General features: G+C 52.9%; 48 protein-coding genes and 1 pseudogene. 1 reads left to right on the plus strand and 48 read right to left on the minus strand.

All coding sequences use genetic code 11. The features are described from left to right. Positions 1–244: 244 nt before the first annotated feature. The 34 genes and pseudogenes from B5E62_RS14600 to B5E62_RS14760 all read right to left on the minus strand — a co-directional run. Positions 245–757: pseudogene (locus B5E62_RS14600) on the minus strand (SMI1/KNR4 family protein); the annotation flags it as partial. A 427-nt stretch (positions 758–1,184) separates the two neighbouring features. Beyond that, positions 1,185–1,655, minus strand: coding sequence for a hypothetical protein (locus B5E62_RS14605; protein ID WP_087175260.1), 471 nt, complete (start codon positions 1,653–1,655; stop codon positions 1,185–1,187). Continuing rightward, positions 1,652–2,104, minus strand: a complete 453-nt coding sequence (locus B5E62_RS14610) for a DUF3990 domain-containing protein (RefSeq protein ID WP_087175261.1) — start codon at positions 2,102–2,104, stop codon at positions 1,652–1,654. The genes B5E62_RS14605 and B5E62_RS14610 overlap by 4 nt, the downstream gene beginning before the upstream one ends. Before the next feature lie 276 nt (positions 2,105–2,380). Continuing rightward, positions 2,381–2,662, minus strand: coding sequence for a hypothetical protein (locus tag B5E62_RS14615; RefSeq protein WP_087175262.1), 282 nt, complete (start codon positions 2,660–2,662; stop codon positions 2,381–2,383). A gap of 41 nt (positions 2,663–2,703) precedes the next feature. Beyond that, positions 2,704–2,988 (minus strand): DUF3267 domain-containing protein, encoded by a 285-nt coding sequence (locus B5E62_RS14620; protein WP_275532595.1) that lies wholly within the window; start codon positions 2,986–2,988, stop codon positions 2,704–2,706. 175 nt (positions 2,989–3,163) lie between these two features. Next, entirely contained in the window at positions 3,164–3,424 is a 261-nt protein-coding gene (locus B5E62_RS14625; RefSeq protein WP_330398147.1) for a DUF4160 domain-containing protein, read from the minus strand. A gap of 1 nt (position 3,425) precedes the next feature. Next, positions 3,426–3,698, minus strand: coding sequence for a hypothetical protein (locus B5E62_RS14630; RefSeq protein ID WP_087152317.1), 273 nt, complete (start codon positions 3,696–3,698; stop codon positions 3,426–3,428). 92 nt (positions 3,699–3,790) lie between these two features. After that, the gene (locus B5E62_RS14635; protein WP_087175265.1) at positions 3,791–4,207 is read right to left on the minus strand and encodes a pyridoxamine 5'-phosphate oxidase family protein; all 417 of its coding nucleotides are present in this window, start codon (positions 4,205–4,207) and stop codon (positions 3,791–3,793) included. A gap of 27 nt (positions 4,208–4,234) precedes the next feature. Next, the gene (locus B5E62_RS16825; RefSeq protein ID WP_087157927.1) at positions 4,235–4,696 is read right to left on the minus strand and encodes a hypothetical protein; all 462 of its coding nucleotides are present in this window, start codon (positions 4,694–4,696) and stop codon (positions 4,235–4,237) included. Positions 4,697–4,725: 29 nt separating this feature from the next. Continuing rightward, complete coding sequence (locus B5E62_RS14640) at positions 4,726–5,250, minus strand: hypothetical protein (protein ID WP_087175266.1); 525 nt, start codon at positions 5,248–5,250, stop codon at positions 4,726–4,728. Between the two features lie 18 nt (positions 5,251–5,268). Beyond that, a complete protein-coding gene (locus B5E62_RS14645) occupies positions 5,269–5,964 on the minus strand; it encodes a 4Fe-4S binding protein (RefSeq protein WP_242957970.1) in 696 nt (231 codons plus the stop codon). Positions 5,965–6,126: 162 nt separating this feature from the next. Continuing rightward, entirely contained in the window at positions 6,127–6,606 is a 480-nt protein-coding gene (rlmH, locus tag B5E62_RS14650; protein ID WP_087175267.1) for a 23S rRNA (pseudouridine(1915)-N(3))-methyltransferase RlmH, read from the minus strand. A 114-nt stretch (positions 6,607–6,720) separates the two neighbouring features. Further along, positions 6,721–8,109 (minus strand): NADPH-dependent glutamate synthase, encoded by a 1,389-nt coding sequence (gene gltA, locus B5E62_RS14655; RefSeq protein ID WP_087175268.1) that lies wholly within the window; start codon positions 8,107–8,109, stop codon positions 6,721–6,723. Next, positions 8,109–8,996, minus strand: a complete 888-nt coding sequence (locus B5E62_RS14660) for a sulfide/dihydroorotate dehydrogenase-like FAD/NAD-binding protein (protein ID WP_087175269.1) — start codon at positions 8,994–8,996, stop codon at positions 8,109–8,111. Before B5E62_RS14660 ends, gltA begins: the two co-directional genes overlap by 1 nt. A gap of 161 nt (positions 8,997–9,157) precedes the next feature. After that, a complete protein-coding gene (locus tag B5E62_RS14665) occupies positions 9,158–10,339 on the minus strand; it encodes an iron-containing alcohol dehydrogenase (protein WP_087175270.1) in 1,182 nt (393 codons plus the stop codon). A gap of 205 nt (positions 10,340–10,544) precedes the next feature. Next, positions 10,545–11,282, minus strand: coding sequence for a tyrosine-type recombinase/integrase (locus B5E62_RS14670; RefSeq protein WP_087175271.1), 738 nt, complete (start codon positions 11,280–11,282; stop codon positions 10,545–10,547). Between the two features lie 53 nt (positions 11,283–11,335). After that, complete coding sequence (locus B5E62_RS14675) at positions 11,336–11,872, minus strand: stage II sporulation protein M (protein WP_087175272.1); 537 nt, start codon at positions 11,870–11,872, stop codon at positions 11,336–11,338. A gap of 68 nt (positions 11,873–11,940) precedes the next feature. Continuing rightward, positions 11,941–12,483 (minus strand): NUDIX domain-containing protein, encoded by a 543-nt coding sequence (locus tag B5E62_RS14680; RefSeq protein ID WP_087175273.1) that lies wholly within the window; start codon positions 12,481–12,483, stop codon positions 11,941–11,943. Between the two features lie 136 nt (positions 12,484–12,619). Further along, positions 12,620–14,173 carry a ribonuclease Y gene (rny, locus tag B5E62_RS14685; protein WP_087175274.1) on the minus strand — a complete coding sequence of 518 codons (1,554 nt, stop codon included), beginning with the start codon at positions 14,171–14,173 and terminating at the stop codon, positions 12,620–12,622. A 72-nt stretch (positions 14,174–14,245) separates the two neighbouring features. Continuing rightward, a complete protein-coding gene (locus B5E62_RS14690; RefSeq protein ID WP_087175275.1) occupies positions 14,246–14,863 on the minus strand; it encodes a regulatory protein RecX in 618 nt (205 codons plus the stop codon). Between the two features lie 3 nt (positions 14,864–14,866). Continuing rightward, the gene (gene recA, locus B5E62_RS14695; RefSeq protein ID WP_087175276.1) at positions 14,867–15,904 is read right to left on the minus strand and encodes a recombinase RecA; all 1,038 of its coding nucleotides are present in this window, start codon (positions 15,902–15,904) and stop codon (positions 14,867–14,869) included. Between the two features lie 344 nt (positions 15,905–16,248). After that, positions 16,249–17,262 (minus strand): GH25 family lysozyme, encoded by a 1,014-nt coding sequence (locus B5E62_RS14700; protein ID WP_087175277.1) that lies wholly within the window; start codon positions 17,260–17,262, stop codon positions 16,249–16,251. A 157-nt stretch (positions 17,263–17,419) separates the two neighbouring features. After that, a complete protein-coding gene (locus B5E62_RS14705) occupies positions 17,420–18,772 on the minus strand; it encodes a chitobiase/beta-hexosaminidase C-terminal domain-containing protein (protein ID WP_087175278.1) in 1,353 nt (450 codons plus the stop codon). Positions 18,773–18,829: 57 nt separating this feature from the next. Then, the gene (locus B5E62_RS14710; RefSeq protein WP_087175302.1) at positions 18,830–20,500 is read right to left on the minus strand and encodes a formate--tetrahydrofolate ligase; all 1,671 of its coding nucleotides are present in this window, start codon (positions 20,498–20,500) and stop codon (positions 18,830–18,832) included. A gap of 56 nt (positions 20,501–20,556) precedes the next feature. Beyond that, positions 20,557–23,025, minus strand: coding sequence for an FtsK/SpoIIIE family DNA translocase (locus B5E62_RS14715; RefSeq protein WP_087175279.1), 2,469 nt, complete (start codon positions 23,023–23,025; stop codon positions 20,557–20,559). Between the two features lie 176 nt (positions 23,026–23,201). After that, positions 23,202–23,921, minus strand: a complete 720-nt coding sequence (locus B5E62_RS14720; protein WP_087175280.1) for a ClpP family protease — start codon at positions 23,919–23,921, stop codon at positions 23,202–23,204. A gap of 52 nt (positions 23,922–23,973) precedes the next feature. Then, positions 23,974–25,254: an O-acetylhomoserine aminocarboxypropyltransferase/cysteine synthase family protein gene (locus tag B5E62_RS14725; RefSeq protein ID WP_087175281.1), complete on the minus strand. Its 1,281-nt coding sequence runs from the start codon at positions 25,252–25,254 to the stop codon at positions 23,974–23,976. A gap of 22 nt (positions 25,255–25,276) precedes the next feature. Beyond that, positions 25,277–26,041: a CFI-box-CTERM domain-containing protein gene (locus tag B5E62_RS14730; RefSeq protein WP_087175282.1), complete on the minus strand. Its 765-nt coding sequence runs from the start codon at positions 26,039–26,041 to the stop codon at positions 25,277–25,279. A gap of 12 nt (positions 26,042–26,053) precedes the next feature. Beyond that, the gene (locus B5E62_RS14735; RefSeq protein ID WP_087175283.1) at positions 26,054–26,785 is read right to left on the minus strand and encodes a YebC/PmpR family DNA-binding transcriptional regulator; all 732 of its coding nucleotides are present in this window, start codon (positions 26,783–26,785) and stop codon (positions 26,054–26,056) included. A gap of 46 nt (positions 26,786–26,831) precedes the next feature. Beyond that, positions 26,832–27,632: a hemolysin family protein gene (locus B5E62_RS14740; protein ID WP_087175284.1), complete on the minus strand. Its 801-nt coding sequence runs from the start codon at positions 27,630–27,632 to the stop codon at positions 26,832–26,834. A gap of 30 nt (positions 27,633–27,662) precedes the next feature. Continuing rightward, on the minus strand, positions 27,663–28,010 hold the full coding sequence (locus tag B5E62_RS14745; protein WP_087175285.1) for a type II toxin-antitoxin system PemK/MazF family toxin: 348 nt from the start codon (positions 28,008–28,010) through the stop codon (positions 27,663–27,665). Between the two features lie 81 nt (positions 28,011–28,091). Beyond that, positions 28,092–29,261: an alanine racemase gene (alr, locus tag B5E62_RS14750; protein WP_087175286.1), complete on the minus strand. Its 1,170-nt coding sequence runs from the start codon at positions 29,259–29,261 to the stop codon at positions 28,092–28,094. 3 nt (positions 29,262–29,264) lie between these two features. Next, on the minus strand, positions 29,265–30,761 hold the full coding sequence (locus B5E62_RS14755) for an NAD(P)H-hydrate dehydratase (RefSeq protein WP_087175287.1): 1,497 nt from the start codon (positions 30,759–30,761) through the stop codon (positions 29,265–29,267). Positions 30,762–30,883: 122 nt separating this feature from the next. After that, positions 30,884–31,537, minus strand: coding sequence for a redox-sensing transcriptional repressor Rex (locus B5E62_RS14760; protein ID WP_087175288.1), 654 nt, complete (start codon positions 31,535–31,537; stop codon positions 30,884–30,886). 185 nt (positions 31,538–31,722) lie between these two features. On the opposite strand from B5E62_RS14760, the gene B5E62_RS14765 reads away from it, so the two are divergent. After that, complete coding sequence (locus tag B5E62_RS14765) at positions 31,723–33,645, plus strand: ABC-F family ATP-binding cassette domain-containing protein (protein WP_087175289.1); 1,923 nt, start codon at positions 31,723–31,725, stop codon at positions 33,643–33,645. Positions 33,646–33,675: 30 nt separating this feature from the next. Here the strand turns inward: B5E62_RS14765 and B5E62_RS14770 are convergent, their stop codons facing one another. The 14 genes from B5E62_RS14770 to B5E62_RS14835 form a co-directional block, all read right to left on the minus strand. Then, positions 33,676–34,587 carry a magnesium transporter CorA family protein gene (locus B5E62_RS14770; RefSeq protein WP_087175290.1) on the minus strand — a complete coding sequence of 304 codons (912 nt, stop codon included), beginning with the start codon at positions 34,585–34,587 and terminating at the stop codon, positions 33,676–33,678. A 72-nt stretch (positions 34,588–34,659) separates the two neighbouring features. Next, positions 34,660–36,732, minus strand: a complete 2,073-nt coding sequence (gene ppk1, locus B5E62_RS14775) for a polyphosphate kinase 1 (protein WP_087175303.1) — start codon at positions 36,730–36,732, stop codon at positions 34,660–34,662. A 14-nt stretch (positions 36,733–36,746) separates the two neighbouring features. Further along, entirely contained in the window at positions 36,747–37,637 is an 891-nt protein-coding gene (locus B5E62_RS14780) for a substrate-binding domain-containing protein (RefSeq protein ID WP_162610322.1), read from the minus strand. A 305-nt stretch (positions 37,638–37,942) separates the two neighbouring features. After that, on the minus strand, positions 37,943–39,142 hold the full coding sequence (locus B5E62_RS14785; RefSeq protein ID WP_087175292.1) for an NADP-dependent isocitrate dehydrogenase: 1,200 nt from the start codon (positions 39,140–39,142) through the stop codon (positions 37,943–37,945). Between the two features lie 45 nt (positions 39,143–39,187). Next, positions 39,188–39,856 (minus strand): GntR family transcriptional regulator, encoded by a 669-nt coding sequence (locus tag B5E62_RS14790; protein ID WP_087175293.1) that lies wholly within the window; start codon positions 39,854–39,856, stop codon positions 39,188–39,190. A gap of 5 nt (positions 39,857–39,861) precedes the next feature. After that, on the minus strand, positions 39,862–41,265 hold the full coding sequence (locus B5E62_RS14795) for a 2-isopropylmalate synthase (RefSeq protein ID WP_087175294.1): 1,404 nt from the start codon (positions 41,263–41,265) through the stop codon (positions 39,862–39,864). Positions 41,266–41,434: 169 nt separating this feature from the next. Beyond that, positions 41,435–41,932 carry a hypothetical protein gene (locus B5E62_RS14800; protein WP_087175295.1) on the minus strand — a complete coding sequence of 166 codons (498 nt, stop codon included), beginning with the start codon at positions 41,930–41,932 and terminating at the stop codon, positions 41,435–41,437. A 43-nt stretch (positions 41,933–41,975) separates the two neighbouring features. Further along, the gene (gene ilvA, locus B5E62_RS14805) at positions 41,976–43,196 is read right to left on the minus strand and encodes a threonine ammonia-lyase (protein ID WP_087175296.1); all 1,221 of its coding nucleotides are present in this window, start codon (positions 43,194–43,196) and stop codon (positions 41,976–41,978) included. Between the two features lie 30 nt (positions 43,197–43,226). Beyond that, positions 43,227–44,168, minus strand: a complete 942-nt coding sequence (gene ftsY, locus B5E62_RS14810; RefSeq protein WP_087175297.1) for a signal recognition particle-docking protein FtsY — start codon at positions 44,166–44,168, stop codon at positions 43,227–43,229. Between the two features lie 14 nt (positions 44,169–44,182). Further along, entirely contained in the window at positions 44,183–47,764 is a 3,582-nt protein-coding gene (gene smc / locus B5E62_RS14815) for a chromosome segregation protein SMC (protein WP_087175298.1), read from the minus strand. Positions 47,765–47,771: 7 nt separating this feature from the next. Beyond that, positions 47,772–48,467: a ribonuclease III gene (rnc, locus tag B5E62_RS14820; RefSeq protein ID WP_087175304.1), complete on the minus strand. Its 696-nt coding sequence runs from the start codon at positions 48,465–48,467 to the stop codon at positions 47,772–47,774. Between the two features lie 52 nt (positions 48,468–48,519). Further along, a complete protein-coding gene (gene acpP / locus B5E62_RS14825) occupies positions 48,520–48,750 on the minus strand; it encodes an acyl carrier protein (protein WP_033124620.1) in 231 nt (76 codons plus the stop codon). Positions 48,751–48,780: 30 nt separating this feature from the next. Then, the gene (plsX, locus tag B5E62_RS14830; protein ID WP_087175299.1) at positions 48,781–49,803 is read right to left on the minus strand and encodes a phosphate acyltransferase PlsX; all 1,023 of its coding nucleotides are present in this window, start codon (positions 49,801–49,803) and stop codon (positions 48,781–48,783) included. A gap of 85 nt (positions 49,804–49,888) precedes the next feature. After that, positions 49,889–50,788 (minus strand): tyrosine-type recombinase/integrase, encoded by a 900-nt coding sequence (locus tag B5E62_RS14835; RefSeq protein WP_087175300.1) that lies wholly within the window; start codon positions 50,786–50,788, stop codon positions 49,889–49,891. Between the last annotated feature and the right edge of the window lie 142 nt (positions 50,789–50,930).

Consider the following 50,930-nt stretch of genomic DNA (forward strand, 5'->3'; position numbering starts at 1 on the left):
CTATAAACAGATAAGTAATTCGACAGCCAAAAAGCAGAAGTTCCGACAAGACAATTATACATATCTGTTTCTTATCAAAGAAGAATTTTTCCCATAGACACAGAAAATTTTATGCCCTCCAGAAAAGCAAAAATATGCAGATCATCTGGATATTTCTCTGAAATAAGCAACAAAAGAGGGGCATGCCACATGAGAAATTTACTTCCTCATGCGACAGCCCCTTTTCATCCTGTCAATCCTCGAACTCGAAATCATCTTCGTTTACAAGGCCACGGATAAATTCCTCAAAGCTATCTGCCAAAGGAGTGATCTTGTAGTCCCACTCCTGGTCCACATGCACTACTTTGGGTTCCCCGTCCGGGCCGCACTCCCGGTAATCCAGAAAAATCATATCATGTCCGGCACTGGGACAGTCACAAACAGCCACTCCGATAGCAGGGTACTCCCATTCTTCGATCATAAACCGACTCCCAAACTCTCCACATAACGAATAGGTTTTCTCTCTTCCAATACCGAAAATACCTGTGATAGCTACGTGGTCATCTGCCCAACTGGTAGTTTGATCAGTAGGGAAACAGGTGTTGACAGGAATCCCTCCGTTATGTTGCTTCATCAGCCAAATATAAGAAGCTGGCAACTTATAGCCTAATTCCTGCTCAACGCTGGCAATCAGTTCATCAGAAGGCAATTCGCTGACATATTCTTTCAGCGCATACTCACTGTCTTCCCAAAAGCTTGTAAGATCAAATCCTTCAAACATTCTCCGCACACCTCCAAATTCCGATCATCGTCTTCTGCATGAAACAAAAATGGTCCTGTCACCCTGGATATCGGTATTCCATCAGAAGAATTCATCAGAAAAATATAAATTTGTTTCTTTTTCACCTATATAGTAACTGTAATATTTGTTCTTTCCTTTAAGCAAAGCATTTATTTCGGAAACAGCATCGTCAATTTCTGATTTTCCGGTCAGCGACTTAGGATTTGCAATATTCTCAAAGAAGTTCCAACGTTCTTTTATACAATGGGTCTAATTCGCACCCACGATCATTATACCATTCCTGTCATTTGATTTCTCGCTTATGTAAAAAGAGAGCAGTACATCTCCTGTCCACTCTCTCCCAAACGGCCCTACTTGTGATATGGTTCCCCATAACATATCCAAGTGCGGTTTTCGGTTCCTTTTAAAATCCTCCATTATTATAAGCTCTTGTGATCACATAAGACGGTTCATAATAGGCGCTGCTATTGTAATTATCAATCGTATCACATATTTCATCGTTATATACTCGGATCATTCCATCAATATAGTCTTCCTCCGACTGTAACGTTGACAGAATCAGCCTTGTATACACCTTTCCCATCTGTGTTTCTGATGGGATTTCATCTACCAGTTCTGAATCTACATCCGTTATGTCAAAATTCCCCTTTGCCAACTTATACTCTTCAATCCATTGATCTTCAATTTTCAGAGGATTCTCACAGTGAAGTACATTGGCCAGGCTGATCAGACGCACCCACTCATCTTTCGGTATAGAATTAACAACATATTTATTCTTCTGATGTAATTTTCTTGCGACACGTTCTACCATATAGCACAAAAAATAAAGATCATTCTCGGATATTTGTTCTTCCGGAAAAAATTTATTTGTCATAGCGAATAACCCCCTTCGAATTTGATAGTCTGTAATGCTTTCTCTGTACAGAATACAATCTGATGCGTCGGATACTTAAACTTAACCAGTTCCCAGAACGCCTCTTTTGAAATTCGTTCAGCCATATAGTCCTCGACATAGTCCCAGATTGTATCATCTGCCATTGGTCCCTCGACAACATCATAATCATGTTTTAAACCAAGCCGGCAGTTTACGACAAATTGTAGCCACTCCTCTGTCATTTCGCTAAAATTTTTAATGTTCAGATTCTTATCAGGTGAATACTCATAAAAATTTACAATGTGCTTTCTGCGTTTTGTCAAAGCCCAGCGTTTTGCCTGCTTTTCTAAAATTGTACAATAAAATCCATAGCCAAAATCTTTGTAGAAACCATTTTCCAAGATTTGCGGTTCCTGGACTATGACATTGCTTCCATGATACAAAATCATATACTTTTTACTCCTTTAAAGTTATGGTTTATCAGCATTCCTTTTTGCTCTTTCCTTCTCTAATATTGTAATCGCAAATATAGCTATAAAAAATCCGATGATACAGATTACTGTTCCGCTAAATGAAATTGTTGAATTTATAAATCCTGTAACTTCGTTAATCACAGCTAAAACATATTACTAAAGCAATCTTAAATATTGTCGTGTATTTCTTCATTTATATCACCCTTTCACTTAGCAAACTAAGCTTTTCTAGTTTATTGAAATGAACTACAATCAAAATTTCCGCAAAATCACATATGCTTCACTTAAGGATTTATGAAATATTTTTTCTCTTATTTCAGGAGTCAGACCGGGTTCATCAATATAGCACAAACAAGCATCTGCTACTGTATTTATAAAATATTCATGAAACAAAGGATTCTGATAAGTATCTGCATATTTAGAATAAAATGGCTCTGCTATTTCGTAATACTCCTCTTTTGTAATTTTACCATCAAGATAATCTTTTATTTGATTTAATATAGTTTCTTTAAATATGACACTATTATTTTTCATTATTATTTTTCAGCCCTATTCTACTACATATTAGGATTAATCTATTTATAAAATATAATATATCCTGCTTCTTTCGGATGGTCTACAATTAGACTATCGCGTTCCTTTAATACGTTAAAAGCAATAATCAAATCTACTCCTGCGGCAACAAGATTAACTATCATGGTAAGCAACAATATAGTGCCCGGATATATAAAAACAAACAGTACCCTACCTAAACCTAATATTACAAACGGTGTCAAAACACCTATTAAATATTGTTTCTTTTTCAATGTCACCCTACAAGCACAACTCGGCATTATTGCATCGATATTAAAGCGAACCACATTCCAAAGTTGCCAAGTCGCTTAAGTTTATTATAACACCCCCATATTCCCCTGTCATTTTCTTTCTTGTATATACAAAAAAAGAGAGCGGAACACTATCTGCCCACTCTCTTCCAAACCAGATTTATTTATGATATGGCTCTCCATAACGTATCAAAGTGCGGTCCAATAAAAATCAACAATAATAACTTATCTCTCTAAAATATGCAAACCATTTCTGAATAATATCAGTACTACGTGCCTCAACCATTCTCATAATATTGCGCAACGTATGTGAAGGTATTCTTGAATTATTATTGCAGAGCAGACATTTCCCCGCACTGGTAATCCATACCTTTGTCGCATTTTCAGATGGCTTTCCTTTTGCGATATGTACGTGGATCGGTTCAACAGGTTTATTCTCATTTGTCCAGAAATAAATCCAGTATTCTCCCATTCTAAAGATTTGAGGCATTCTCAAAGCCCCCTTCCTGAGAGAATTCGATAATAAGATGTGCCGTTGACCTTATTATCTCTTCGAATTGCTTAATCTCTTCTTCTGAAAAATGGTAAATATCTTCCCATGTGTAATCGGGGAGCCAACATGCAGCATGTTTAAATCCATATTTTTCATCTGGTCTCTCAATATACACTTTTACTCTTCCATCATTCTGCATATCAGAATGAACAATTTCTGTCTCATCATTCAATGTCATAAATGGATACATCATATCATCATTCCTCCCTGCTTCTTATACGCTCTATTATATCCTATTAAGAATATTTTCAATTAGGATCTGCCATACAAACCGGAAAACGAAAACTAAAACTCGTACTTTGTTCCATGTGAAAGCAACAGTCCATCGGTTAATTCTACACATAAAATTATAGTATTCTCATCTTCAAAATTATTATGTCCATTGTCGATCCACTCAGAAAATACATTTTTCAATTTCTCGGCAATCCAGTAATTTTCCTCTTTCCCGAAATATCCCAAATTGATACTCTTTCCATGTGCCGTGAACCATTCACCAGCTATTGCAACAGTAGAGTTGCTTTCCATATGCCTCATTTTATTTGAAAGTGCATATGTAATAATATAAAATGCACCATTCTCATAATATGCATTTACATAACGTACAAAAGGCACCTCACTTTCTACTGTTGCCAATGCAATAATGGTATCTTTTCCAAATCGTTCCGACATTATTTTTTCAGCATCTTCACTTAATTTTTTCACAAAGTCATCTCCCTTACCAATTGTAATTTATATAATAGCATTTTCCATTGATTTTTCTTTTGTAACTTTTTCACCTAAATAATTAGCAAGCTTTTCTGTAAAAAAGCTAAAGTAAGATACTCCGTTGTTTCTTTTATTTTGAAAATATGGCAAAAATCCCCATAGTGTTGATGGAATCCCCATTACTATTAAATATAATGGTCCAAAAATAAGGGATTGAATTGTATGACCATATTCGTGAACTAAAAGCCTTTTACTTAATTCTTCATCTGGTATTTTATTTTTTGTTCTTTTATCTTTCATCGGATTAGTTGTTGTAAAGACGAACATTCCCAAAGATACACTTGAAGGAACATTTCTTTCAGTAATAATTGCACCGTGATAAAAATAATGTTTATTTTTTATATTAATTAAAAGTACTATAAATCCTAACAATGTTTGTGGCAATCCCCAAGTGCATTGAATTAATATATATATTACATTTTTCATAACTAACTCCAATCTACAACTTAGGATTTTCAAACCATCTTACTCATTATTAAAGCAATAATTAAAGCAATTATTGCAAATCCAACTATGGTTCCCAGCCATTTAACTATTTTCATTTTTGTAGGAATATAAGGTTTTAATTCTTCTGTATTGGGTATATCCCACGCTTTTGTATGTTCTACCCAATACCAGTCAACAAAAAATCTATCAAATAGTCCCATTATATACATTATTAATAAACTTTGAATAAAAATATCTCCAAACTCTCTTGCACCATTTATATAGCAAACCATCAATGGCACAAGAATAAAACAAGGCAAGTATAAAACTATAATTGATATAATGGTTTGTTTCTTTATTTCTTTTTGAGTAGTATATCCTAATTTTATTGCTTTTTCTTGAACATTCTTTTCGTAAAACACAGTAAATTTTTCAGGACCATTTGCTATACCAATAACACAAAACATTAAAAGTATAAAACATAATACTATACCTTCCATTAGAATTAACATTAAAATCAACTCACTTTCAAATTCCAATTTTGCACCGCTCAACTCCTCGATAAATTTTCTTTAGTCATTCTTCCTTAAAATCGAATTTTGACTGCCTAGATTATACGGACAAATATCTCTACACTTATGACAAGCTATTCTCCAAACCTGCTCTTCTTCATCATCTCCAAATGCAAAATCCCAACAGGATTGCTGTTTTATTTCTGGATTTTCTAAAGCATTTACAGGACAAATATCAACACATAAGTTACAATTATTACAAAGAGGTTCTTTCATTTTATCAGGCTCAAGATTCTGTTCGCATAACACTGCTCCTAACCAGACCATACTTCCAAACTCTGGCGTTATTAACAAAGAATGCCTCCCTATTGTTCCCAAGCCCGCCGCTTGAGCTATATGTTTTTGCGAAACAATAGAACGCCATCTGTTAGTATTTTTATCCCATTGGCTTTCATTTGTAGGAATAGGAACACATACTATCTGGTTCTTTTCCATTTCAATACAAAAATCCAGAGCTATCGCATCCATTTTTGACGTGATAGAATTTCTTACCCTTGTATATGGAATATTAGACTTGCAATTAAGTGTTCCTACTGGAAATCTGCAACCAAAAGAAATTACCGATTTGCAAGTCGGAAGTGCATCTAAAGGATGATAGCCTTTCGGTGCATTATCAAACCTATCTATACTTGCTATACCACACAAATCTGCACCTAACGCAAACATTATTTCCTTTATCCTTTTACTATCCAACATACAATATCCCCTCCGCAAATCCCAATCTGTCGACCTAGTTTTACTTCATTATACCATTCGTTTATTTCCCTGTCATTGTCTTTCTTACCCATACGAAAAGAGAGCGGAACATCATCTGTCCACTCCCTTTCAAATACTCCACATACTTCATACCATACGCACTTACTTGTGATATGGCTCCCCATTGATTATCCGGTAGCTCCTGTACACCTGCTCCAGCAGGATGACCCGCATGAGCTGGTGGGGAAAGGTCATCTTCGAAAAGCTGAGGGCAAAGTCAGACCTTTTAAGCACCTCTCTCCCAAGCCCTATGGAGCCGCCGATGACAAAAGCGATGCTGCTCCTGCCGGACAGTCCAAGGGCATCTATCTTGTCCGCCAGCTCCTCAGAGGAGAGCATACTTCCTGCGATCTCCAGGGTGACCACATACATATCCTCCCTGATATGCCTCATGATACGCTCCCCCTCTTTTGCGCGGATACTCTCCTCCACAGCCTCGCTGGCCTGGTCCGGCGTCTTCTCATCCGCCACCTCTATGATGTCCAGCTTACAGTAGCGGCCAAGCCGCTTGCTGTACTCGGCGATGGCATCCTTCAGATATTTTTCCTTTATCTTTCCCACTGTGATCAATGTGACCTTCACCTGTCCTGTTTCCTCCTGTTTACCCACTCAAAATAATACAGAAAAAAGGGAGAGGACCAGGCTAACCCCAATTGCTCTCCCTATCAGTTCACTTTTCAGTCTGCTCCTGTGCGTCTATTTCTGTGACAGCAGCTCGTGGATACCTTTGGCTCCTGCCTTTCCTGCACCCATGGCGAGGATGACTGTGGCGGCTCCTGTGACCGCGTCTCCGCCGGCAAATACGCAGGCCTTCGATGTCTGGCCGTTCTCCTCCTCAGCCACGATACATTTTCTCCTGTTTGTCTCCAGTCCCTCTGTAGTAGAAGCGATCAGCGGATTCGGGGATGTTCCAAGAGACATGATCACTGTATCTACCTCAATCTCATATTCGGATCCCGGGATCTCGATGGGGCGGCGTCTTCCAGATGCATCCGGCTCACCAAGCTCCATCTTGATCACGCGCATGCCCTTCACCCATCCGTTCTCGTCCACAAGGATTTCCTTCGGGTTGGTCAGCAGGTTGAAGATAACGCCCTCTTCTTTTGCGTGGTGGACTTCCTCCACTCTGGCGGGAAGCTCCGCCTCGCTCCTGCGGTATACGACATGTACTTCAGCACCCAGGCGAAGGGCAGTCCTGGCTGCATCCATAGCCACGTTTCCACCGCCCACAACAGCCACTTTCTTGCCAGCCGCGATGGGGGTATCGTAGGAATCGTCAAAGGCCTTCATCAGGTTGCTCCTTGTCAGATACTCGTTGGCGGAGAAGACACCGTTGGCTGTCTCTCCCGGAATGCCCATAAACATGGGAAGACCCGCTCCGGAGCCGATGAATACTGCCTCGAATCCTTCCTCCTCCATCAGCTGGTCGATTGTCGTGGATTTCCCGATCACCACATTTGTCTCGAATTTAACTCCCAGTTCCTTTACCTTCTCAATCTCTTTCTTTACTACCTTCTCCTTTGGAAGACGGAATTCAGGGATACCGTACACAAGAACGCCTCCCAGTTCATGGAGGGCCTCAAAGACAGTCACCTCATATCCGAGCTTTGCCAGGTCTCCGGCGCAGGTAAGACCTGACGGGCCGGAACCGATGACCGCCACCTTGTGGCCGTTCATCTTCTCCGCCTTCAGAGGTTTGATATCGTGCTCAAGAGCATAGTCAGCCACAAAGCGCTCCAGCTTTCCGATGGAGACCGGCTCACCCTTGATCCCGCGCACACATTTGCACTCGCACTGTGACTCCTGTGGACATACGCGCCCGCAGATAGCCGGCAGGGCGGAGGACTCTCCGATCACCTGGTAGGCCCCCTCTATGTCTCCGTCCTTTATCCTGGAGATAAATCCGGGGATATTGATGGACACCGGGCATCCCTGGATACACTTTGCGTTTTTACAGTTCAGACAGCGTGAAGCCTCCTCCATCGCCTCCTCTTTGTTATATCCATAGCAAACCTCGTCGAAATTTGTTGCTCTAACCTTTGCCTCCTGCTCTCTGACAGGAACTCTCTTAAACATATCTGCCATTATTCGTCACCTCCGCAGTTGCCGCATCCGCCGTGATGTGTATCGCCTTCCTGTAATTTCAGGAGAGCACGCCCCTCCTGGGTCTTGTACATCTGCTGTCTCTTCATCGCCTCATCAAAGTTCACAAGATGTCCGTCAAATTCCGGGCCATCCACACAGGCAAACTTGATCTCATCGCCCACATGCAGACGGCAGGCGCCGCACATGCCGGTTCCGTCCACCATGATAGGATTCATGCTGACTACTGTCGGAATGCCAAGCTTTTTAGTGAGGAGACAGACGAACTTCATCATGATCACCGGTCCGATAGCTACGCAGAGGTCATATTTCTGCCCGCCGTTCACAAGCTCCTCAACCATGCTCGTCACCATGCCTGCATGTCCGTATGTACCGTCATCTGTACAGGGATAGTAATTTCCGGACACTGCCTTCATCTCATCCTCCAGGATCAGCATATCCTTTGTCTTGGCCCCGATGATGACATCCGCATCAACGCCGTGCTCCTTCAGCCATTTCACCTGCGGATACACAGGAGCAGAGCCCACGCCCCCGCCGACAAAAAGGATCTTCTTCTGCTTCAGGCTCTCAATATCTTCATTCACCAATTCAGAGGGACGGCCGAGCGGCCCTGTAAAATCCTGAAAGGAATCGCCCTCCTTCAGGGCTGCAAATTTCTCTGTAGATGCTCCTACTGTCTGGAACACGATCGTGATCGTCCCCTCTTTCCTGTCGTAATCACAGATTGTCAGAGGGATCCTCTCGCCTTTTTCATCCAATTTAACAATCACAAACTGTCCCGGCTCACAATGCTTTGCAACACGGGGCGCTTCCACGTCCATAAGATAGATCTTGTCCGCCAGCTTCTCAGCCTTTCGTATCTTATACATATCGCATCCTCCTAATCATCAAACTTATTTAATAATAATCCATAGACAGAAAAATAGCAATAATTTCTCCATGATTTCAGTCAGATAAATTTGAAATAAGACAAAACGGGACAGACGCCCTTTGACAGGCGCCCGCCCGGTAAAAAGTACTCTATAGGATTTTAGAAGTCCACTTCTGTTCCATAGTATGTACAGGTGAGGAGCTTCTCCATTGTGGCCGGGTCGATGGCGCGCGGGTTGGAGCCTGTACATGCGTCTCCCACCGCCAGCTCGGCGATCTTAGCAGCCTTCTCCTTGAACTCATCCTCATTGATGCCGAAATCCTTCAGTGTCTTAGGAATGTTCAGTCTCACATTGAACTCGTCGATCTTCTCGCACAGGCTGTTGATGAGAGCCTGCTCGGATGTTCCCGGAAGTCCCATCCTGCGGGCAATCTCGGCATATCTCTTGGCCGCTGTGGCATCCTTGGCATTGTATTTGATCACATAGGGCAGATAGATGGCGTTTGCGCAGCCGTGCGGGATATGCCCTGTTGAGAAGGCAGCGCCTGTCTTGTGGGCCATGGAGTGTACGATTCCCAGAAGGGCATTGGAGAATGCCATTCCTGCCAGGCACTGTGCGTAGTGCATCTGCTCTCTCGCCTCCATGTTGCAGTTGTAGGATGCAGGCAGATGATCCAGCACCATCTCAATGGCCTGCAGTGCAAGAGGATCCGTAAATGGTCCGTGGAGTGTGGACACATAGGCCTCGATGGCGTGTGTCAGCGCGTCCATTCCGGTGTATGCAACCTGCTTGACCGGAAGTCCCGCCACAAGGTCCGGATCAACAATAGCGATATCCGGTGTGATGTTGAAGTCAGCCAGCGGGTATTTCACGCCTGTCTCATAGTTTGTGATAACGGAAAATGCCGTCACCTCTGTGGCTGTTCCCGATGTGGAGGGGATGGCCGCAAATTTTGCCTTCTGCCTCAGCTCCGGGAAATTGAAGGGCACGCACAGGTCCTCAAACGTGGTGTCCGGATACTCATAGAACGCCCACATGGCCTTGGCCGCATCGATAGGTGAGCCTCCGCCCATGGCAACAATCCAGTCCGGCTCAAAAGCCCTCATGGCCTCCGCTCCCCTCATGACAGTCTCAACGGATGGGTCCGGCTCCACGCCCTCAAAGGTCTGGACCTCCATGCCAGCCTCCTTCAGGTAATTGACCGCCCTGTCAAGAAAGCCCTGGCGCTTCATGGAGCCTCCGCCTACAACGAGGATAGCTTTTTTGCCCTTCAGGTTTTTCAGCTCTTCCAGACACCCTTTTCCGTGGTAAATGTCTCTTGGTAAACAAAATCTGCTCATTGTTCCTGCATCTCCTTTTTGTGATATAGTCCGGGGAATCCCGTCCTTGTTAATTATTTATCAAAATTATACCTCTCTTTTTTCGTACATGCAACAGCTTTTCCGCAATTTCATGATTTTTTCAGAAAAACATAATAAGACCGGCATCAGAGTGCCGGTCTTGTTTCATTCATATAAAGTCTTCACTTCTTGCACGGAGGAATGACTAGGAATGGCGCAGCATGCTGGGAGTAATGGTACCCTCGATGCCCGCCTTGGCCGCGTAGCCCTTCAGGATTTTCCAAAAGCCCTGCCTGCTCATCTTCCTGCCGCTGATATTGGGAAAGAGCACATCCGAGCCATGCCCCTTGAGGAGAGGTTCACGCCCGTTTTTCAGATATGCCTTCATGGCCTTCAGCGCCTGCTTATCGATCGGATAGGCATTCTGGTTGCCCGGAAAATGACACTGGAGATAGCCTATCTCCAGATTGACATCCTGTATCTTGAGGCTGACAAGCTCCTCGACCATGATCCCCGTAGAATACAAAAGCTCGATCATGGCCTTGTCCCGGAGCAGCTTCGGCGTCTTCCCGCTGGGAATAGCCAGGACCTTCTCCACGTCCTCCTTGGAGGCGCTCTTCGGCTCTCTGCGCTCAATCTTCGGACTGGTCAGTCCCTCTGACACATCCTCTTTTATATATTTCTTTTTGAAGAGATAATTAAAAAATCCCTTGATCGAAGCCACGTTTCTGGATATGGTCGTATTAGTCAGCTTCTGTTTCTCCATATGAAGCATATAGGAATTCAGGTTTGTCGCCGTGATCTGCGCCACCTCCTGGATCCCCTGCGCGTCAAGATAACGGACAAGCTTCATGAGGTCCCGTCTGTACGCCATCTCCGTGTTCAGAGAAATCCCCTTCACTTCTTTTAAATACTCTACATATTCTAACACTATTTTTTCCATACTTTTTATCTCCCATCGTATACTCTAAATTATACGAAGAAATAACGAAAAAATCAAATTGTTTTTAGAAATATTTTCAGAAAAATTGGATTTAAATAACTTTCCGATATAATTCCAACCCCAATCGTCAGAATAGTACCTACCGTTTTTGAATAATTCCAGGATGACCTTGGATAGGAATAAAAAAACCAGAGCACGATCCCATATCCCGGGATATAAAACAGCGCCTGCGGAAGAACGGCGGCCAGACAGAACAGGATTCCTGCCGGCCCCAGCTTGATCACAGAGGCCGTAAAAAAGAGTCCGCCCAGGAAGCCTGTCCAGACCAGCACAGCGGCCACGATCCATCTGCGCACGCCCTTCATCTGGCCAAGGAGGGAAATGACTGCCAGCATCCCGGCCCGGACCCAAAGGATATACCAGAAGTAATCCTGCGTCTGTATCTCTGCCTGCGTATACTGTTCCAGAAAATAGTCGCTGAAGATCCCCGCCGCCAGTATATGGTCCCGTGCTCCCGTATTGGCATACAGGATCCCGCCTATAAATCCTGCCAGGCAAAGTGCCAGGAAAATCCTCCCGTGACTGCGCATATCTGTTCTTCCTCCCGCCGCAAAGATATTTCATTATATGCCGCCCGGAAAGAAATATACCCCCAGTCTTACTCCCTGTCGTACTTTACCGCATAGGCCAGGATTGCCGCCACTGTCTTGGAGTCCTGTATCTCCCCGCTGAAGATCTTCTCTTTTAACTCTGCCAGCGTGCAGGCCTGCAGCTCTATAAATTCGTCCTCGTCCAGATGCTGGCGGGAGGGGATCAGGTCTCTGGCCGCAAATACTTCTATCCTCTCATTGCAGAATGCGACCGTGGTCCGAAGTACAAGGAGCGGCTCCAGCCGCTCACAGCGATATCCTGTCTCCTCCTCCAGCTCCCTGGAGGCGCACACGATCCCCTCCTCCTTCGGGTCATCCAGCTTTCCGGCAGGAATCTCCAGCGTAAATCTGTCCAGCGCGTTTCTGTACTGCTTAACCATCAGTATCCTGCCGTCAGGGAGTACAGGTATCACCGCCGCCGCTCCATCGTGATGGATGTAATCCCACTTTGCCGTGTGACCGTCCGGGAACTGGACCGTATCCTGGTAGACATTGATCACCGCCCCCTCATATGCCAGCTTCCTGTCTATTCTCTTTATCTCGTTGCTCATCTTGCTTTCCCTTCCCCTTTCACATGCTTTTTGATTTTTGTGTCTCTCTGAAAACAGCGGCGGTCTCACGCTCTGCCGCCATTTTTGCAAAAAAAGACCAGCCTTTTACGGCTGGTCTTCTGCTTTCGGTTTACATTTATTTGGCATAGTCTGTCACCCTGGATTCCCGGATAACATTAACCTTTATCTGTCCCGGATATTCCAGCTCGTACTCGATCTGCTTGGAAATATCCCTTGCCAGTAATACCATATCTGCATCAGATACTTGCTCTGGAACTACCATAATACGAATCTCTCTACCTGCCTGAATAGCAAAAGATTTCTCAACACCCTTGAACTGGTTGCTGATATCTTCTAATTGTTTTAATCTGTTTGTGTATGTCTCGATCGTCTCTCTTCTCGCACCCGGCCTTGCCGCGGAAATCGTATCCGCTGCCTGGACGATACATGCGATCAGGGATTCCGGCTCGACATCCCCGTGATGTGCTTCCACTGCATTGATGACGATCGGCGTTTCCTTGTACTTTCTGCACAGCTCCACACCAATCTGGATATGTGACCCTTCCACATCGTGGTCGATGGATTTACCAATATCATGTAAAAGGCCTGCCCGTTTTGCGAGACGGACATCCAGTCCGATCTCCCCTGCAAGGAGACCCGACAGCTGCGCCACCTCGATTGAATGCTTCAGCGCATTCTGACCATAGCTGGTCCGGAATTTCATTCTTCCCAGAAGCCGTATCAGCTCCGGATGGATCCCATGCACGCCGACCTCAAGTGCCGCCGCCTCTCCTTCCTCGCGTATCACTGCCTCTACTTCTTTCTGGGCCTTTTCCACCATCTCCTCAATTCTTGCCGGATGGATACGCCCATCCACGATCAGCTTCTCCAGCGCGATCCTTGCGACTTCACGCCTGATGGGGTCAAACCCTGATAATACGACCGCTTCGGGGGTATCGTCGATGATCAGCTCCACACCTGTGAGAGTCTCCAGCGTACGGATATTTCTTCCTTCACGTCCGATGATCCGCCCTTTCATCTCGTCACTGGGAAGCTGAACGACTGAAATCGTAGTTTCTGCCACGTGATCAGCAGCGCATCTCTGGATAGCGGTAACAACATATTCCTTTGCCTTCTTGTCCGCCTCTTCCTTCGCCTGCGCCTCCAGCTCCTTGATCATTTTTGCAGTGTCATGTTTAACATCTTCTTCAACAGTTTTTAACAGATATTCTTTTGCCTGTTCGGAGGTTAGTCCTGAGATTCTTTCTAGTTCCTGTACTCTTTGTCTGCTCAGCTCATCCACCTTTGCTTCACGAGCTTTGAGCTGTTCTTCCTTTGCCGTAAACCCTGCTTCTCGCTTTTCCATGGCATCGGATCGTTTGTCCAACGCCTCCTCCTTGGAGAGGACTCTCTTTTCATAACGCTGTAACTCTGCTCTTCTCTCTTTTGTTTCCTTCTCGAGCTCATTCTTTGTTCTGATAGATTCTTCCTTAATTTCCAAGAGGGATTCCTTTTTCTTGGCCTCTGCTGTCTTGACCGCATCATCGATGATCTCGCGGGCCTTCGTCTCCGCACTTCCGATTTTTGACTCCGCATTTTTCTTCAGATTGGAAACTGTCGCGAAATGACTGATGATCGCTGCTGCTACCACGAGAACCACAGCCACAGCAATGATTATAACATTCGGCACAGGAGCACCTCCTTATTAAATTTTCATTGTACAAATACAACAGTTAAATTTTATACTGTTTTCACAAAGATGTCAAGCATTCCTATCAGAAACTTGTATCACTTGACGGATGTCCTCATAACGGTAGCCTTTTCGCAGGAAATAGGCGCATAATTTCTGCTTTTCCGCAGGCGTGGCGCACCCGGGATCGAAGTGTTTTTTTTCTGCCAGGCGTCGTATCGCCTCCTTCGCATCGTCGCTGGTGTAGGCCTTTTCCAGCGCCTCCTCCGCCTGTTCTCTGGAAAGCCCTTTCCTCAGTAGGCAGGCCTGAAGCTCCGCCCTGCTCTTCTGTCCTTTACGGCTGTACACGATATGTTCTGCCAGGCGGCTGTCGTCCAGGTAGCCAAAGGACTTCACATAGGCAACGGCATTCTCCACAATGCCCGGGGAATACCCGCCCTCGGAGAGCTTCCTGCGCAGCGCCTCCTCTGACCGGTCGGAAATCTCCAGCAGCTTCATAGCCCGCAGCCTGGCCCTCTTTGTGAGCATCTCCCGGATATCGCCGTAGTCCTTCTCTGCCAGCTCCCGGCCTTCCCGGATATGATAGCGGGACAGCTCTCCCCTGTATAGTACAAAGGCGGGCTGTCCGTCAAGGTACACTCTGTATTTGGACTTTGACCCGAACAGGGCCTCTACCTGTGTGACTGTCATCCTCTACTCCTCTGTCCCGGCGCCGTCCTCCGCCTCATCTGCGCTCCCGTCGATATGGTAGTAGGCTCTCACCTTTGACTCCAGCTCCTCCATGACCTCGGGATGCTCGGTCAGATAGCTCTTGGCATTCTCTCTTCCCTGGCCGATCTTATCCCCGTTGTAGGCATACCATGCGCCGCTCTTGCTGACGAGATTGATGCCCGTCGCCAGGTCCAGTATATCGCCCTCACGGGAGATGCCTTTTCCGAACATGATATCGAACTCCGCCTCCTTGAAGGGCGGGGCGACCTTATTCTTCACGATCTTCACCCGCACATGGTTCCCGACAATCTCTCCGCCCTGCTTCAGGGTCTCTGTCCTTCTCACGTCCATTCTCACGGAAGCGTAAAATTTCAGCGCACGTCCTCCCGTGGTGGTCTCCGGATTTCCGAACATAACGCCCACCTTCTCGCGGAGCTGGTTGATAAAGATCACGACGCAGTTGGACTTGCTGATAACAGGCGTCAGCTTTCTCAGAGCCTGGGACATCAGCCTGGCCTGCAGCCCCACATGGCTGTCCCCCATGTCCCCCTCTATCTCCTGCCGGGGCACAAGAGCCGCCACAGAGTCAATGACGATGATATCCATCGCTCCGGAGCGCACCATCGTCTCTGCGATCTCAAGCGCCTGGTCCCCGCTGTCAGGCTGGGAAATGTAGAGCTCATCAATATCCACGCCGATATTCTTAGCGTACACCGGGTCGAGGGCATGCTCGGCATCGATAAAGCCCGCTATGCCGCCCCGCTTCTGCACCTCCGCTATCACATGCAGAGCCACTGTCGTCTTACCGCTGGACTCCGGGCCGTAAATCTCCACAACGCGGCCTCTGGGCACGCCTCCCAGTCCCAGCGCCAGATCCAGGCTCAGAGAACCTGTGGGGATGGTCTCCACGTGGACATGAGACTTGGGGTCGCCAAGCTTCATGACCGTGCCCTTTCCAAAATCCTTCTCCAGCTTCGCTATAGCCGCATCCAATGCCTTCTTCTTATCTTCACTAGCCATAATCTCTTTCTCCTTACCAAAATACGAACGGATGTTCGCTCCTATGTACAATATAGTAGTATAGTTGCCCTTAAATGTCAATAAACTTTTGTCTTTTTCTTTTCTGGTACCGTACCAGTCCTCTCCTGTCTTCTGTCCCGGGGATATGAGCCGCATGATCGAGCGCGGATGCGGCAGCACTGTACTGCCTGTTCAGAATTCGCCTTGCCGCCGGCAGGAACCTCCGGCTGAATTTCACACTCAGTATACCATAGCCCTATCCATATGTCAACTCTTTTCTCCTACTCAGCCCGTACAGGGCGGGCAGGTGCGGCGGAAACCCCCGCGCCCCCGCCCCGCCGCACTCAGTGGGAATTCAGCCAGGACTGCCAGGCCGAGACTGTCTCCGGTCCCATGCTGGCATCCTGTGTGACACCCAGAAAGGCCTGCATGTGGAGGACTGTGTCGCGCCCCGCCCAACCGTCCACGGCTGCGCCGAATTTTCTCTGCATGGCCCGGACCATATCTGAACCGGGGCCGTACCCGGTCTCCATGAACTGCCAGCAGCCCGGGTATGCCCCATAGAGATACCTCCGGTTGGACTCCGGCTGGAAGCTGACAGTCCCGTCCACCACTGTGCCAAAAAAGGACTGTGTCCTCCGGACCGTGGCCGGGCCGAAGGAACCGTCCACAGCCAGCTTCTCCGGAGCCGCCGGAGGCACTGTCACAGGGATGGAAGGGCCCTCTGCCCCGCCGCCCGGGTTGGCATACCGGTCCCAGGCCGCCCTGTCCATATAGGCGATATTCAGGTCAAGATTGCCGCCATAGCCGGCCAGCCGACCTGTTGAGCTGTACTGGTATACGGCCATTGCAGGAAAATCTCCGGTCCCGCCGTCATCTGTCCAGGGAGAGGACTGATAGCCCGTGGGGCTGCTGTCTGCATACTGGGCACACCAAAGTCCATAGTCCCCCGCGGCGACGCGGCTCCAGTCATAAGCCCTGCACACACTCTTGCTCATGTAGATCAGGGCCTTTACCCCTGTCAGCTCCCTCAAGCGCTCCAGAAAAGCCAGCGCATAGGCCGGCCCCTGCTCTACGGTGCCGCCCTCCCAGTCCAGGGCAAGCAGGGAAGTGCCCACATATCCTTTGATATTCTCGTAGAAGTACTCCGCCTCCGCCTTACCGGAGCTCCTGCCTGTAGCGTAGTGGTATACGCCTGTCTTTTTTCCCAGACCTGCCGCGGTCCGGATAAATCCATCGCAGTATCGGTCCACAAAGCCGGTCCCCTCCGTGGCCTTGCAGATGACAAAGTCAAAGGGAACACCGGCCAGGTCAATACCCGCCTGATGATTGCTGATATCGATGCCGTTCATGCTCATAGGATCAGCTCTCTTTTTATCTCGTCACTTTATCTTATGCTGTTTCGCCTGTTTTTGACAAACCGGGACAGTGGCTGACAGACAGAAAAAACAGCGGCTCCGGCCTTGCCCGCCGTCACCGCTGTCAGCTTTCCGAGGACCTGCCGGTCCATATGCACTACTCCAGCACAAGCTCATAGTTTCTCGTGGTAACCCCTGTCAGCCTGCCCTTGCCGTTGACCAGCACAGCCTTGAAGATGGTATTCCCCTCCGGCATGTCAATGGGTCCCGTATACTTTGTGGACTCCTCCGTCGGGTCACTCCTGTCTGTCGTGTAGTAGGCCGTATACCCCTCCGGCACCTGGATCACGATCTGTGTGGGCTGGTCGTACTGCCCCGTGGAAGGAGTCACTGCGGGGGCATCCTCCAGCGGGAACTCCACCGTGTACTCCTTTGTCACAGGGAGGCTGGGGATGCCGGCCTTATTCACGGAGATGGCAGAGACCGTGGTCGTCCCCTCCCCGATCTGGATGGGCTCTGCGTACTTCTGGCTGGACGTATCCGGCTCGCTGCCGTCCGTGGTGTAATAGATGGCCTCCCCGTCAGACTCTAAAGAGAGCTGCTGCACATCCTCGAAGACCTCGTTGTCATCCAGGCTGAAGACAGGCCCCTCCGACACGTACTCACTCAACTCACCACGCACGTCATCAGGGGCATCCTCCAGGATCGCGGACACCTCCTGTGGCTGCTCTGTATCCAGGTAAAACGCGATACAGGCCTCGTAGATGGGCACCTCGTCCGGATAGGACTCCAGGGCATCCAGGAACATCTGGTCCGCACTGTCCTCCTCATCCCTGGCAAGGTACACTTTAGCGAGGGCTGTGTATGCCTCTCCCCGCCTCGGCGCCTTCTGGATGGCTCTGTTATAATAGTCTGCGGCCCGGTCATAGCTTCCCTCGGAATAAGCTCTGTCTCCCTGACTGATCTGTCCTGCGTAGGAATTCCGGTACAGGAAAAAGACCGCAGCGGCTATGACCGCGATCAGGATGATAAGTCCGAGAAGGAGCCGCCTTCTCAGCTTCTTTTTTTTCTCTCTCTTTTTCTCTGCCATCCTGCGGCGTCTCTCCCGTTCAGGATCCACCGTCCCCGTCATGCGGGAGGTGCCGCCCCGCCTTCCGCCGCTCCCGGTGCTGCGGGAAACTCGTCCGGTCCCCTGCCCGCGGGATATATGTCCGGTCCCCTGCCCGCGGGAGGATCTTCCTCCCGCGGCGGATGTATTTCTCAGGGTCCTTGTCTCCTCTTTCCTCCGCTCCGCTCTCTGCCCTTCTCCCCTGCGCAGATCCGAAGTGTAGGATTTCTCATAGTCGTAATCGTCCAGAGGCCTTTCGCCTCCGTCTATCCCTCCCTTTACCTGGGCTGCCAGGACATCGTCGAGAGGATTATAGTCAGGCACGATGCGTATCTCGTTCCCGCACCTCTTACAGTATAACTGGCCGTCTGGTATCTCGCATCCGCAGTTCGTGCATCTCATCGTCCGATACCCCCTATTATCATGCCGCTTTCCCTCTGGGGCATTTTCTATCTCTCCTTAAAACAATCCTGTGATGTGCCCGTCCTCTGAGACGTCGATCCCGTTGGCCGCAGGTACCCTCGGAAGCCCCGGCATGGTCATGACAGCGCCTGTGAGCGCAACCACAAATCCGGCGCCCGCATTTACATACACTTCCCTGATGTGGATGTCAAAATCCGCAGGGCGGCCCAGCCTTGTGGCGTCGTCAGACAGGGAGTACTGGTTCTTCGCCATGCAGACAGGCAGATTGCCAAAGCCCATGCCCTCTATCTTGGCCAGCTGCTTTTCCGCCGCCGGCTCGTAGACCACGCCTCTCGCGCCGTATATTTCTTTTGAGATGGCCTCGATCTTGGCTTTCAGGCAGAGGTCATCTTCGTACAGTGTATGGAAATGGCTCTCCCTGCTCTCCAGAGTGTCAAGGACCTTCTCGGCCAGGGCAATGCCGCCCTCACCGCCCTTCTCCCAGACCTCTGACAGGGCGAACTCGCATCCTCTCTCCTCGCAGAAGCTGCGGACATAGGCAATCTCCGCCTCTGTGTCTGTGACAAAGGAGTTGAGCGTCACTATGACAGGTACATCATATTTCTGTACATTTTCTATATGCTTCTCAAGATTTACAATTCCTTTTGCGAGGGCTTCCACGTTCTCCTGGGAGAGCTGATCCTTCGCAACTCCTCCATTATACTTCAAAGCGCGGACGGTTGCAACTAAAACTACTGCATCCGGCTTAAAACCTGCCATGCGGCACTTGATATCCATGAATTTTTCAGCTCCCAGGTCCGCGCCGAAGCCCGCCTCTGTGATCGTGATATCGCTCAGCTTCAGGGCCATCCTTGTAGCCCGCACGCTGTTGCATCCGTGGGCAATGTTGGCGAAGGGGCCGCCGTGCACCAGAGCCGGTGTGTGCTCCAGCGTCTGGATGAGGTTGGGCTTGATAGCGTCCTTCAGGAGGGCTGCCATGGCTCCCGTGGCGTGAAGGTCATCTGCGGTCACCGGCTCACCCTTGAAATTGTAGGCCACGATGATCCTGCCCAGTCTCTCCTTCAGGTCTCTGATATCGTCCGCCAGACAGAGGATCGCCATGATCTCGGAGGCAACAGTGATGACAAAGTGGTCCTCTCTGACCATGCCGTCGGCCTTTCTGCCAAGCCCGATGACGATGTTCCGAAGGCTCCTGTCGTTCATGTCCAGGCACCGCTTCCAGACAACCTGTCTCGGATCGATGCCCAGCTCATTTCCCTGCTGGATATGGTTGTCCAGAAGGGCTGCCAGCAGATTGTTGGCGGAGGTGATGGCATGGAAATCCCCCGTAAAGTGCAGGTTCAGGTCCTCCATGGGGACTACCTGGGCATAGCCGCCCCCGGCCGCTCCCCCTTTGATGCCGAAGCAGGGGCCAAGGGAGGGCTCCCTGAGGGCGATGATAGCCTTCCGCCCCAGCTTTGCCATGGCCTGCCCCAGCCCCACGGTGGTAGTCGTCTTCCCCTCTCCGGCGGGAGTGGGGTTGATGGCTGTCACAAGGACCAGCTTCCCGTCCTCTCTGTCCTTGATGTCCTCCCAGAGCTCATCGGAGAGCTTTGCCTTGTACTTTCCGTAGAATTCCAGGTCCTCCTCCGGGATGCCGATGGAGGCGGCCACGTCCCTGATGTGCATCATTTCTGCTTCCTGTGCGATCTGAATATCTGATTTCATACTGTCCATTCCTTTCCTTTTGTATTTTATTTTCAAAGACGCTCCCGCGTCTTCTCTCACATGCTTTCTTCCAGGTACTTCTCGAACTCCTCCATGGTCATCAGCACCTTCCTGGGCTTTGTCCCCTCCTCAGGACCCACAACTCCGGCCTCGCAGAGCTGGTCCATAATGCGGGCTGCCCGGTTGAAACCGATCCGGAACATGCGCTGCAGCATGCCGATGGAGGCCTTCTCCTTCTCTATGATGAATTTCCCTGCCTCGGCAAAGTAGGCATCCCTTCCGCCGCTGTCGCCGGACGCCTCGCCGGCGGTGCCGCTTCCAAGCCCGGAGGCGGTGGAGTTGACCTCGCTGACGATCTCCTCGCTGTAGGAGGCCTCGCCGTTCTGCTTCTTCAGGTATTCCACCACAGCCTGGACCTCCTTGTCAGAGACGAAAGCCCCCTGGACACGGGCCGGCTTCTGGTAGCCGGAGGGATAAAAGAGCATATCTCCCTTGCCCAGCAGCTTCTCCGCTCCGTTCATGTCTATGATGGTCCGCGAGTCCACACCCGAGGTGACGGAAAAGGCAATCCTGGAGGGCATGTTTGCCTTGATAAGGCCCGTGATAACGTTCACGGACGGCCTCTGGGTAGCCACCACCAGGTGGATGCCAGCCGCTCTGGCAAGCTGGGCCAGACGGCAGATAGCCTCCTCCACCTCGCCGGGAGCCACCATCATCAGGTCCGCCAGCTCGTCCACGATGATGACGATCTGGGGCATCTTCCCTGGCTTACCCTCCCTCTCCCCGGGAGTCATGCTCTCGGTCTTCTCGTTAAAGCCCTTGATGTCCCTGACGTTGTATTTGGCGAACAGCTCGTACCGCTTCATCATCTCCGCCACGGCCCAGTTCAGGGCGCCGGCCGCCTTCTTCGGGTCTGTCACCACCGGGATCATAAGGTGGGGGATACCATTGTAGACGCTCAGCTCCACCACCTTGGGGTCTATCATGATGAGCTTTACATCCTCCGGCGAGGCCTTGTAGAGGATGCTGATGATCATGGTGTTGATGCAGACGGATTTTCCCGACCCGGTAGCTCCCGCCACCAGAAGGTGGGGCATCCTGGCGATGTCCGCCACTACCGGCTTGCCGGCAATGTCCCGGCCCGCCGCAAAGGCGATGGCTGAAGAGCTGTTTTTAAATTCTCCTGACTCCAGCAGGTCCCGCAGGTGGACCACCGCATTCTCCTTGTTGGGCACCTCGATGCCCACAGCCGCCTTTCCCGGGATGGGGGCCTCGATGCGGATGTCCGCCGCTGCCAGGTTCAGCTTGATGTCGTCCGTGAGCCCCACGATCTTGCTGACCTTCACTCCCTGCTCGGGCTGCAGCTCATACCGGGTCACGGCAGGGCCGCAACTGACATTTGTGATGGTCACGTTGACGCCGAAATTGTGGAGCGTCTCCTGCAGCTTCCTGGCTGTCTCCCGCAGATGGGCATCCGAGTCTCCCCCCGCCTTTTTCCCCTTTGTCAGAAGGGAGAGGGGAGGTATCCTGTACTCCTTTCTGGGAACCGCTTCCGCCCGGGCTGCCATCTCTCCCACCTGGGCTGCCTCCATGGCCACGGCCTCGGCCCCCAGCCTGGTCTTGCGGGACTTCTTCTCCTCCGCGTCCTCCACGGGGGCATCGCTCTCTTCCGGCTCCTCCTCCGGCACCTGCGCCCGGTTGATGACAAAGCCGGGCTCCTCCGGAGCCGACACGTCTGATCCGTCCTCCCTGTCCTCCCCGGCTGAGGACAGCTCCTCCACGCCAGGGGCGGTGAGCTCCTGCACATCCGGTGACTTTCCTCTCTCACCCAGAGTGGTGTCAAAGGAGACGCCGGACACATGCCGGTCTTTGCGCTTTCCTCTGGCTTTTTCTTCCTTTTCCAGAGCCTGCGCCTCCTTCTTCGCTTCTTCCAGCTCCTTTTCCGCCTCCTTCCGGCGGATGAGCCTCCTTGTCTCGGCCAGCTCCCTGCGCCTGGCGGCGTCCTCCCTGGCTCTTCCATATGCCTCCGTGCCTCTCTCCCTCACGCCCTTAATGGCGGATTTCCCGGTGATGATGACTGCGCAGACGATCATCAGGATCACAACCACCACATAGGTGCCCGCGGTCCCTATGGAGGGCACGAGGATTCCTGTCACCGCTCCCCCGAGCAGTCCTCCCTCCTCCAGGAGGAGCTCGAGAAAGGTAGTGATAAGGACAAACAGCAGGATGGCCGCCCCCGCTTTAACATAGGCCGCCCTGTTGCCCCTGTTGGATATGAGAAATGTCACCGTTCCAAACAGCAGGAAGGGGACAAGATATGTACTGTACCCGAAAAGGTCCGCCAGAAGGGCTGACACCGCGTTTCCGGCTGCCCCTCCGAGCCCGAAGGCACTGAGCAGGAGAAGGATGCTCACCGCCAGCGTCAGCCAGATGACGATCTCATCTGCCACAAAGCTCTGCTGAGCGCCGGTCTTCTTTCTCCCCGACTTTCTTTTTCTTCTTCCGGTCCCTGACCTAGATGCCATTTTATTTCCCCCTTATTGTTGTTTCTTCTCTGTAAGTAATGCCGCAGGCCGTCCCCCCTGCCGCTGGCCCGCCGCAGAAAAAGCCGGGCCGCGCTTTCAGGCGGCCGACTATATAAGCATACACAGTACTAGTATATCATTTCCACAAAAAACTGTCATCAGCAATTTTCACGGTTTCATCTGCCGGAGCGTCTCTCATCTATCATCTCATGCAGTTTTCCCAGGGCGTCAGAGAGCCCTCCCACCTGGTCAATGAGCCCCTCTCTCACTGCCTCCTCCCCCTCCAGGAGCGTCCCCACATCCTTCACCAGCTGGGTGGGATCGAGCATCAGCTCCTCAATCCTCTCCCGGCTCATGTGGGAGTGCCTGGCAAGAAACCCTGTGATGCGGTCCTGGGTCCTCTCCATGTTCCGGAAGCTCTGCATGACACCGATGAACATGCCGTTGGACCTTACCGGATGGATGATCATGGTGCCGCTGGGCACGATAAAGGAGTAGTCCGCCGCCACGGCCAGGGGCCCGCCGATGGAGTGGCTTCCCCCCAGCACCAGGGATACGGTGGGCTTGCTCAGGGAGGCGATCACCTCCGCGATGGAGAGTCCCGCCTCCACATCTCCTCCCAGTGTGTTCAGGAGGATGAGCAGTCCGTCGATGCAGGAACTGTCCTCTATCTCCGCCAGCATGGGAAGCAGATGCTCATATTTTGTGGCCTTGGTGTTCCCCGACACCGACTCATGCCCCTCTATCTCTCCTATGATGGTGATGAGCTTGATCCTGTGGGGATCTTCGTCTTTCCCGCCCCCCTCCTCCAGGTCCATCGTGCCCATCTCCCTGATTTCTTCCTGTTTCTCCTCCTGGCTCTTCCCCGGTCCACTTTCCTGTCTCTTCATCTCCATAAAAAAGCACCTCCATAGTGTTAGTATGGAAGTGCCTCTGGTTTTTTATGCATTAAATCTGTGCGAGAGCCTGCTCGATATCCGCAATGATGTCATCCGCGTTCTCGATCCCCACACTGAAGCGGATCAGCTCAGGCTGCACGCCGGCCTCCCGAAGCTCTTGGTCGTTCATCTGCCTGTGGGTGTGGCTTGCCGGGTGAAGGACACAGGTCCTTGCGTCCGCCACATGGGTCACGATGGCCGCCAGCTTCAGATGGTCCATCATCTTCTCCGCCGCGCTCCTTCCGCCCTTCAGTCCGAACGTGATGACACCGCAGGTGCCGCCGGGCATATATTTCCGGGCCAGCTCATAGTAGGGGTCCCCGTCCAGGGAGGGGCAGTGTACCCAGTCCACCTTCTCGTGTCCCTGCAGGTAGCGGGCCACCTTCAGGGCGTTCTCGCAGTGTCTGGGCATGCGCAGGTGCAGTGTCTCCAGTCCGATGTTCAGGAGGAACGCGTTCTGGGGAGACTGGATGGAGCCCAGGTCCCTCATGAGCTGGGCCGTCGCCTTTGTGATGTAGGCTCCCTTTCCGAATTTCTGCGTATACACGATGCCGTGGTATGTCTCGTCCGGCGTGGTGAGTCCCGGGAATTTCTCCGCATGGGCCTCCCAGTCAAAGTTTCCGCTGTCAATGATGGCGCCGCCCACGCAGGAAGCATGTCCGTCCATATACTTTGTGGTAGAGTGTGTCACAATGTCCGCTCCCCACTCAAAGGGCCTGCAATTGATAGGAGTCGCAAATGTATTGTCCACAATGAGCGGAACTCCGTGGGCGTGGGCCGCCTTTGCGAACTTCTCAATGTCAAGGACAACAAGAGCCGGGTTGGCGATCGTCTCTCCAAAGACGGCCTTCGTATTATCCTGGAACGCTGCGTTCAGCTCCTCCTCGCTACAGTCCGGGTCCACGAAGGTGGCTTCCACTCCCATCTTCCTGATCGTGTGGGCGTACAGGTTGTATGTACCTCCGTAGAGGGCGGATGCGCACACGATGTGGTCGCCCTGCTGGGCAATGTTCATGACAGCGTAGAAGCTGGCTGCCTGTCCGGAGGAGGTCAGCATGCCCGCGTATCCTCCCTCCAGGTCACAGATCTTGGCCGCCACGGCATCGTTGGTTGGGTTCTGGAGGCGTGTGTAGAAATAGCCTGATTCCTCCAGGTCAAAAAGCCGCCCCATCTGCTCGCTTGTCTCATATTTGAATGTCGTGCTCTGATAAATGGGAAGAACTCTCGGCTCCCCGTTCTTCGGTGTGTATCCGGACTGGATACACTTTGTCTCTATCCTGTAATCGCTCATGTTTCCTTCCTTTCCCGTTCCTCTATGAGAACAGATATTTTTTCTCCAGGTCCTCCACCATGGACGCGTACACCCTTCTGCACTCCTCCAGCCTGTCCGCCTGGATCAGCTCGATGCAGCGCCTCAGATAGGAGCTGTATATGTCGTCGTATATCCGTGCCGCATCAGCCTGCCTGTTGATGCGGTTAACGATAGTGGGAGCCACATTGTAGTACTCCTCCACGATCCTCTCCCCCTCCTTCGAGGAAGTCAGGTAATGGTCTCTGTAGTCCCGCAGGAGGTTCAGCTCATAGCAGTCGTCCCCCTGGTCCCTGCTGGCACAGACAGCAGTAGTAATGTAACAGGGATGGGACTTAAAGCCGTCTTTCAGGCTCTCAAAATCAGAGCGGCTTATCTTCATTGTCACCGGGGGCTCGTTCCACCTCTCCACCATCCGGTCGATGATCCTGCTGCAGTACTCATTTTTATCATAGCCCAGCACGGGAATGACAAAGGTCACCATAGCCATATTGTAGTCGATCATCAGTCCCTCTCTCTTGTTTTTGCTCTTCACGCTCCCCAACTGACTGTGAGCGTAATCCGGGATGGCGCCTGCCAGCGCCTCCACCGCCTGCTCCTCGTCCTCAGCCTGCTTGCAGGCCTCGCTCAAGGCCGCCACGAGCTCTCTGTTCTTCTCCCAGCATTTCGCAAAGGCATCCGCATAGAGCTTTCTTTTAAAAAACTGGCGGTAGTCCTGCATCTCCACAAAAAAATCGATCAGCTTCTGCTGTAATGCTTCCAGTTCCATAGTATATCCCGCCTACATATCCCAGTTGTGGTAGACATCCTGCACATCGTCATCATCATCCAGCAGGTCCAGTGTCTTCTGGATGTTCTGGATGTCCTTCTCGTCAGAGAGCTCCACCCATGTCTGAGGGATCATGGTCACCTCTGCCTGGGCCATAGGGATTCCCGCCTCCTCCAGGGCGAGGCGCACGCCGCTGAAGTCATCCGGATCCGTGATGATCTCATAGCTGTCCTCCTCCTCGGCGAAGTCCTCGGCGCCCGCATCCAGAGCCTGCATCATCAGCTCGTCCGGGTCTCCCTCGTACTCTTCTTTTGCCACAAGGATCTGTCCCTTTCTGTCAAACATGAAGGACACGCACCCCGGGGTCCCCACGTTTCCGCTGCCCTTTGTAAATGCGCTCTTTACGTTGGAGGCGGTACGGTTCTTGTTGTCCGTCAGCGTCTCCACGATGATGGCCGTGCCGCCGGGGCCGTAGCCCTCGTATGTAATGTGCTCATAGTTGGAAGCGTCCGCGTCTCCTGCCGCCTTCTTTATATTTCTCTCAATGGTGTCGTTGGGCATGTTGTTGGCCTTCGCCTTGGCGATCACATCCCGCAGCCTGCTGTTGTTGGCCGGGTCCGCGCTTCCGCCCTCCTTGATGGCAACCACGAGCTCCTTTCCTATCTTTGTAAATATCTTTCCTTTTGCCGCGTCATTTTTCTCTTTCTTATGTTTGATATTGGCAAACTTTGAATGTCCTGACATTTTTCTCTCTCCTTGTATCTTCTATATTCACACTTTTTTTATTCTATCACTCCCCGTCTATTTTTTCAATCCTGACTGACTGGATGGCGTTGTTATCAACCTTCAGCACAGTAAATCTGTATCCCTCAGACTCCACCACGCAGTGCTCGTCCTCCCCGGGGATCCGGTCAAGCTGCCCGGTCAGGAAGCCGTTTAAGGTCTCGTACTCCTCTGTGTCCAGAGAAATGCCCAGCAGGTCCTCCAGGTCCTCCAGGTCCGCAAAGCCGCTTGCTGTCACCGAGCCGTCCGCCTGTCTGACAATAGTCTCCTCCTCCTCGTCGTACTCGTCCAGGATGTTGCCCATGATCTCCTCCAGGATATCCTCCATGGCCACCAGCCCTGATGTCTGGCCGTACTCGTCCAGCACGATGACCACATGCTTCTTTTTCGCCTGCATCTCCTTAAAGAGAGTGTCGATGCTCTTGGACTCCGGTATAAAGGTGACCGGACGTATGTACTCCTTCAGCTCACTGACCGGCTTATCCCGCAGCTCCTCGTTCATGTAGCAGACCATAGCCTCCCTAAGGTGCATGGTGCCGATGATCTCATCGATATCCTCATGGTAAATGGGGAAGCGGGAGTGGTTCTCCTCCAGCATGAACTTCAGCGCATCCTCCAGCGTCTCCTCCCCGTCAATGGCCACGATGTCTCTTCTGTGGGTCATGATGTCCCTGGCATCCTTGTCCATATACCGGAAAATATTCCGGATGAGCTCCGTGGCCTCCTGGCCAAGCTCAGGCTTTTCCCTCAGGTCCTCATCCTCCTGAAACATCTGCTTCATCCTCTGAAACAAGCTTCCTTCTTCCATAATCTCTCCTCTATCGCTCCTTTTTCGTGTCTATGTATGAAGCTCAAAGCTGATCCTGAGCGCTTCATCTACCTTATCCATCAGTTCTCTGTCCAGGTGACAGACCATATCCTTCAGTCTCCGCTTGTCGATAGTGCGGATCTGCTCCAGCAGGATGACCGAGTTCTTTACGATCCGGTATCTGCGGGCGTCAATCTCCACATGGGTGGGCAGCTTTGCCTTATTCATGCGGGATGTGATAGCCGCACAGATGACTGTGGGGCTGTGTCTGTTCCCGACATTGTTCTGTATGATCAGCACCGGGCGGACGCCGCCCTGCTCAGACCCCACAACGGGGCTTAAATCTGCATAATATATATCACCGCGTTTTACCTGCACTTTTTGTCACACTCCGATTTACTCAAGATACTGATAGTATTTCCATCTTTCTCGGATGTATTCCAAAACAGTGCGCGGATGCTATTCGAAATAGTCCATCTGCTCTGCGACCTGACCGCCGCGGATGTATTCCCTGGGCACGCGTTTGTTGATATCACAGACAAACTCGTAATTGAACCGGCCGGACAGGTTCGCCAGGGTGTCTACTGAAACCACGGCACCGCTCTCCTCCCCTGCCAGGATGATCCGGTCCCCGAACTGTACGTCCTCTATGTCCGTTGCGTCCACCATGAACTGGTCCATGCACACACGCCCCAGTATGGGGGCCTTTTTCCCGTGTATCAGCACATACCCTTTGTTTGACAGGCTTCTCGGATAGCCGTCGCCGTATCCCACGGGCACTGTGACGATCTTTGTCCTGCGGTCTGTGACATAGGTCCCGCCGTAGCTGACACTGGTCCCCGGCTCCACCCATTTCACGTGGGATACATGGCTTATGAGCTCCAGGGCCGGCCTTAAGGGCACAAGGTCCTTCTGCACCTCCCCGGAGGGGTAGAGCCCGTACATGGCAATGCCGGCCCGCACAAGGTCCATGGCAGCCTCCGGCATATCGATGATGCCGGCGCTGTTGGAGCAGTGACAGAATCTGAAGGTGACGCCCCTGTCCGCGAGCCGGGATCTCATCCACAGATATTTTTCCATCTGCCCCCGGGTAAATGATTTATCCGTCTCGTCAGCCTTGGAAAAATGGGTGAACATTCCCTCTGCCTCCACACCGGGAAGCCTGGTGATCTGGGCAATAGTGTCCGCATTCGCCTCGTTGATGAGAAACCCAAGCCTGGACATGCCTGTGTCCAGCTTGACGTGGATGTAGGCGGTCTTCCCAAGCCTCTGAGCCCTCTCGGAAACGTCCTTTGCCATCTCCCGGGTATAACAGGTCATTCGTATCTCCTGCATGATCATATCATCCCTCTGCTCCGGGAACGTGCATCCCAGCACAAGGATGGGCTTTCGTATCCCCTTTTTCCTGAGCAGAGCCGCCTCATCGGGAGTGGCGGCGGCGTAGCCCCAGATATAGTCCTTCTCCTCCATCACAAGCCTTGCGATCTGGGCTGCCCCGTGACCGTAGCCGTCCATCTTGATGACGCCGATCATCTTCGTGTCAGAGGGGATCCTTCTACGCATCATCTCCAGATTGTATTCGACTGCATCCAGGTCTATCCTGGCACATATCCTGGTGTACTTCTTCATGCTCTATCCCTCCAGTCTTTTCAATACCGCTCCCAACGCGTCTGTCAGGTCTCTTGCCAGCACACTGTATGCGCCCTTCTCCTCCCGGGCCGCGTCCCCCGCAAGCCCGTGCAGGTAAACGCCCAGCACAGCGCCGTCAAAGCAGGGCATTCCCTGCGCCAGGAGCCCTGTAATGACTCCCGCCAGCACATCGCCGCTGCCGGCCTTTGCCATGGCCGCGTTCCCTGAGAGATTCACAAAGGGATGCTCCCCCTGCCTGCACACGCAGGTCCTGGCATCCTTCAGCACGCAGGTGACCCGGTTCTCCCCCGTGAACTGTGACAGGATCTCCATCCTGTCCCTCTGGAGCTCCTCCACAGTCCGCCGGACGATCCTGGACATCTCCTTCATGTGGGGGGTGAAGACGAAATTTTCATGGGGCAGCCTGTCAAGATAGCGGCTGTGCTCCGCCAGCAGGTTCAGTCCGTCCGCGTCCACCACACAGGGGACATGCACGTTCTCCAGCGTTGTCTGCAGGATGCGCCTTGACTTGTCACTGGTCCCCAGGCCGGACCCGATGCTGACCACGTCCGCCCAGTCGAGGAGACGAAGGAGCTCCCGCTCGTCAAAGAAGTCGTAGCAGCGGATGATGGCCTCCGGCAGCAGGGTCTGCAGGATGGTCCGGTTTTCCTCCGGCGTGTAGATCTGTACAAGCCCCGCCCCTGTCCTGTAGGCAGCCAGGGCAGCCAGGTAAGCGGCTCCCGCCATTCCCCGGCTCCCCGCAATGATAAGGGCCTTCCCGTAATCCCCCTTGTGGGAGTTGGGGCGTCTTCCGGGGAGCATGCCCCTTGCATCCTTCTCCTCCAGGGCGTAGGCCACCTCCCTGTCACCTTCCAGCCCCGATACATCCACGCCGATATCCGCGACCACCACCTCTCCGGCGTAATCCCGTCCCGGATAGAGGACACATCCCAGCTTGGCGCACTGGAAGCTCACTGTCAGGTCCGCTTTAAAAGCACTTGTGGCCACTTCCCCGGTGGTGGTAGAGACGCCTGAGGGCACATCCACCGCCAGCTTTACGCCGCCGGACCGGTTCATGGCCTGGATGCAGGCGAGATAGCCTCCCTCCACCCGGCGGCTCAAGCCGGCTCCAAAAACAGCGTCTATCAGTATACTATATTCTCCTTCTTCAAAAGAGTTTCCCACGACGCCCCCGGCCTCTCTGAAAAGCTCGATCTGGCGCAGCGTCTCCTCTGTGCAGTGTTCCGGATTGCCCGCCATCACCGCGGTCACGCGGGCCCCCTTCTCAAGCAGCAGCCTTGCGATGGCAAAGCCGTCTCCCCCGTTGTTGCCGGATCCGCACACCACGCAGACACGGGACAGGTCAAAGCCTCTGTCCAGCACTGTCTCCACAAAGGTGCGGGCCGCCCGCTCCATCAGTATCAGCGACGGGATTTTTTTCTCCCGTATCGTATAGCTGTCCGCCGCCTTCATCTGTCTTCCATCCGGTAAAAATAGCATAATATCACCTTCCTTCCCCAGGGCGTGAGCAGGACCTGCCGGTCGCCGCATCGCAGCAACACAAAAGACGTGTAAAGAAGGCCTGCCTTACACACGCCGGCTTTACACGTCACAAAGTCCTGTTACTTCTCTGATTTTTTCTGTTCCTCATTGTATCGGCTGATATTGTAGGACAGCCGCATCAGGCTCTCTGACAGGTGGACATTTTCAACGATCACATCATCCGGAAGATTAAGATCCGTATGCGCAAAGTTCCATATTGCCTTCACTCCGTACGCCACCAGCTGGTTGGCAACCTCAATCGCCTTTGTCTTCGGGATTGTCAGAATACCGATCTCTATGTCATTGTTCTTAACAAAGTCCTCCAGCTCGTCCATCATATGGATGGGAACGCCCCGGATCGTCATTCCTTTTAATGTGGGATTGACATCAAAGATTCCTTTGAGTACAAATCCCCGCTTTTCAAACGCCGCGTAATTCGCCAATGCGTGTCCGAGATTACCGGCCCCGATGATGATCATGTCATGGTCCTCTTCAAGGCCAAGTATCTTTCCTATCTCCGTATAGAGATATTTTACATTATATCCATACCCCTGCTGGCCGAAGCCGCCGAAGTTGTTCAGGTCCTGCCGTATCTGGGATGCTGTCACATGCATTTTTTTGCTGAGATCGTTGGAGGAAATGCGCTCCACACCATTTTCCAGCAGCTCTCCTAAATAGCGGTAATATCTGGGAAGTCTACGTATGACTGCCTGCGAAATTTCTCTGCCTTCCACTTTATCCACCTTCCATTTCAGTTTCTCAGATTTATTATATAGAATTGTCACAGCAAAGTCAATTTATTGTTCTCAAAAGTTCCTCAAATCGACCCGGGCGGCCTTTCTGGAAATTGACATGCCGCAGGTTCCCCGATATAATAGTTAAGGCTGTAAAATGCACGGTTTTGCGCAGGAGGTACAACATGATACTGGCATGTCACAATATAGAAAAGGCATTCGGGGAGGAGGTCATCGTGCGTGACGGCTCCTTCCACATTGAAGACCATGAAAAGGCGGCCCTTGTTGGCATCAACGGGGCCGGGAAATCCACCATTTTAAAAATGATCGTCGGGGAGCTCCCAGCGGACAGCGGCTCGGTCACCCTGGCAAAGGGCCGCACCCTGGGGTATCTGGCACAGCACCAGGACCTGACAGGGGGGAACACCATATACGAGGAGGTGAAGACCGCCAAGGCGCGGATCATTTCCATCGAGAGCGAGATACGGCAGATAGAAAGGGACCTCCCCACTCTCCAGGGGGAGGCGCTGACAGAGCGGCTGAACACCTACCACCGCCTCACAGAGCAGTTTGAGAGGGAGAACGGCTACGCCTATGAGAGTGAGATCACCGGCGTACTGAAGGGCCTGGGCTTCGGGGAGGAGGATTTCACCAAGGCCGTTGACACCCTCTCCGGAGGCCAGAAAACCCGGGTCTCTCTGGGAAAGCTGCTCCTCACCAGACCGGACGTGCTGCTCCTTGACGAGCCCACCAACCATCTGGACCTAAACTCCATCTCCTGGCTGGAGACATATCTCCTGAACTATCCGGGCGCTGTGCTCATCGTGTCCCACGATCGGTATTTCCTGAACCGGGTGGTGACAAAGGTGATCGAGATCGAGCAGGGGCGGCTCACCACATATCTGGGAAATTACACTGCCTATGCAGAGAAGAAAAAGCAGGTCCGGGAGGCCCGCCTGAAGGAGTACATGAACCAGCAGCAGGAGATACGCCACCAGGAGGCAGTCATCGAGAAGCTCCGCTCCTTCAACCGGGAAAAATCCATCAAGCGGGCAGAGAGCAGGGAAAAGCTGCTGGACAAGATGGAGCGGATCGAGAAGCCGGCTGAGCTGAAGACGGATATCCACCTGACGCTGGAACCCTCCTGCGTCAGCGGGAACGATGTCCTCTCGGTAGAGCACCTGAGCAAAGCCTTCCCGGACCAGACTCTCTTTACCGACGTGAGCTTTGACATCCGCCGGGGCGAGCACGTGGCTGTCATCGGGGACAACGGCACGGGAAAGACCACACTCCTCAAGATCCTGAACGATGTGCTCCCTGCGGACAGCGGCTGCTTCACTCTGGGGGCCAATGTGCATGTGGGCTACTACGACCAGGAGCACCATGTGCTCCATATGGACAAGACTGTATTTGAGGAAATCTCGGATGACTACCCCGACCTGACGGGCACCCGGATACGCAACATGCTGGCCGCCTTCCTCTTTACCGGGGACGATGTGTTCAAGCGCATCGGAGACTTGAGCGGCGGGGAGAGGGGACGTGTGTCACTGGCAAAGCTGATGCTCTCGGAGGCCAACTTTCTGATCCTTGACGAGCCCACCAACCATCTGGATATCGCCTCAAAGGAGATACTGGAAAACGCTCTCAACAATTACACCGGCACGGTCCTCTACGTGTCACACGACCGGTATTTCATCAATCAGACGGCCACCCGCATCCTGGAGCTGGTGAACCGCACCTTTGTCAACTACATCGGCAACTACGACTACTACCTGGAAAAACGCGAGGAGCTGACTGCCGCCTACGCGGCCCCCTCTCCCGCCTCAGCCAAAGACCAGCGGCCCGCAGCCGAGACCGTATCTGAGGCCAAGCTGAGCTGGCAGGAGCAGAAGGAGGCGCAGGCCAGGGAGCGCAAGAGACAGAGCGACCTGAAAAAGACGGAGGAGCTCATCACCAGCCTGGAGGAGCGGGATGCGCAGATTGACGAGCTCATGGCCACGGAGGAGGTGTACACCAACTCGGTGAAATGCCAGGAGCTGGCGAAAGAAAAGGCGGACATAGCCTCCCGCCTGGAGGAACTGTATGAAAAATGGGAGGAGCTTGCGTAAGGCAGGCTCCTCCCTCTTTTTCTGTCACTGTCACAATATTTTCTTCTTTTTGAATATCAGGATACAGACGATGATAACGACCAGGCTCAGCACGATAACACCAGGATAACCGTTTTTCAGCTCCGGCATATTCTGAAAGTTCATGCCATACCAGCCGGTGATCAGCGTCAGCGGGAAAAAGATGGTGGACAGGACTGTGAGGAACTGCATATTGCTGTTCTGTCTCGCATCCACCTGTGCCTGGTACACGTCCCGCACCTGCTGGGCGTACTCCAGCAGGTGGGAGGTGCGGCTCATGAGCCGGTCTGCCCGGTCTGAAAGAGTCCCGAAGTATTTGAGCTGCTTCTTGGCGAAAAAGCCGTTCTCATTCTCCTCCAGCTCCCGCCCCATGTCCATCATCTCGTCGTAGTAGCTGCGCAGGTTCAGGAGCTTTCTCCTGATAGGCATCAGCTCCTGCTGGAATTTCTCGATCTTCCCCTGCATGGCGTCCTCCTCCATGTGCATCAGCGTCTTCTCATACTGCAGCAGGAGCTCCTGGTCCCTGCTCATGAACTCGGCTATGTAGTTGTAGATAAACCGCTCCTTTGTCTCTCCCTGATGGGTCTTTTTCCTCTTGATCCTGCGGATCAGGCGCATGGAGAAATCCTCGTCATCCACAAGGACAACATGGTTCTGGTTGATAAAAAAATATATCCGGTAGCGGCTCCCCAGCACGTCCAGCAGCTTGGGGATGCACAGAGTGCCCGCCAGGCACTCCTGCTGCGTCTCCAGCTTGCAGAAGCCGATCTGTCCAAGCTGTATATCATTTTCATACTGGATTCCCGCCATGTCGAGAACCCGCCTGGAATTCCGGGAGTCGGTGAGGAAGACCGCGGGGCACTGCTCCTGCCTCCACGCTTCCTCGTCCATCTTTTCCATCCTCTCTCCCATCTTCCATATCATGCTTCTCAACACCTTTTCTATCTATACTCTGCTTTTTCCGCCTTCTGCGCCAGGGCTCTCCCCTCTTTTGCGCTACGCTCTTCCCGCCTTCTCATAGGCCTCCTGGTAAAAGTACTCCTGGGAGTTCAAAGGCTCCGCACCGGGCTCCGGGGATACATGCCTGTACTCCCCGTCGCTGCAGGCCTCTCTCGCCTTCTGGTTGTCCCCCAGCATAGTATCAAAGATGGACTGCAGCCGCTGCTTTAAATCCTCCTGCAGGACAGGGGCAGCCACCTCCACCCTGCGGACCGTATTCCTTGTCATAAAGTCCGCGGAGGCGATGTAGTACTTCGCCCTCTCGCCGCGGCCAAAGATGTATATCCTGGAGTGCTCCAGGAACCTGCCCACAATGCTGATGATACGGATGTTCTCCGTGCGTCCCTCCACGCCCGGGATGAGGCAGGCAATGCCCCGGATGATCATGTCGACCTTCACGCCCGCGCAGGAGGCCTCAATGAGCTTGTCGATGATCTTCTTGTCTGTCAGGGAATTGAGCTTCAGTCCGATGTAGGCATCCTCCCCGTTCTGCGCCCGGCTTATCTCCCCGTCGATCATATCCAGCACTCTGTTCTGGAGGCACTTGGGCGCTACGAGGAGCTTGTCTGACCGCTCCACTACCTCTCCCTTTGAGAGAGCCTGGAACACGGCCGAGGCCTCCAGCCCGATGTCCACATTTGCCGTCATCAGGGACAGGTCCGTGTAGAGCCGGGATGTCTTCTCATTGTAGTTCCCGGTCCCGATCTGGGTGATGTATTCCACCCGGCCCTCCGCTTTTCTGGTGATGAGGCAGAGCTTGGAGTGGACCTTGCATCCCTCCAGTCCGTATATCACCTGGCAGCCGGCCGCCTCCAGGCGCCTGGACCACTCAATGTTGTTTTCCTCGTCAAAGCGGGCCCGCAGCTCCACAAGCACCACTACCTCCTTGCCGTTCTCAGCCGCCTCGATAAGGGCCTCCACCACCTTGCTCTGTTTCGCCAGCCGGTAAAGAGTCATTTTGATGGAGATGACGTTCTCGTCCTCGGACGCCTCGCTGAGGAGGCGCAGGAAGGGGCGGATGGACTCGTACGGGTAGGAGAGCATTTTGTCCTCCTCCTTTATCTGCTCTATGAGGCTCCTCCCTTCCTGGAGCGAAGGTGACTTCTGAGGCACTCTCTTCTCGTAGAAGAGCTCGGGGTTTTTCCGCAGGATATCCTGTATCTGGAAGACAAAGGACAGGTCCAGAGGAGCCTGGCTGCGGAACACATGGGTGGAATCAAGGTCCAGGTATTTGCAGAGTGTCTCTACCACATCGCCGTCCATCTCCCTTGAGAGCTCCAGTCGGACGGGGGAGAGCTTCTTTCTCCTCTTGATCAAATCTGCCATGAACTCGCGGTAATCCAGGTCCTCGTCGTAGAGGGCGTCTGCGTCGATATCCGCATTCCTTGTCACCCGTATCAGAGATTTAGCCTTGATCTGATATCCGTTGAAGACACGGGGGATGTAGTGGAGTATGAGCTCCTCCGCCAGCATGTAGCTTCCCTCCTGCCCCCGCACGGGGATCAGTCTCTCCACCATATTATTGGTACAGGGTATGATGCCAAGTCTCTCCTTCCTGTTTTTTGTCTCAAGGACAGCCACCGCGTAAATCTCCTTGTTGCGCAGGAAGGGGAAAGGCTGTCTCTTTCCTACGACTGTGGGGGAGATCAAGGGAGCTATCTCCATCTGGAAAAACCTGGACAGGCTGTCCTTCTCCTCGTCAGAGAGGCGTCCGAAGTCTGTCAGGCGCACGCCATAGGGCTCCAGCTTTTCCATCAGTGTGTTGTACGCCCTGTCTCTTCTCCCGCTGAGCTCCCTCACTTTTTTCAGGATCTCGGTAATCTGCTCCCCGGGGGTCATGTTTGTCTTATTGTCCCGTATCTTCTTCCCCAGCAGCATCTGGTCCTGCAGGGACCCTACGCGGACCATAAAAAACTCATCCAGATTGCTCTGATAGATGGACGCAAAGCTGAGCCGTTCGCACAGGGGCACCCTCTCATCCTCGGCCTCCTCCAGCACGCGCTCGTTGAATTTCAGCCAGGAGAGCTCTCTGTTCATAAAGACCTGTTTCTTTTCCTTATTTTTTTCCATAGTATCCTCCTTGATCAATCTTCTTCTGCATCCGCCCACCGGGCAGTGTCTCCTCTGTAGATATCCGCCAGCGTGCCAGCCGCCACATCCTCAAGGGGATTGGATGCCTGCACGATGATGCGGATACCGTCCTTTGCCACCGGGACCGGCTCCAGCACATCTCTCTCGTAGTCGTACAGCTCCCGGGAAACCATGGCCATATCACAGTCTCCTGTCAGGGTGTCAGTGATCCCCTGGGAGGAATCCGAGGCCGTCACCTGGATGTCCGCATTGGGGTTGGCCTCCTCGTATGCCTCCGCCAGAGCCTCCACCACCGGAGCCAGGCTGGTGGAGCCGTGGATCCGAAGCGTTCCCGACGGCTGGGACGAGAGGAACACTTCCTTTCCCTCCTCTGCCGGCACAAAGAACTCTCCCACGATTTCCTGCCCCTTTCCTGTCACATAGGTCAGGAAATCCTCCTTCAGGGCATTCTGGTCATCCTGGCTGGCAAGGTAGAGCGTGCGGTCCAGCGGATACTGTCCGCTCCCGATCGTCTGCTCGTCCGCCTGCACTCCGTCCACGGACAGCTCCTTCACATCCTCATTTCCGGAAATATCTGTTCCCCAGCTCACATAGCCGACAGCGCTCTTATCACCGGCCACCGCTGAGACCACCTCCTCGCCGGAGGTCACTGTCTCCGCAGCCTCCGAAATGTAGTCCTGATCGTCCACGCCCTCCTCGCTAAGACCCAGCGTCTGGGCAAAGCTGCTCCGGGTGCCGGACCCGCTCTCTCTCGTGATCACCTTGATCTCTCCCAGGGCTTCCAGCTCCTCATCCATCCCATCGCCCGCCGGCTCACTGCCGCCGCAGGCCATAAGGAGGCAGGCCGCCCCCGCTGCCGCCGCAAAACATTTCCACTTTTTCATTCGCATACATTCCTGTCCTTTTTATAATACATATTCTTCCCTATTATAAATGGTTTTGATGAATTTGTAATCCGAATTTATGTTAAATCTATGTAAAATCAATTCCAGCTACATAAAATCCTCTCTGGTCGTTTCAATTGTATCCGCTTCCCCTAAAATAAAACTTATTGCCTAAATAGTGTTACCGGCTGCATGCGCCGGAGGCGCAGCAGCCGGTAATTGTTCGTGTATGCTGACACAATTTTGCACCAGTTACATTAATTGGGGACGTAATACTTCTGCAAAGTATTACGTCCCCAATTAAACTACGCCAGCTTTTCTGCAATTGCCAGAATAAACTCTTCGCTGTTGAGCACAGTGGGGTTCTCCAGCGTGGTGATCAGCGCCAGGTCCTTCGTCATCTTGCCCTCCTCGATGGTGTCGATGGTAGCCTTCTCCAGCTTATCAGCAAATTCCATAAGCTCCTTGTTACCGTCCAGCTCGCCGCGCTTTCTCAGTGCGCCGGTCCATGCAAAGATAGTGGCCACGGAGTTGGTGGATGTCTCCTCGCCCTTCAGGTGCTTGTAGTAGTGGCGCTGCACCGTTCCGTGGGCCGCCTCGTACTCGTAATACCCCTCCGGGGAGACGAGCACGGAAGTCATCATGGCCAGGGAGCCGAAGGCGGAAGATACCATATCGCTCATGACATCCCCGTCATAGTTCTTGCAGGCCCAGATGTAGCCGCCCTCGGATTTCATGACCCGGGCCACCGCGTCGTCGATGAGGGTGTAGAAGTACACGATGCCCGCCTTCTCAAATCTCTCAGCGTACTCTTTATCGTAGATCTCCTGGAAAATATCCTTGAATGTGTGGTCATACTTTTTGGAGATAGTGTCCTTTGTGGCAAACCACAGGTCCTGCTTTGTGTCCAGGGCATAATTGAAGCAGCTCCTTGCAAAGCTTGCGATGGAGTCGTTCACATTGTGCATGCCCTGCACGATGCCTGCTCCTGTGAAATCATGCACAAGCTCTCTCTCCTCGTGTCCGTCCTCTGCCGTGTAGACAAGCTCCACCTTGCCGGCTCCCGGAATCTTCATCTCGGTTCCCTTGTACACATCCCCGTAGGCGTGCCTTGCGATGGTGATGGGCTTCTTCCAGTTCTTCACGCAGGGCTCGATCCCCTTCACAACGATGGGAGCCCGGAACACGGTTCCGTCCAGGATGGCACGGATGGTCCCGTTGGGGCTCTTCCACATTTCCTTTAAATCATACTCGGTCATGCGGGCCGCGTTGGGCGTGATCGTGGCACATTTTACAGCCACCTTGTATTTCTTTGTAGCGTTTGCGGAGTCAATAGTCACCTGGTCGTTTGTCTCATTGCGGTGCTCCAGTCCCAGGTCGTAGTACTCTGTGTTGAGTTCGATAAACGGCTCCAGAAGGTGCTCTTTGATCATCTTCCAGAGGATCCTTGTCATCTCGTCTCCGTCCATCTCTACGATCGGGGTGGTCATCTTGATCTTTTCCATGTTCGTATTCTCCTTTTCTTTTATAAAATGTTATTATCAGCTTTCCTACTCTTCTATATGAAGATTTTCCATGACTTTCATGATATGCTCATTGGCCAGCCGCTCTGCCAGCTCTTCATCTCTGGCCTTGATGGCCTCCAGGATGGCCCGGTGCTCCCCGATGGATCGCTCTGCCCGGTGCTCCTCCTCCACGGACATAGTCCTTGCCGTCTTCACATACTTGTGAAAATCCGACAGTACATGTTCCAGTATACGACTATTGGAGGCGTGATACAAGACTTTGTGAAATTTTCCGTCCAGCTCCGACACCTGCTGGGCCTTCTCGGCGCCCTTTTTGTCCGCGCTCTTTCTCTTCAGGTGGAACTCGGAGAGAAGGATCACCTCCTCCAGCTCCTCGATCTGCTCCTCCGTGATATACCTGGTTGCCCACCTGGCGCAGAGCCCCTCCAGCATGGACCGGATCATGTAGATATCGTGCACGTCCTTCAGGGAAATGCCGGTCACGTAGGCTCCCTTGTTGGGGATGATGGTCACAAGTCCCTCCAGCTCCAGCTGGCGGAGAGCCTCCCGCACCGGGGTCCTGCTGACCCCCAGCTCCTCCCCTATGCCTGCCTCCCGCAGCTCGTCATTTTCCTTATAGACACCGGAGAGTATGTCCTCCCGCAGCCTGCGGAACACCCTTCCCCGGAGAGATTGGTCCTGGTACTCTTCCATTGTCTTTAGTCCTCCTGTGCAGTCAGTGTCACACCTGTCCTGCGGCATGCGTCGTCAATGACCTTCAGGAGCTCCTCGTCCGTCAGCACGGTGACGCGCCCGCTCTCGTACTCCTGGTCCACCCAGTCCTTGACGATAGACACTAGCTCTGTGTTTTTATCCACCTGCCTTCCCTCCGGCAGATGGAAGTAGGTGTTGATCCAGTGGGCGATGCCCGCCAGCCCGGATGTGTTGGACACAGCCACAAGGGGCGGTCTGTTGAGGAATTTATCCGTGTCAAATATGTTGTATATCTCCTCATTCTTCAAAAGCCCGTCCGCGTGGATGCCGGCTCTTGTGACGTTGAAGTTCTTTCCCACAAAGGGCGTCCTGGATGGGATGTGGTATCCGATCTCCCTCTCATAGTACTCCGCCAGCTCTGTGATCACTGTGGTGTCCATGCCGTCCAGGGTACCTCTCAGCTGGGCGTACTCAAAGACCATGGCCTCCAGGGGCGTATTCCCCGTCCTCTCCCCGATGCCGAAAATGGAGCAGTTCACGCCGCTGGCCCCGTAGAGCCAGGCTGTGGAGGAGTTGCTGACCGCCTTGTAAAAATCATTGTGTCCGTGGAACTCGATGAGCTCGCTGGGCACACCTGCATGGACTCTTAGCCCGTAAATGATGCCCGGGATGGACCTGGGTATCACGGCTCCCGGATAGTTGACCCCGTATCCCATAGTGTCGCACACGCGGATCTTCACCGGTATCTGATATTCCTTCATCAGGTTCATGAGCTCCAGGCAGAAAGGAATGACAAACCCGTAAATGTCCGACCTGGTGATGTCCTCCAGATGACACCTGGGGCTGACGCCGGTCTCAAGGCACTCCCTTATGACAGAGAGGTAATGCTCCATGGCCTGCTTTCTCGTCATTTTCAGCTTATAAAAGATATGGTAGTCCGAGCAGCTCACAAGGATGCCCGTCTCCTTCATGCCAATCTCCTTCACAAGCTCAAAGTCTTTCTTGCTGGCCCGTATCCAGCTTGTGATCTCCGGGAACTGGTATCCCTTCTCCATGCACTGGTACACAGCGTCCCTGTCCTTTTTGCTGTACAGGAAAAATTCGCACTGGCGTATCTTGCCCTTTGGGCCGCCCAGCCTGTGGAAATAGTCGTAAATATCCACGATCTGCTTTGTGCTGTAGGGCGCCCTGGACTGCTGTCCGTCCCGGAATGTGGTGTCTGTTATCCATATCTCGTCCGGCATGCTGTGGGGCACGATCCTGTCGTTAAAGGCAATCTTCGGTATCTCGTCATAGTGGAAAAGATTCCTGAATACATTCGGCTCACTTACATCCACAAGAGGATACATGTGCTCCTCCAGCTGAAGCAGATTTGTGTGTTCATCAAGGTAAACCTTCCGGTCCTGCATGTGTCATCTCTCCTTTAGAATATTCTTGTATAATTGTATACAATCATACAAAATGTGTCAACATGAAATTTGACCAAAAACCGGAAAAAACTCCAGATGCAGGTTGCATATATATGAAAAACGGACCGTCTGCACAAGACGGCCCGAAAAATCCCGGGAAGATCCCTTTCTATTCTGTTGCGATATAGTAGACGGCGCTTTTCTCCTGCCTGCCGTCCTCTCCCAGCCAGACAGACTGCACTTCATAATATCTGTCCTTTCTCAGCTGGACAAGCCGGCTTGGGCCGCCGCACTCCTGCACAAAGAGGCGGTCCGCCTCCTGCCGACTGTCAAAGCCGCCCTCCCGAGGGGCATTCCACTCGCAGACAGTGACCTGATCCGGGAAATCCTCCTCTCCCTCTCCGGCCGATATCCGGTACGGCACACTGTCCTGCTGATAATCCTGCAGCTTCAGGGTGGTGAACTCCGGCCCGGAGAGCGGCTCCTCCCACTGGTCCACCTCACGGGCAGAGGGCTCCACGCGTTCCCCGTTCATCCGGGACGAGAGGGTATCCTGAAAGATGAGCGCCGGCGCGTCCCCGGCCGATAGGCCGGAGGCCTGACAGCCGGCGAGCAGGACCGCAGTTCCTGCTGTCAGAAGGGTGCAGACCCATGTTTTTCGCTTCATATCTTCTCCCCCTGTCTGTTTTAGGTAGCTTCGCTCCAATGTTTTAGTACAGCTTCGCCCCAATCTCCCTGGGCTCATATCCAACATCCCGCAGGGCCTGCATGATCTGGTGCTTGTGCTCCGTGCCGAAGGCCTCCAGCGTGATGCGAAGCTCCACTGCCGCATTGCGGTTGGTGCTTACAAACTGGTTGTGCTCCAGCTTGATGACATTGCCCTGGGCGTTCGCCACGGCTGACGCCACGCGGACAAGCTCGCCCGGCTTGTCGGGCATGAGCACAGAGAGGGAGAAGATACGGTCTCTCTGGATAAGGCCATGCTGCACGATGGAGGACATGGTGATCACGTCCATATTCCCGCCGCTCAGGATGCAGACTACTTTTTTCTTCTTTACATCCAGCTGCTTGAGCGCCGCCACAGTGAGAAGGCCCGAGTTCTCCACCACCATCTTGTGATTCTCTACCATATCAAGGAAGGCGCCTACCAGGTCGTCGTCCTCCACGGTGATGATGTCGTCCACATTTTCCTTCACATAGGGGAACACCTTGTCTCCCACCCTCTTCACAGCCGTACCGTCCGCAATGGTATTGGCGCTGGGAAGCGTAACGGGCTCTCCTGCCTCGAGAGCTGCCTTCATGCTGGCAGCCGCTGCCGGCTCCACGCCGATCACCTTGATCTTGGGATTCAGCATCTTAGCCAGTGTGGCTACGCCTGTGATCAGGCCGCCTCCGCCGATAGGTGCAAGGATGTAATCCACTGTGGGGAGCTCCTGCACAATCTCCATGGCAATCGTACCCTGCCCGGTCGCCACATCCAGGTCGTCAAAGGGGTGGACGAAGGTCATCCCCTGCTCCTCAGCCAGCTTCAGCGCATAGGCGCAGGCATCATCGTACACATCTCCGTGGAGGATCACGTTCGCTCCATAGCTCTTTGTGCGGTTCACTTTGATAAGAGGGGTGACTGTGGGCATGACGATGGTGGCCTTGCAGCCGAACTTCTGGGCCGCAAAAGCGACGCCCTGGGCATGGTTGCCGGCAGAAGCCGTGATGAGCCCCTTCTCCCGCTCTTCCTCTGTCATGGTGCTGATCTTGTAGTAGGCTCCTCTCACCTTGTAGGCGCCTGTGTACTGCATGTTCTCCGGCTTCAGGTATACCTTGCCCCCTGTCTGGGAGCTGAAGTACTCACTGTAAACAAGATCTGTGGGAAGAGTCACCTTCTTTACAAGTTCGCTTGCCTGTTCAAAATTTTCCAGTGTCAGTTTGTCCATCATGATCTCCTGCCTTTCTTTTTCTTCATTTTATTCTTCTTTTTCCTCCGGAACTGCAAAAAGTGCATCTACAAACGTATCCGCATCAAACTTCTGCAGATCGTCGATCGTCTCTCCCACGCCGATATATTTCACCGGGATACCAAGCTCGGCCTGTATGGCTACCGCAATGCCTCCCTTGGCTGTACCGTCCATCTTTGTCAGGATGATGCCTGTAATGTCAGCCACATCTTTGAATTCCTTTGCCTGCTGGAGAGCGTTCTGCCCGGTAGTGGCGTCCAGCACCACCAGCGTCTCCCGGAATGCCTCCGGGTACTCCCGGTCGATGATCCGGTTCATCTTCCGCAGCTCCTCCATCAGGTTCTTTTTATTGTGAAGTCTGCCGGCTGTGTCACACAGCAGCACATCTGCATGGCGGGCCTTCGCAGCCTGCACTGCATCGTACACCACGGCAGCCGGGTCGGACCCTTCCTGCCCGCCGATGAGCTCTGCCTGGGCTCTGTTGGCCCACTCCCTGAGCTGTTCTCCCGCAGCCGCCCGGAAGGTGTCCGCAGCCGCCAGGATGACCTTCTTATTCTGGGCCCGCAGCTTGCCTGCCAGCTTTCCGATGGTAGTCGTCTTTCCCACTCCGTTGACGCCCACTACCATGACCACTGAAGTCCGCTCCTCAAACTCGTAGGCCGTCTCTCCCACATCCATCTGCTCCTTGATGCTGTCTATGAGGATCTGCCGGCAGTCGGCAGGCTCCTTGATATGCCTCTCCTTCACCTTCGCCCGCAGGTCGTCCAGGATGTCCTCCGTGGCCTGAACGCCCAGATCTCCCATGATGAGGACCTCCTCCAGCTCCTCGTAAAAGTCCTCGTCAATGCGGGAAAAGCCGTGAAAAATGCTGTCCATGCCGGACACGATATTGTCCCTTGTCTTTGTAAGGCCCGAGACGAGCCTTCTGAAAAATCCTTTTTCCTCTGCCATAATCCTGCTCCTTTTTATTTTTGGTGCTGCTTCTCCATCTCATCCAGCTCATTTTCCAGGAGGCTGACAGAAACCATAGTGGAGACTCCCTTCTCCTGCATGGTGATACCGTACAGCCTGTCTGCCGCTGTCATAGTCCCCCGCCTGTGGGTGATGACAATGAACTGGGTGTTCTTTGTCAGCTTGTGGAGATACTGTGCGAACCGGGTCACGTTGGAGTCGTCCAGGGCCGCCTCGATCTCATCCAGCAGGCAGAATGGGGAGGGCTTCAGGTTCTGGATAGCAAACAGGAGGGAAATAGCGGTCAGCGCCTTCTCTCCACCGGAGAGCTGCATCATATTCTGCAGCTTCTTTCCCGGCGGCTGGGCGATGATGCGGATGCCCGCCTCCAGGATATCCTCGTCCTCCATCAGCTCCAGCGTTCCCTTTCCGCCGCCGAAGAGCTCCTTGAACACTTTGTCAAACTCCCCGGCAATCCTTGCGAACTGCTCGGTGAACTGCCTGCGCATAGCCTCGTCCAGCTCCGCGATGATCTTCTCCAGGGTGGCCTCCGCCTCCACCAGGTCCTCGTGCTGCCCCTTCAGGAACTCGTACCGCTCGGACACATCTTTGTAGTCCTCAATGGCGTTCACATTGACAGAGCCAAGGCCCCTGATATCGCTCTTCAGTGTCTGTATCTGCCTGCGCATGTAGGCCAGGTCTGTGAGATTTTTGTCCCGCAGCTCCAGAGCGTGGCTGTAGGTGATCTCATACTCCTCCCACATGTAGTTGATCTGCTTTTCCGATGCCTCCTCGCAGCTCTCTTTCCTGCTCTCCAGCCGGAAGATTTCCTTATCGAGGTCAGCCATGTGTCTGGACAGCTCTTCCCTCTTCCCGAGGAAGGCTCTGTGTCTCTGGCTCAGCTCCTCCCTCTGCTCCACGCTCTCCTGTATCTGTTCCTCTATCTCCTGGAACAGCTCCTTCGAGTCCTCTATCGTCTGGCGTATCCCGCGTATCTGCTCCTCCTTCTCCTGGATTTCCCGGGAGGCATCCTCTTTGCTCTCGCCCAGCTCCTGCTGCTCTTCCTCAAATTTGGAGATCTCCTCCTGGATACGCTCTTCATTCTCCAGGATGAAGGTATGTCTCTGTTCCAGTCCCGCAAAGGCAAGCTGTGCCTCCTCGGAGGCCTTCTGGCAGCGAAGTTCCTCTTCCTTTTCCCCCTCCAGGAGCCTCTGGTCCTCCTCAGTCCTCCGCGTGATCTCCTGCTCCAGGGCTGTGGAGGTATCCAGCTCCACTGTGATGGACTCCTGGTTATTGCTGATGTCCGTGATCTGCTGATCCAGCTCCTGGCTCTCCTTCTGGATGGACCGGGCGGTCTCCAGAGAGGTCTGTATCCTCTCCTGACACTGGTCCAGGTTCATCTTCGCCGTGTTTTGGATGATATAGGCCTTCTGCAGCTCCTGCTGGATCTCGTCCATAGACTCGTAGCAGGCAGCCCTCTCTCTTCGGAGGCTGTCTGCCGAGGCCTCCATCTCCTCCATCTCCTTTTTCAGATGGCGGACGGTCCTTTCAAATTCTTCGATCTCTCTGCGCCGGCTCAAAAGATTGCTGGAATTCTTGAACGCTCCTCCTGTCATGGAGCCTCCCGGGTTCAGCAGCTCTCCCTCAAGAGTCACCAGACGCAGGGTCTGCCTGTATTTGCGGGCAATGGCGATCCCGTGGTCGATGTTGTCCACCACGATCGTCCTGCCCAGCAGGTTCTCCGCCAGCTCCCGGTACTGCTCCTCCACCTTCACGAGAGTGTTGGCGAGGCCCACGACGCCCTTCTCTCTCAGCGCCTCCGGTCTGGATATGCCCCGTCCTCCGCCTATGCCGGTGAGCGGGAGGAAGGTGGCTCTTCCGTACCGATTCTTCTTGAGGAAATCGATCATCCTCTTGGCCGTCTCCTCCGTATCCGTAACAATGTTCTGGATGCTGCCGCCAAGAGCGGTCTCAATGGCGATCTCATACTCTTTGTCCACCTTGACGATATCCGCCACCACGCCCAGGATACCCTTCTCCTTCTCCCTCTGCTCCATGACCCTGCGGATGCTGCCGCCGTAGCCGTCATACCGCTCTGTGATGTTTTTCAGAGACTCCAGACGGGATTCCTCCCTGTGGTAGGCAGTCTGCCCTACCCGCAGCTTTTCTGTCTGCCCGGAAAGCTCCCTTTGGAGGCGCTCTATCCTCTGCTCGCAGGCTTTGTTCTCATCGGTCAGGCTGCGTATCTTCTCCGATATCTCCTCCAGCCGCTCCCTGTGCTCCAGGGCGCTCCTCTGCTCCTCCTCGGCCTCGCTCCTGGCCTTGATGAGCCGCTGGTTCATCTGGGATTTCCGCACCTGGATCTGCTCCATCATGGTATCGTAGCGCTGGATCTTAGCCTGGGTGGAGGCCCTGTTGTTGAGGATATCAATGATGTCGTTCTTGCTCTTTTCCACCTGGTCTGTCAGAGCGGCGATGCGGCTCTGCACCTCGATGAGACGCTCCCTGGCCTTCTCCCTGGCAGCGGATTTCTCCCGCAGCTCCCCGGCGATCTCCTCCTTCTCCTTCTGAAACTGGAGGAGCTGCTCCTTCCTCTCCCGGATTTCGCTTTGGATGGTCTGATACCGCTGCCCGAAATGCTCATCTGTCATCCGGGCACTGTTGATCTGCTCCTTCAGGAGCTCTATCTGGTTCTCAAGCTGCTGCTTCAGGAGATTGGTCTCATTCAACTGGCTTTTGGCCCTCTCGATAGAGTCGTCAATTTCATCCACCTGTGCCTCGATGGACTCATACTCCTCCTTCATGGAGCCATAGGCGGTGTCCGCCTCCCTGAGCTCCTCCCTGGAGACATTCAGCCTGTCCTCGATCTCGCCGGCCTGCTCCTTCAGCCTCTCGGTCTCCAGAAGGAACATATTGATGTCAAAGGTCTTCAGCTGCTCCTTCTTCTGCAGATACTCCCTGGCCACCTCAGCCTGCTTCTTTAAAGGTCCGATCTGTCTCTCCAGCTCGGACAGGATATCGTTCACCCGCAGGAGGTTCTGCCTCTCATCCTCCAGCTTTTTGACAGACATGTTTTTTCTCCGCTTAAATTTCACGATGCCCGCCGCCTCGTCAAAGAGCTCCCGTTTCTCCTCCGGCTTGCCGCTCAATATTTTATCGATCTGCCCCTGGCCGATGATAGAGTAGCCCTCCTTGCCGATACCAGTGTCGTAGAACAGCTCGTTGATGTCCTTCAGACGGCAGGGGCTGCCGTTCAGGAGATACTCACTCTCTCCTGAGCGGTACAGTTTTCTTGTGACAGTGACCTCCTCGTAATCCACAGAGAGCTGATGGTCAGAGTTGTCCAGGGTGATGGCCACAGAGGCGTAGCTCAGAGGCCGCCTGTTCTCCGTGCCGGAGAAGATGACATCCTGCATGCTTCCGCCCCGCAGCTGCTTGACCCGCTGCTCCCCCAGGACCCAGCGCACAGCGTCCGCCACATTGCTCTTACCGCTCCCGTTGGGACCCACGATCCCGGTGATACCATTGTGAAAATCAAACACGATCTTATTTGCAAAAGATTTAAAGCCCTGTATCTCTATACTTTTTAAATACATGTAACACCTACTTTATATTCCTCTCGTGCAGGAGCAGGATGGTCCTGTAGGCCGCCTCCTGCTCGGCAGCCTTCTTTGTCCTTCCGCTCCCTGCACCGTATACATCTCCTCCGATGTGTACCTCCACATGGAAGGTCTTGTCGTGGTCAGGCCCCTCCTCCCCGGTGAGCTCATAGGCCACCGGCTCTTCAAAAGCGGCCTGCACCAGCTCCTGCAGGATAGTCTTGCTATCGTAAAAGAGCTTTTTGTGTTCCAGGTCGTTCAGCACAAACCTGTGTATAAACTCTTTTGCATTAGCAAAACCACCATCTGAATATATAGCCCCGATCAGCGCCTCCATGGCATCCGATGTGACGGAGTCCCTCTCTCTTCCGCCTGTCAGGTCCTCGCCCTTCCCCAGGAGAAGATACTCGCCCAGGCGGATCTGGCGGGCACAGTAGGCCAGCGCCTGCTCGCAGACCATGGACGCCCTTGTCTTTGTCAGTTCTCCCTCAGGCATTTTCTCATTTTCGTGGAACAGGAACTCACTGGACACCAGTTCAAGGACGGCGTCGCCAAGAAATTCCAGCCTCTCATTGCACTCGTACTTGGGCAGATGCTTTTCGTTCACATAGGAGCTGTGCATCATGGCCCTTCGGAGCAGTCTGGGATCCTGAAAGGTGTATCCGATCTGTTCCTCCAGTTCTTTTAATTTCCGACTCATATAAACCCTCATAAAAGAAAAAGCCCGCATCCGGGCTTTTTCTCCTTTCTGCCTAGTTTGTTGCGTTTTTGATCTGCTCTACAGCGTCGCCCACTGTCACGATCTTCTCTGCGTCATCATTGTCGATCTCAATGTCAAACGCTTCCTCGATGCCCATGATGATCTGGAAAATATCCAGGGAGTCCGCTCCCAGGTCATCCACGAACTTTGTCTCCATTGTGATCTCATCTGCGTTTACATTCAGCACGTCAGCTATAATTTCCTGCAATTTTTCGAATTCCATTTTCTTCATCTCCTTTATATTGCTTTGTATCTATTCATCGGACGAGTCATCCGCCTGAATACACTCCTGTATCTTCTCATTGATCCTCTGCTCCCGGAAGGTCAGGCACTGGAGGATAGAGTTGGATACCTCTCTTGCCCTGGAGCTCCCGTGTGTCTTTACCACAAGCCCCTTCAGTCCCAGCAGCGGAGCTCCGCCGTACTCGCTCGTGTCAAAGCTTTTCAAAGTCTCCTTGAGTGCGGGCTTTACAAGAAGGGCCCCTATCTTGCTGCGGAGGCTGCTCATCATTCCCTCCTTCACCTTGCTTATCAGCACTGCGCCCACGCCCTCGAAGAGCTTCAGGATGATATTTCCCGCAAACGCCTCACAGACGATGACGTCCGCCTGCCCGTGGGGGATCTCCCGTGCCTCTATGCTCCCGGTAAAGTTGATGCCCTTCGCCTCTTTCAGGAGGGGAAACGTCTCCTTCACAAGAGCGTTGCCTTTCTCCTCCTCGGCTCCTATATTGACGATCGCCACTTTGGGATTTTTCACTCCCATCACATGCTCCATATAGATGGACCCCATCTTGGCAAACTGGACCAGATGAGAGGGGCGTGCATCCACATTGGCGCCGCAGTCGATCAGCAGGGATACCCCCTTCTCTGTAGGGATAAGCGGGGCAAGGGGCGGCCTCTCCACTCCCTTGATCCTGCCAACGATGGTCTGTCCTCCCACGAGGATAGCTCCTGAGCTTCCGGCAGATACGAAGGCATCCGCCTCCCCGGCTCTGACCATCTTCATGCCCACCACGATGGAAGAATCCTTCTTCCTGCGGATGGCATTGACCGGAGGCTCCGCTGTCTCGATGACCTCCGTGGCGTTCACGATCTCTATCCTGTCGCTGTCATACGTATACTTTTCCAGCTCTTTCCTGACAACCTCTTCCCGTCCTACAACATACACCTTGATGCTCTTCTCCCTGGAGACCGCATCAACCGCACCCTTGACCATCTCCGCCGGGGCGTTGTCGCCGCCCATGGCGTCAAGGGCTATTTTTGTAAGTTCTGCCATTTTTCTTTCCTCCATAACTACTAGAAATATTCTACTAGACATTATCCCAAAAATCAATAATTTGTTTTCCGGAAGGGAAAAACACCTACAGCGGCTTTTCCACCCTGATCTTCACAAGGCTCCCGGCCGCTCTTGACAGCTCCTCCTTGTAGGCCAGCTTCCTGTACCGCTTCACGTGGGTGTCTGTGATCCCCATCTGGGCCGCCACCTGCCCCGGGGTGGCCTCGTAGGAAAAGAGATTGTAGGCGCAGGTATTGCGGAGCATCTGGCTGCTGTAGCCAGGTATGCCCGCAAGGGCAGTGTACTTTTTCATCATCCTGGAAATATACATCGTGTTCAGCGGGCCGCCCCTCCTGTTGTAGAACAGTGTGGGCCTCTCCTCCCTCTGCCCCATATAGCTCTCCAGCACGGCCAGGGCGTCGTCCGGGACATAGACGCCGGCCTGTCTGCCCTCCGGTACAGCGAATGTCCCGTTCTCATAGACCCCTATGTCCTCCGGGCAGAGCGCGCATATCTCTGTGGAGGAAAGGCCCGCCCGATACATGAGCACAAGGATGGTGTACGCCATCCGGTCCTCCTCAGCGGCCTTAAGGAGCTTATCCACGTCCTCCACGGGGATGACCCGGGCGTATTTCTCCTGCCTGGCAAGGCGCGGCAGATAAGGGTAAAAATTGTCCTGAAAGGTATCCGGCAGGCCGTATCTCTCCCTCTCCCTGCACAGGAAATCCGCAAAGGAATGGAGCTCCCGGAACTTCTTTGCCGGTGTCCCGGGCTGCAGCTCTCCCCTCTTTGTCTTCTCCGTCATGATGCCGTAGTATCTCTGCACATCCGCCGCTCCGGCCTCCGTGATGTCCTTCCCGGTGAGCCGTGTGAACTCGCAAAGATCGCTCCAGTAGGAGGCCCGGCTCGCGGCGCTCTTAAAGTGGGCTGCAAAATCGGGCCATAGAATTGTCTTTGTCTTTTCAGATACACATCTGCTGTCCATATCCTGTCCTCCCGCCTTGTCTGGGTAGTGTCAAAAACTACCATGCTTTTTATTGTTTAAAGTTACGTTTTACCTTGATCTTTTGGAGGTTTGCAAATAAAAAGAGCATTGACCTCCCTTTTCGTGTATAATGTCATCGACC

The sequence above is a fragment of the Lachnoclostridium sp. An118 genome, assembly GCF_002160985.1.
Lineage (GTDB): Bacteria > Bacillota > Clostridia > Lachnospirales > Lachnospiraceae > Claveliimonas > Claveliimonas stercoravium.

Bases quoted from the DNA above. Each gene is read 5' to 3' on its own strand.
- B5E62_RS14610 (WP_087175261.1), bottom strand. From the start codon at position 2,104: ATGATTTTGTATCATGGAAGCAATGTCATAGTCCAGGAACCGCAAATC.
- B5E62_RS14835 (WP_087175300.1), bottom strand. From the start codon at position 50,788: ATGGACAGCAGATGTGTATCTGAAAAGACAAAGACAATTCTATGGCCC.
- rnc (WP_087175304.1), bottom strand. From the start codon at position 48,467: ATGAGTCGGAAATTAAAAGAACTGGAGGAACAGATCGGATACACCTTT.
- gltA (WP_087175268.1), bottom strand. From the start codon at position 8,109: ATGGCAGATATGTTTAAGAGAGTTCCTGTCAGAGAGCAGGAGGCAAAG.
- B5E62_RS14765 (WP_087175289.1), top strand. From the start codon at position 31,723: ATGATACTGGCATGTCACAATATAGAAAAGGCATTCGGGGAGGAGGTC.
- B5E62_RS14755 (WP_087175287.1), bottom strand. From the start codon at position 30,761: ATGCTATTTTTACCGGATGGAAGACAGATGAAGGCGGCGGACAGCTAT.
- B5E62_RS14625 (WP_330398147.1), bottom strand. From the start codon at position 3,424: ATGGGAGAATACTGGATTTATTTCTGGACAAATGAGAATAAACCTGTT.
- B5E62_RS14735 (WP_087175283.1), bottom strand. From the start codon at position 26,785: ATGTCAGGACATTCAAAGTTTGCCAATATCAAACATAAGAAAGAGAAA.
- alr (WP_087175286.1), bottom strand. From the start codon at position 29,261: ATGAAGAAGTACACCAGGATATGTGCCAGGATAGACCTGGATGCAGTC.
- plsX (WP_087175299.1), bottom strand. From the start codon at position 49,803: ATGGCAGAACTTACAAAAATAGCCCTTGACGCCATGGGCGGCGACAAC.
- B5E62_RS14675 (WP_087175272.1), bottom strand. From the start codon at position 11,872: ATGCGCAGTCACGGGAGGATTTTCCTGGCACTTTGCCTGGCAGGATTT.
- B5E62_RS14725 (WP_087175281.1), bottom strand. From the start codon at position 25,254: ATGAGCGATTACAGGATAGAGACAAAGTGTATCCAGTCCGGATACACA.
- B5E62_RS14715 (WP_087175279.1), bottom strand. From the start codon at position 23,025: ATGGCATCTAGGTCAGGGACCGGAAGAAGAAAAAGAAAGTCGGGGAGA.
- B5E62_RS14645 (WP_242957970.1), bottom strand. From the start codon at position 5,964: ATGTTGGATAGTAAAAGGATAAAGGAAATAATGTTTGCGTTAGGTGCA.
- B5E62_RS14740 (WP_087175284.1), bottom strand. From the start codon at position 27,632: ATGGAAGAAGGAAGCTTGTTTCAGAGGATGAAGCAGATGTTTCAGGAG.
- B5E62_RS14795 (WP_087175294.1), bottom strand. From the start codon at position 41,265: ATGCAGGACCGGAAGGTTTACCTTGATGAACACACAAATCTGCTTCAG.
- B5E62_RS14790 (WP_087175293.1), bottom strand. From the start codon at position 39,856: ATGGAAGAGTACCAGGACCAATCTCTCCGGGGAAGGGTGTTCCGCAGG.
- B5E62_RS14605 (WP_087175260.1), bottom strand. From the start codon at position 1,655: ATGACAAATAAATTTTTTCCGGAAGAACAAATATCCGAGAATGATCTT.
- ppk1 (WP_087175303.1), bottom strand. From the start codon at position 36,732: ATGGAAAAAAATAAGGAAAAGAAACAGGTCTTTATGAACAGAGAGCTC.
- B5E62_RS14700 (WP_087175277.1), bottom strand. From the start codon at position 17,262: ATGAGCATGAACGGCATCGATATCAGCAATCATCAGGCGGGTATTGAC.
- B5E62_RS14710 (WP_087175302.1), bottom strand. From the start codon at position 20,500: ATGAAATCAGATATTCAGATCGCACAGGAAGCAGAAATGATGCACATC.
- B5E62_RS14720 (WP_087175280.1), bottom strand. From the start codon at position 23,921: ATGGAGATGAAGAGACAGGAAAGTGGACCGGGGAAGAGCCAGGAGGAG.
- B5E62_RS14670 (WP_087175271.1), bottom strand. From the start codon at position 11,282: ATGGAAAAAATAGTGTTAGAATATGTAGAGTATTTAAAAGAAGTGAAG.
- B5E62_RS14630 (WP_087152317.1), bottom strand. From the start codon at position 3,698: ATGATGTATCCATTTATGACATTGAATGATGAGACAGAAATTGTTCAT.
- B5E62_RS14660 (WP_087175269.1), bottom strand. From the start codon at position 8,996: ATGTATAAGATACGAAAGGCTGAGAAGCTGGCGGACAAGATCTATCTT.
- B5E62_RS14785 (WP_087175292.1), bottom strand. From the start codon at position 39,142: ATGGAAAAGATCAAGATGACCACCCCGATCGTAGAGATGGACGGAGAC.
- B5E62_RS14665 (WP_087175270.1), bottom strand. From the start codon at position 10,339: ATGAGCAGATTTTGTTTACCAAGAGACATTTACCACGGAAAAGGGTGT.
- smc (WP_087175298.1), bottom strand. From the start codon at position 47,764: ATGTATTTAAAAAGTATAGAGATACAGGGCTTTAAATCTTTTGCAAAT.
- B5E62_RS14690 (WP_087175275.1), bottom strand. From the start codon at position 14,863: ATGACAGTCACACAGGTAGAGGCCCTGTTCGGGTCAAAGTCCAAATAC.
- recA (WP_087175276.1), bottom strand. From the start codon at position 15,904: ATGGCTAGTGAAGATAAGAAGAAGGCATTGGATGCGGCTATAGCGAAG.
- B5E62_RS14615 (WP_087175262.1), bottom strand. From the start codon at position 2,662: ATGAAAAATAATAGTGTCATATTTAAAGAAACTATATTAAATCAAATA.
- B5E62_RS14730 (WP_087175282.1), bottom strand. From the start codon at position 26,041: ATGGAACTGGAAGCATTACAGCAGAAGCTGATCGATTTTTTTGTGGAG.
- acpP (WP_033124620.1), bottom strand. From the start codon at position 48,750: ATGGAATTCGAAAAATTGCAGGAAATTATAGCTGACGTGCTGAATGTA.
- B5E62_RS14770 (WP_087175290.1), bottom strand. From the start codon at position 34,587: ATGATATGGAAGATGGGAGAGAGGATGGAAAAGATGGACGAGGAAGCG.
- B5E62_RS14705 (WP_087175278.1), bottom strand. From the start codon at position 18,772: ATGAGATGCACGAACTGCGGATGCGAGATACCAGACGGCCAGTTATAC.
- B5E62_RS14780 (WP_162610322.1), bottom strand. From the start codon at position 37,637: ATGAAAAAGTGGAAATGTTTTGCGGCGGCAGCGGGGGCGGCCTGCCTC.
- ilvA (WP_087175296.1), bottom strand. From the start codon at position 43,196: ATGGACAAACTGACACTGGAAAATTTTGAACAGGCAAGCGAACTTGTA.
- ftsY (WP_087175297.1), bottom strand. From the start codon at position 44,168: ATGGCAGAGGAAAAAGGATTTTTCAGAAGGCTCGTCTCGGGCCTTACA.
- B5E62_RS14680 (WP_087175273.1), bottom strand. From the start codon at position 12,483: ATGAGCAACGAGATAAAGAGAATAGACAGGAAGCTGGCATATGAGGGG.
- B5E62_RS14800 (WP_087175295.1), bottom strand. From the start codon at position 41,932: ATGAAGCGAAAAACATGGGTCTGCACCCTTCTGACAGCAGGAACTGCG.
- B5E62_RS16825 (WP_087157927.1), bottom strand. From the start codon at position 4,696: ATGAAAAATGTAATATATATATTAATTCAATGCACTTGGGGATTGCCA.